General features: G+C 61.1%; 55 protein-coding genes (1 of these 55 running past the window's edge). 25 read left to right on the top strand and 30 right to left on the bottom strand.

Translation table 11 applies throughout. The features are described from left to right. The 3 genes in view from BV911_RS07350 to BV911_RS20210 are tightly spaced (each overlapping or abutting the next) and all read right to left on the bottom strand, a layout consistent with a single transcriptional unit that may run on beyond the window. Positions 1–866, bottom strand: partial view of a site-specific tyrosine recombinase XerD gene (locus BV911_RS07350; RefSeq protein WP_086052956.1) — the 5' portion only. It extends 136 nt beyond the left edge of the window; 866 of the gene's 1,002 nt are visible here — the first part of the coding sequence; its start codon is at positions 864–866; its stop codon lies beyond the left edge, outside the window. Further along, positions 863–2,431: a hypothetical protein gene (locus BV911_RS07345; protein WP_086052955.1), complete on the bottom strand. Its 1,569-nt coding sequence runs from the start codon at positions 2,429–2,431 to the stop codon at positions 863–865. The genes BV911_RS07350 and BV911_RS07345 overlap by 4 nt, the downstream gene beginning before the upstream one ends. Beyond that, positions 2,421–2,552, bottom strand: coding sequence for a hypothetical protein (locus tag BV911_RS20210; protein ID WP_086052954.1), 132 nt, complete (start codon positions 2,550–2,552; stop codon positions 2,421–2,423). Before BV911_RS20210 ends, BV911_RS07345 begins: the two co-directional genes overlap by 11 nt. Positions 2,553–2,664: 112 nt before the next feature. Here BV911_RS20210 and BV911_RS07335 point away from each other — a divergent pair, with 112 nt between their 5' ends. Together BV911_RS07335 and aroB are read left to right on the top strand one after the other, a co-directional pair. Beyond that, positions 2,665–3,225: a shikimate kinase gene (locus BV911_RS07335; protein ID WP_205963814.1), complete on the top strand. Its 561-nt coding sequence runs from the start codon at positions 2,665–2,667 to the stop codon at positions 3,223–3,225. After that, on the top strand, positions 3,212–4,342 hold the full coding sequence (aroB, locus tag BV911_RS07330) for a 3-dehydroquinate synthase (RefSeq protein WP_086052952.1): 1,131 nt from the start codon (positions 3,212–3,214) through the stop codon (positions 4,340–4,342). Before BV911_RS07335 ends, aroB begins: the two co-directional genes overlap by 14 nt. Positions 4,343–4,348: 6 nt before the next feature. On the opposite strand, the gene BV911_RS07325 is transcribed toward aroB, so the two are convergent. The 7 genes from BV911_RS07325 to BV911_RS07295 all read right to left on the bottom strand — a co-directional run bounded on the left by BV911_RS07325 (position 4,349) and on the right by BV911_RS07295 (position 10,194). Continuing rightward, entirely contained in the window at positions 4,349–5,038 is a 690-nt protein-coding gene (locus BV911_RS07325; RefSeq protein ID WP_086052951.1) for a M48 family metallopeptidase, read from the bottom strand. Between the two features lie 230 nt (positions 5,039–5,268). Beyond that, positions 5,269–5,925: a VPLPA-CTERM sorting domain-containing protein gene (locus BV911_RS07320; RefSeq protein WP_086052950.1), complete on the bottom strand. Its 657-nt coding sequence runs from the start codon at positions 5,923–5,925 to the stop codon at positions 5,269–5,271. Between the two features lie 246 nt (positions 5,926–6,171). Next, complete coding sequence (locus BV911_RS07315; RefSeq protein ID WP_086052949.1) at positions 6,172–7,356, bottom strand: VWA domain-containing protein; 1,185 nt, start codon at positions 7,354–7,356, stop codon at positions 6,172–6,174. A gap of 4 nt (positions 7,357–7,360) precedes the next feature. After that, the gene (locus BV911_RS19555) at positions 7,361–7,525 is read right to left on the bottom strand and encodes a hypothetical protein (RefSeq protein WP_086052948.1); all 165 of its coding nucleotides are present in this window, start codon (positions 7,523–7,525) and stop codon (positions 7,361–7,363) included. Beyond that, the gene (locus tag BV911_RS07305; RefSeq protein ID WP_240512179.1) at positions 7,522–8,907 is read right to left on the bottom strand and encodes a DUF2927 domain-containing protein; all 1,386 of its coding nucleotides are present in this window, start codon (positions 8,905–8,907) and stop codon (positions 7,522–7,524) included. Before BV911_RS07305 ends, BV911_RS19555 begins: the two co-directional genes overlap by 4 nt. Positions 8,908–8,911: 4 nt before the next feature. Further along, the gene (locus tag BV911_RS07300) at positions 8,912–9,355 is read right to left on the bottom strand and encodes a GNAT family N-acetyltransferase (RefSeq protein WP_086052947.1); all 444 of its coding nucleotides are present in this window, start codon (positions 9,353–9,355) and stop codon (positions 8,912–8,914) included. Beyond that, entirely contained in the window at positions 9,352–10,194 is an 843-nt protein-coding gene (locus tag BV911_RS07295) for a MoxR family ATPase (RefSeq protein WP_086052946.1), read from the bottom strand. Before BV911_RS07295 ends, BV911_RS07300 begins: the two co-directional genes overlap by 4 nt. Positions 10,195–10,407: 213 nt before the next feature. Between BV911_RS07295 and dksA the strand changes: the two genes are divergently transcribed. Both dksA and BV911_RS07285 read left to right on the top strand, forming a co-directional pair. Beyond that, positions 10,408–10,830, top strand: coding sequence for an RNA polymerase-binding protein DksA (dksA, locus tag BV911_RS07290; protein ID WP_086052945.1), 423 nt, complete (start codon positions 10,408–10,410; stop codon positions 10,828–10,830). 84 nt (positions 10,831–10,914) lie between these two features. Then, positions 10,915–12,087, top strand: a complete 1,173-nt coding sequence (locus tag BV911_RS07285) for an FAD-dependent monooxygenase (protein WP_371587947.1) — start codon at positions 10,915–10,917, stop codon at positions 12,085–12,087. A gap of 15 nt (positions 12,088–12,102) precedes the next feature. On the opposite strand, the gene xth is transcribed toward BV911_RS07285, so the two are convergent. Continuing rightward, positions 12,103–12,909, bottom strand: a complete 807-nt coding sequence (xth, locus tag BV911_RS07280) for an exodeoxyribonuclease III (RefSeq protein WP_086052944.1) — start codon at positions 12,907–12,909, stop codon at positions 12,103–12,105. Positions 12,910–13,276: 367 nt separating this feature from the next. Here xth and BV911_RS07275 point away from each other — a divergent pair, with 367 nt between their 5' ends. Then, positions 13,277–13,708, top strand: a complete 432-nt coding sequence (locus BV911_RS07275; RefSeq protein ID WP_086052943.1) for a peptidylprolyl isomerase — start codon at positions 13,277–13,279, stop codon at positions 13,706–13,708. Between the two features lie 66 nt (positions 13,709–13,774). On the opposite strand, the gene BV911_RS07270 is transcribed toward BV911_RS07275, so the two are convergent. Next, entirely contained in the window at positions 13,775–14,107 is a 333-nt protein-coding gene (locus tag BV911_RS07270; protein WP_086052942.1) for an iron-sulfur cluster assembly accessory protein, read from the bottom strand. 90 nt (positions 14,108–14,197) lie between these two features. Between BV911_RS07270 and BV911_RS07265 the strand changes: the two genes are divergently transcribed. The 7 genes from BV911_RS07265 (at position 14,198) to BV911_RS07235 (ending at position 22,233) form a co-directional block, all read left to right on the top strand. Continuing rightward, the gene (locus BV911_RS07265) at positions 14,198–15,340 is read left to right on the top strand and encodes a deoxyguanosinetriphosphate triphosphohydrolase (RefSeq protein ID WP_086052941.1); all 1,143 of its coding nucleotides are present in this window, start codon (positions 14,198–14,200) and stop codon (positions 15,338–15,340) included. Positions 15,341–15,416: 76 nt separating this feature from the next. Further along, positions 15,417–17,162, top strand: a complete 1,746-nt coding sequence (gene argS / locus BV911_RS07260) for an arginine--tRNA ligase (protein WP_086052940.1) — start codon at positions 15,417–15,419, stop codon at positions 17,160–17,162. 91 nt (positions 17,163–17,253) lie between these two features. Then, on the top strand, positions 17,254–18,165 hold the full coding sequence (locus BV911_RS07255; protein ID WP_086052939.1) for an SPOR domain-containing protein: 912 nt from the start codon (positions 17,254–17,256) through the stop codon (positions 18,163–18,165). 38 nt (positions 18,166–18,203) lie between these two features. Beyond that, positions 18,204–19,214, top strand: a complete 1,011-nt coding sequence (locus tag BV911_RS07250; RefSeq protein WP_086052938.1) for a glycoside hydrolase family 3 protein — start codon at positions 18,204–18,206, stop codon at positions 19,212–19,214. After that, positions 19,207–20,013: a ScpA family protein gene (locus BV911_RS07245; protein WP_205963813.1), complete on the top strand. Its 807-nt coding sequence runs from the start codon at positions 19,207–19,209 to the stop codon at positions 20,011–20,013. Before BV911_RS07250 ends, BV911_RS07245 begins: the two co-directional genes overlap by 8 nt. After that, positions 20,010–20,681: an SMC-Scp complex subunit ScpB gene (gene scpB, locus BV911_RS07240; protein ID WP_086052937.1), complete on the top strand. Its 672-nt coding sequence runs from the start codon at positions 20,010–20,012 to the stop codon at positions 20,679–20,681. Before BV911_RS07245 ends, scpB begins: the two co-directional genes overlap by 4 nt. A 166-nt stretch (positions 20,682–20,847) precedes the next feature. Then, a complete protein-coding gene (locus tag BV911_RS07235) occupies positions 20,848–22,233 on the top strand; it encodes a GntP family permease (protein ID WP_086052936.1) in 1,386 nt (461 codons plus the stop codon). Positions 22,234–22,264: 31 nt separating this feature from the next. Here BV911_RS07235 and BV911_RS07230 read toward each other — a convergent pair whose 3' ends face one another. Further along, positions 22,265–23,212 (bottom strand): radical SAM protein, encoded by a 948-nt coding sequence (locus BV911_RS07230; protein ID WP_086052935.1) that lies wholly within the window; start codon positions 23,210–23,212, stop codon positions 22,265–22,267. Between the two features lie 169 nt (positions 23,213–23,381). On the opposite strand from BV911_RS07230, the gene zwf reads away from it, so the two are divergent. From zwf to pgi, 3 genes are read left to right on the top strand one after another with little or no spacing between them, the layout of a single operon-like run. Beyond that, positions 23,382–24,836 (top strand): glucose-6-phosphate dehydrogenase, encoded by a 1,455-nt coding sequence (zwf, locus tag BV911_RS07225; protein ID WP_086052934.1) that lies wholly within the window; start codon positions 23,382–23,384, stop codon positions 24,834–24,836. Next, a complete protein-coding gene (gene pgl / locus BV911_RS07220) occupies positions 24,833–25,507 on the top strand; it encodes a 6-phosphogluconolactonase (RefSeq protein WP_086052933.1) in 675 nt (224 codons plus the stop codon). Before zwf ends, pgl begins: the two co-directional genes overlap by 4 nt. Positions 25,508–25,514: 7 nt before the next feature. Then, complete coding sequence (gene pgi / locus BV911_RS07215) at positions 25,515–27,119, top strand: glucose-6-phosphate isomerase (protein ID WP_086052932.1); 1,605 nt, start codon at positions 25,515–25,517, stop codon at positions 27,117–27,119. 267 nt (positions 27,120–27,386) lie between these two features. Here the strand turns inward: pgi and eno are convergent, their stop codons facing one another. Together eno and BV911_RS07205 are read right to left on the bottom strand one after the other, a co-directional pair. Continuing rightward, positions 27,387–28,664 (bottom strand): phosphopyruvate hydratase, encoded by a 1,278-nt coding sequence (eno, locus tag BV911_RS07210; protein WP_086052931.1) that lies wholly within the window; start codon positions 28,662–28,664, stop codon positions 27,387–27,389. A 38-nt stretch (positions 28,665–28,702) separates the two neighbouring features. Next, positions 28,703–29,593 (bottom strand): DMT family transporter, encoded by an 891-nt coding sequence (locus BV911_RS07205; RefSeq protein ID WP_086052930.1) that lies wholly within the window; start codon positions 29,591–29,593, stop codon positions 28,703–28,705. A 202-nt stretch (positions 29,594–29,795) separates the two neighbouring features. On the opposite strand from BV911_RS07205, the gene BV911_RS07200 reads away from it, so the two are divergent. Beyond that, entirely contained in the window at positions 29,796–30,893 is a 1,098-nt protein-coding gene (locus BV911_RS07200; RefSeq protein ID WP_086053004.1) for a calcium:proton antiporter, read from the top strand. A 21-nt stretch (positions 30,894–30,914) separates the two neighbouring features. Here the strand turns inward: BV911_RS07200 and BV911_RS07195 are convergent, their stop codons facing one another. The 5 genes from BV911_RS07195 to mazG form a co-directional block, all read right to left on the bottom strand. After that, the gene (locus BV911_RS07195; RefSeq protein ID WP_086052929.1) at positions 30,915–31,325 is read right to left on the bottom strand and encodes a Fur family transcriptional regulator; all 411 of its coding nucleotides are present in this window, start codon (positions 31,323–31,325) and stop codon (positions 30,915–30,917) included. 101 nt (positions 31,326–31,426) lie between these two features. Further along, positions 31,427–32,854, bottom strand: coding sequence for a YdiU family protein (locus BV911_RS07190; RefSeq protein WP_086053003.1), 1,428 nt, complete (start codon positions 32,852–32,854; stop codon positions 31,427–31,429). Between the two features lie 153 nt (positions 32,855–33,007). Continuing rightward, positions 33,008–33,949, bottom strand: coding sequence for a nucleoside hydrolase (locus BV911_RS07185; RefSeq protein WP_086052928.1), 942 nt, complete (start codon positions 33,947–33,949; stop codon positions 33,008–33,010). Positions 33,950–34,037: 88 nt separating this feature from the next. Next, positions 34,038–35,051 carry a Fe(3+) ABC transporter substrate-binding protein gene (locus tag BV911_RS07180; RefSeq protein ID WP_240512178.1) on the bottom strand — a complete coding sequence of 338 codons (1,014 nt, stop codon included), beginning with the start codon at positions 35,049–35,051 and terminating at the stop codon, positions 34,038–34,040. Between the two features lie 123 nt (positions 35,052–35,174). After that, on the bottom strand, positions 35,175–36,014 hold the full coding sequence (gene mazG / locus BV911_RS07175; protein ID WP_086052927.1) for a nucleoside triphosphate pyrophosphohydrolase: 840 nt from the start codon (positions 36,012–36,014) through the stop codon (positions 35,175–35,177). A 156-nt stretch (positions 36,015–36,170) separates the two neighbouring features. Here mazG and speB point away from each other — a divergent pair, with 156 nt between their 5' ends. From speB to BV911_RS07150, 5 genes are all read left to right on the top strand, one after another. Beyond that, entirely contained in the window at positions 36,171–37,133 is a 963-nt protein-coding gene (gene speB / locus BV911_RS07170) for an agmatinase (protein ID WP_086052926.1), read from the top strand. Between the two features lie 70 nt (positions 37,134–37,203). Next, on the top strand, positions 37,204–37,677 hold the full coding sequence (locus BV911_RS07165) for a DUF1499 domain-containing protein (protein WP_086052925.1): 474 nt from the start codon (positions 37,204–37,206) through the stop codon (positions 37,675–37,677). Between the two features lie 43 nt (positions 37,678–37,720). Beyond that, positions 37,721–38,776: a peptide chain release factor 1 gene (gene prfA, locus BV911_RS07160; RefSeq protein ID WP_086052924.1), complete on the top strand. Its 1,056-nt coding sequence runs from the start codon at positions 37,721–37,723 to the stop codon at positions 38,774–38,776. Further along, complete coding sequence (gene prmC / locus BV911_RS07155) at positions 38,773–39,618, top strand: peptide chain release factor N(5)-glutamine methyltransferase (protein WP_086052923.1); 846 nt, start codon at positions 38,773–38,775, stop codon at positions 39,616–39,618. Before prfA ends, prmC begins: the two co-directional genes overlap by 4 nt. A 231-nt stretch (positions 39,619–39,849) precedes the next feature. Beyond that, positions 39,850–40,740, top strand: coding sequence for a DUF4167 domain-containing protein (locus BV911_RS07150; RefSeq protein ID WP_086052922.1), 891 nt, complete (start codon positions 39,850–39,852; stop codon positions 40,738–40,740). A gap of 69 nt (positions 40,741–40,809) precedes the next feature. On the opposite strand, the gene rsmA is transcribed toward BV911_RS07150, so the two are convergent. Genes rsmA through lptF form a run of 6 tightly spaced genes read right to left on the bottom strand, consistent with a single transcriptional unit; the run spans position 40,810 to position 48,306 of the window. Continuing rightward, a complete protein-coding gene (rsmA, locus tag BV911_RS07145; protein ID WP_086052921.1) occupies positions 40,810–41,655 on the bottom strand; it encodes a 16S rRNA (adenine(1518)-N(6)/adenine(1519)-N(6))-dimethyltransferase RsmA in 846 nt (281 codons plus the stop codon). Further along, positions 41,652–42,644 carry a 4-hydroxythreonine-4-phosphate dehydrogenase PdxA gene (gene pdxA / locus BV911_RS07140; protein WP_086052920.1) on the bottom strand — a complete coding sequence of 331 codons (993 nt, stop codon included), beginning with the start codon at positions 42,642–42,644 and terminating at the stop codon, positions 41,652–41,654. The genes rsmA and pdxA overlap by 4 nt, the downstream gene beginning before the upstream one ends. Then, complete coding sequence (locus tag BV911_RS07135) at positions 42,641–43,873, bottom strand: peptidylprolyl isomerase (protein ID WP_086052919.1); 1,233 nt, start codon at positions 43,871–43,873, stop codon at positions 42,641–42,643. The genes pdxA and BV911_RS07135 overlap by 4 nt, the downstream gene beginning before the upstream one ends. A 13-nt stretch (positions 43,874–43,886) precedes the next feature. Further along, positions 43,887–46,094 (bottom strand): LPS-assembly protein LptD, encoded by a 2,208-nt coding sequence (locus BV911_RS07130; RefSeq protein WP_086052918.1) that lies wholly within the window; start codon positions 46,092–46,094, stop codon positions 43,887–43,889. After that, complete coding sequence (gene lptG / locus BV911_RS07125; protein WP_086052917.1) at positions 46,091–47,185, bottom strand: LPS export ABC transporter permease LptG; 1,095 nt, start codon at positions 47,183–47,185, stop codon at positions 46,091–46,093. The genes BV911_RS07130 and lptG overlap by 4 nt, the downstream gene beginning before the upstream one ends. Then, the gene (gene lptF / locus BV911_RS07120; protein ID WP_168184011.1) at positions 47,182–48,306 is read right to left on the bottom strand and encodes an LPS export ABC transporter permease LptF; all 1,125 of its coding nucleotides are present in this window, start codon (positions 48,304–48,306) and stop codon (positions 47,182–47,184) included. Before lptF ends, lptG begins: the two co-directional genes overlap by 4 nt. A gap of 121 nt (positions 48,307–48,427) precedes the next feature. Here lptF and BV911_RS07115 point away from each other — a divergent pair, with 121 nt between their 5' ends. Both BV911_RS07115 and BV911_RS07110 read left to right on the top strand, forming a co-directional pair. Further along, positions 48,428–49,885 (top strand): leucyl aminopeptidase, encoded by a 1,458-nt coding sequence (locus tag BV911_RS07115; protein ID WP_086052915.1) that lies wholly within the window; start codon positions 48,428–48,430, stop codon positions 49,883–49,885. A gap of 12 nt (positions 49,886–49,897) precedes the next feature. Continuing rightward, positions 49,898–50,365, top strand: coding sequence for a DNA polymerase III subunit chi (locus BV911_RS07110; protein WP_086052914.1), 468 nt, complete (start codon positions 49,898–49,900; stop codon positions 50,363–50,365). Between the two features lie 17 nt (positions 50,366–50,382). Here BV911_RS07110 and BV911_RS07105 read toward each other — a convergent pair whose 3' ends face one another. The 3 genes from BV911_RS07105 to BV911_RS07095 are packed head-to-tail and all read right to left on the bottom strand — an operon-like array spanning position 50,383 to position 53,503. Continuing rightward, positions 50,383–50,964, bottom strand: a complete 582-nt coding sequence (locus tag BV911_RS07105; protein WP_086052913.1) for a TIGR02281 family clan AA aspartic protease — start codon at positions 50,962–50,964, stop codon at positions 50,383–50,385. 56 nt (positions 50,965–51,020) lie between these two features. Then, on the bottom strand, positions 51,021–51,644 hold the full coding sequence (locus tag BV911_RS07100; protein WP_086052912.1) for a MarC family protein: 624 nt from the start codon (positions 51,642–51,644) through the stop codon (positions 51,021–51,023). Between the two features lie 2 nt (positions 51,645–51,646). Further along, complete coding sequence (locus BV911_RS07095; RefSeq protein ID WP_086052911.1) at positions 51,647–53,503, bottom strand: ABC-F family ATP-binding cassette domain-containing protein; 1,857 nt, start codon at positions 53,501–53,503, stop codon at positions 51,647–51,649. A 132-nt stretch (positions 53,504–53,635) separates the two neighbouring features. Between BV911_RS07095 and ndk the strand changes: the two genes are divergently transcribed. Further along, positions 53,636–54,058, top strand: coding sequence for a nucleoside-diphosphate kinase (ndk, locus tag BV911_RS07090; RefSeq protein ID WP_086052910.1), 423 nt, complete (start codon positions 53,636–53,638; stop codon positions 54,056–54,058). Here ndk and BV911_RS07085 read toward each other — a convergent pair. After that, positions 54,055–54,420, bottom strand: coding sequence for a TfoX/Sxy family protein (locus BV911_RS07085; RefSeq protein WP_086052909.1), 366 nt, complete (start codon positions 54,418–54,420; stop codon positions 54,055–54,057). The genes ndk and BV911_RS07085 overlap by 4 nt on opposite strands. Positions 54,421–55,376: 956 nt before the next feature. Between BV911_RS07085 and BV911_RS07080 the strand changes: the two genes are divergently transcribed. Next, on the top strand, positions 55,377–55,910 hold the full coding sequence (locus tag BV911_RS07080; protein WP_086052908.1) for a hypothetical protein: 534 nt from the start codon (positions 55,377–55,379) through the stop codon (positions 55,908–55,910). Positions 55,911–56,153 lie beyond the last annotated feature (243 nt).

Genomic DNA, 56,153 nt, shown 5'->3' with positions numbered 1-56,153 from the left:
TCCGCATGGCCCAGCAATAGTTGGATGGCCCGCAGATCGGCGCCGTGTTCCAACAAATGGGTGGCGAAGGCGTGGCGCAAGGTGTGCGGGGTCACCTTCTGCGGCGAGATGCCTGCGGCGACGCACAGATCCTTAAGCATCAGGAAAAAGCTCTGTCGGGGCATGTGACCGGCGGCGGCCCGGCTGGGAAAGAGATAGGGTGAGGGTTTGGTGCCGTGTTCCTTGCGGGCCAGATCCTCGGCGGCATCGCGATGCGCCAGCCATGCGGTCAGCGCGCGGCGGGCCGGGGTGGACAGCGGCACCATGCGTTCCTTGTTGCCTTTGCCGCGCACCAACAGCACCTGCGGATCGCCGCGAGTGGCCGCCACCGGCAAGGTCACCAGCTCTGTGACCCGCAGGCCGGTGGCGTAAAGGATTTCCATCAAACAGGTATTGCGCAGGCGGTCGGCTGCGGCGCGGCCATGGGTGGTGGCGGCGGTCAGCAGGGCGCTGACTTCGGCTTCGCTGAGGGTGCGGGGCAGGCTTTTGGCCTTGCGGGGGCCGCGAATGCGGATCGCCGGATTGTCAGCGCGCAGCTTTTCTTCGAACGCAAACCGATAGAGTTGCCGGATCGAGGCAAGCCGCCTTGCCCGGGTGGCGGCGGACAGGCCTTGATCGTTGCAGAACGCCAGATAGGCTTCGATCTGGTCGCGACTGGCGGTCTCGAAGCCGGTGTCGTGGCGGACCAACCATGCCAAAAAGTCCTTCAGGTCGCGGCCGTAAGCAAGTTGGGTGTTGCGCGCGGCATCCAATTCGGCGGCTTGGGCTTCCAGAAAGCGGCTGATCCATGCCGTCCCCGTGCTGTTGCCGGGAGCGGGCTGTGTCATTGGCGCGGCTCGATGCGCAGGATCTGCAACGCAGCTTGCCGGGCGGTGGCCTCTTGCCCCAAGGCGCGCAGAAGTTGCAACGCCTCGGCAATGTCCATCGGATCGCCTTCGCGGCCATTCACCAAGCGCGCCAGCGCGGTTAGCAACGCCTCGCCGGTGCGACCATCCTCGATCATCCGGGCATAGGTGGGGGGCAGGTCCGGACTGAGAAGCGCGGCGCGAATCGTCGATTGCCAGTCGTCCACCGGTGTCGCCCGTTTCAGATCGCCGGTGGCGAGGGCGGCGGCGAAGGCCAGGTCGGGGGACAGTTCGACCCCGGATGGCGGCGGCGCCAGTGCCGCGGCACTGTTCGAGATCAGACCAAGCTCATAGACCATCCGGGCGGCCTCGCCCTGAAAGCTGAGCCGGGACAGGCGCGGGGCCATCATTTGGGCGAACACGGCCTCTAGGTCGGCCTCGCGCATGGCGTTCCACGCGAAGGGCAAGGTCATGGCCGCAGCCGTGGCGTCACCTGCAGCGATCTCAATGTCCAATTCTTGCAACAGCGTCACCCGATCCCAGACCCCGCCAGAGGCGGCAGGGCGGCGGGCGGTGTAGATCCCCAGCAGGGTGTTCACCGGCAACGATCCGACCCGTGCCAGCCGTTCTGCGGCATCCAGTTGGGCTTTCCAACCGATCACGTGGCGCAGGTCGCTTTGCGCGAACGCCAAGGGGAGGCCGCTGGTGGGCACCGGCTCGCCCACGGCTTCGAGAATGCGAAAGTCCAGCGGTGTGACCGGGCTGGGGCGCGGCGCGGGGCCGTCGCCTTCAAAGAGTTCGGGATCGAGAAACCGGGCCAGACGGTCCCGGCTGTCCGGGGTGATCCGATCGAGCGCGGTTGCGGTCTCAAGGGTCAGCGCCGCAGTGAGCCAACGCCCCATCCGGGCCAGACAGAAGATCCGGGTCTCATAGTTGGGGGACAGTTCGGGTTTTTTGGCCAACGTCGCGCAGGCGCGATCTTCGGTGCCATTGAGCAGGGAAATGTCGAACCAACGGCGAAACAGGGCCGGCGTGTCAGGGCCCGCGCGCTCTAGCAAGGCTTGCGCCGGGTCCAAGGCACCGCGCAGCAGCAGGGCGTCGATCCGGGCCAGCAACAAGTCAGAGCCATCTGCGGCGGGCGGCGTCGCTTCGAGCAACAGCAGCCCATCAAACACCTGTTGCAGGGCGGGCTGCGGCAGCAGAGGCATGGCGCGTACCAGCCGGGTGAGAACCGCCCCCTCTGATCCGGCCCAAAGATCCGCCGGAAGCCCGGTCACCGCAGGTGACAGCAGGCCGGTGGCAGCCGGGGTGGGCGCATCAATGGCGCTGACGGTGATGTTGTCCGATTCGGGAACCGGGGCGGGGGGCGCTTCGCGCCGGCGGATGGGGCGATATTCCAGTGTTTCGGACAGCCACGGAATCGCGGACAGCGGCGCTGTTGGCGAGGGCACGCTGGCTGTCGGCGTGGTCTGGGCGTTGGACTGCACGGCGCTGAGCAGTGCTGCACATGCAGTAGCGGCCAGAAGGCGCGTCGCGCTATTCGCCATTCATTTGCACCGGAATGCGGACCTCTGACCGTTGCGGGCTGAGATCGCCCAGAAACGCGAAGCCGACCATGCCAACGACGGCAAGAAGAATGAGAATCAGAATGATCTTGAATAAACGCACGATTGTGTTGCCTCTCGGATGGAATGCCAGCCCTGTTTTTTTCTTTTATATATGGGAAAAGCCGAGAGATCACGTCATAGAAGTGCAATCTTTGAAGGCAGGACATAGTCGGTTGGGTGTGGAGTTAAAAAAGACCGTCGTGCTGGTGGGCATGATGGGGTCAGGCAAGACTGCAGTTGGGACTGCGGTTGCGCGTCATCTTGGCGTGCCGTTCGTGGATCAGGATGACGAAATTGAGGCGGCGGCCAATCGGACCATTGCTGAAATTTTCCGGGATCATGGCGAGGCATTCTTTCGCGAAAAGGAAACTCAGGTACTGGGGCGTCTGTTGGACGGCCCGCCCTGCATCCTGTCGACCGGGGGCGGTGCGTTTATGTCGGAACGCAATCGCGACCTGATCCGGGATCGGGGCGTGTCGGTCTGGCTGAATGCCGAGTTGAATTTGTTGTGGGCGCGGGTGCGATACCGCAACACGCGGCCCTTGTTGCAAACCGACAACCCGTATCAGACCTTGAAAACGCTGTATGATTTGCGCTGTCCGATTTATGCAGGGGCGCAGCTTCATGTGATGTCGCGTTCAAATTATTCAATCGAAGATATGGCGACAACAGTGGTTAAGACCCTGTCTCAACACCCAGAAATTTTGAAAGTGTCCCAGAATGTCCGCGATTGAAACCGTCCATGTGCCGCTTGGCGATCGCGCCTATGATGTTGTCATCGGGCATGGGTTGATCGCCTCTGCCGGGGCGCGGATTGCGCCGTTTCTGGCCCGACCGCGGGTCGCCGTAGTCACCGACGAAACGGTGGGCGCGTTGCATTTGGCGGCGTTGCAGGCCGGGTTGGCGGCGGCTGGGGTTGAGATGGTGGCGCTGACGCTGCCGCCCGGCGAAAGCACCAAGGCTTGGCCGCAATTCACCCGCACCGTCGAATGGCTGCTCGAACAAAAGATCGAGCGGCGCGACGTTGTGGTCGCCTTCGGGGGCGGGGTGATTGGCGATCTGGTGGGATTCGCGGCGGCGGTGCTGCGCCGCGGGGTCCGGTTCGTGCAGATCCCGACCAGTTTGCTGGCGCAGGTGGACAGTTCGGTTGGCGGCAAAACCGGCATCAACGCGCCACAGGGCAAGAACCTGATCGGTGCCTTTCACCAGCCGACGTTGGTTCTGGCCGACACGGGTGTGTTGACCACATTGACGACCCGGGATTTTCTGTCCGGCTATGGTGAAGTGGCGAAATACGGCCTGCTTGGCGACGCGGCATTCTTCGAGCAGCTCGAGCGCGACGGCCCGGCTATGGCGGCAGGCGACAACACCGCCCGGATCGCCGCGGTGCGCCGCTCGGTCGAGATGAAGGCCGAGATTGTCGTGCGTGATGAGACCGAGCAGGGCGACCGGGCCTTGCTGAACCTTGGCCATACCTTCTGTCATGCTTTGGAAGCTGCGACGGGCTATTCCGACCGGCTGCTGCATGGCGAGGGCGTGGCCATCGGCTGCGCGCTGGCGTTTGAATTGTCGGCGCGTCTTGGTCTGTGCGCGCAGGAAGACCCCAGCCGGGTCCGCGCCCATCTGGCCGAGATGGGCATGAAGAAAGACTTGGCGGATATTCCCGGTGATCTGCCGGATGCTGATGCGCTGATTGCCCTGATGGGGCAGGATAAAAAGGTCGTGGATGGCAAGTTGCGCTTTATTCTGGCGCGGGGGATCGGGCAAGCTTTTGTGGCCGATGATGTCGATGCGCACACCCTGCGCGGCGTGCTGACCGATGCGCTTCGGGTGGTACCTCATACCGCCTGACAGGCGTCAGGGGCGGGGCACCCACTGGGCTTCGTTGGTTTCGATGGCGGTGATCCGGGCTTGCACATCCGGGTGGCTGAGAAACCACGCTGGCATGGTGCCGCGATTGGATTGGGTCAGCGCGTCCAGCTTGTGAAACAGGGCCTTTTGCGGCGCTGTCCCGAACCCGGCCTTGATCAACAGGGCTGAGGCATAAGCGTCGGCCTCGAACTCGTCTTTGCGGGACATATGCGCGGCCAGAAGGGATGACAGCCCATTGGCAATGATCAGGCCCAGCCCCGGCAGGATCCGCGAAAAGACCACCGCCAGCGCGGTGCGCAACGCATTCTGACCCGAGAAATCGATCATCCGCTTGCGGGTATGGCCCAAGGCCACATGGCCAAGCTCATGGGCGATGACGCTGGCCATCTCTTCGCCGGTGACATCGCCTGCGCGATATTTGTTGTAAAACCCCCGGGTGATGAAAATGCGGCCATCCGGGGCGGCCAATCCGTTGACCGGTGCGATTTCATAGACATGCACCGTGATCTTGGGCAGATCGAGGGCCGCCGCCAAGCGGTCGGTATGGCGGGTCAGCCCCGGATCCACCAAGACTGACGACTTGGTGTCCAGTTCGCGTCGGGTTCGAAACGCCGACATCATGTACATTGCGACGCCGTAAAGGATCGCCAGCAGGATCGGGGTGAACTTTAACATACTGGATAAATGGGGGCGGGGGCGGGGACCGGCAAGCGCAAATCGACCAGAACCGGGCGTGCGGGTCATGGCGGCGATTTATTTGATGGTGTGAGGATGCTCGCCGCCTGAGATGTCATCGTTAGAGCCGCGGGCGGCCATGCATTCGTGGGCATCGCCGAGACACACTTTGTGTCCGGCCGCATCAACGGCCGGACACATCTGCGGGGATTTCCGGTCTGATCTTGCGATCAGGCGGACCGGGTCCGCCGGCGGCGCATCAGACCGAGCGATGCCATCGCGCCCGCCAGCAACGGCAGGGCAGCGGGCAGCGGCACGGGGGTGGTATAAGCCATGGCATCGGTCACGATGGTGTTGTCGATGCGAAACTCCAGACCGGTCAGACCGGTATTCTCAAAGAAGACCAGATCGAAGTCCACCGGGGCCCCGGTGCTGGTGAAGGTTGTCCGAGTGGTGCCGAAGTTGCGCAGGCCCGAATATGAGGCAATGCTTGCGCCATTGAAGGACAGCCCGAACCCGTCATCCGACCCGACGGCAATGCTGTGGGTCCCGGCGGCAAGGTCCAAGGTACCACTAAAGCGAAAAACCGATCCCATTAGCCGTGTGTTTTGCGCCCCGGAGAGCGAGGCGGCATCCCGACCAAGGAACCTCGTCAAGGTGTGGAAGTCACTTTGCGATTGGGTCCGGCCGGGGAAGTAATCCACTGCGGTCGAGGTGAAGGTCGCCGTGGGAGCTTGTCTGGACACGATTCTCTGGGCAGAGGACAAGGATGTTACCGATCCCCGAACATCCCAGAATTCGCCAAGAAAAGACGCGGCGCTGGCGGCGTTCGAGACGGAGAGGGCAAGGATCGCGGCAGCGGTCACACGAGTGAAAAAATGGATCATGACAATAGTCCCTTACAAGGAAAAAAGATCCGGCTCGGGACGGCGTGGGTGCCCCTGATGGTGGGGGTGGCGCCAAGGCCCCGCTCCGGACGGCGGATAAGGGCTTGTACGGCGAAGTTGGAATAAATTCAGTTAAAACTTATGGTTAACGTCTGATTGATCGGTGAAATGGTTAACGGAAGCGGTCTGAGGTGGCCTCTGTCTTGGCTCCGGCCTCAGGCGGTAAGTCGCCCGTTGCGGTATCCGTCAGCGTCCCAAAACCCGCATGCCCCGGGTGAGACCGTCCAGCGTCATCGGCACCATGCGCCCGTCGAACAAGTCGCGGATCAGGCCGATTGTCTGGATGCGCGGCCAATGGGGTTCAGGGACCGGGTTGATCCACAGATGATCCGGCCAGTGGTCGCGGGCGCGGGTGAGCCAAGTCTCGCCGGTTTCGGCGTTCCAATGTTCGTTTGCGCCGCCGGGATAGAGCACCTCATAGGGCGACATGCTGGCATCGCCGACGAAAATGCATTTCCACGACGGCCCATAGGTGCGCAGAATATCCCATGTCGGGGTCTGCTCTTGCCAGCGTCGGGCGTTGTCGCGCCAGACCCCCTCATAGAGGCAGTTGTGAAAATAGAAGTGGTCCAGATGTTTGAACTCGGACCGGGCGGCCGAAAACAGTTCTTCGACGATGCGCACATGCGGGTCCATGGACCCGCCGGAATCGAGCAGCAGCAGAACCTTGACGGCGTTGCGCCGCTCGGGCCGGGTCTGAACATCCAGATACCCGTGCTCGGCGGTGGCCCGGATGGTCCCGTCAAGGTCCAGTTCATCGGCGGCCCCATCCCGGGCCCAGCGACGCAGACGTTTAAGCGCGACCTTGATATTGCGGGTGCCAAGTTCGACGGAATCGTCCAGATTGCGGAACTCGCGCTTGTCCCAGACCTTGACGGCGCGTTGATGGCGGGAGGCGTCCTGCCCGATCCGCACGCCTTCTGGGTTATAGCCATAAGCGCCAAAGGGCGACGTGCCTGCGGTGCCGATCCATTTTGAGCCGCCTTGATGTCGGCCCTCTTGGTCTTTCAGGCGTTGTTTGAGGGTTTCCATCAGCTTGTCAAAACCGCCTGCCGATTGAACTTCGGCCATTTCTTCGGGCGACAAGGTTTTCTCGGCCAGTTTTTCAAGCCACGCGGCCGGGATGTTTGCCGCGTCCAGCATATCGGCAACCGATACAGCTTCCAGCCCTTTGAAAGTTTCGGCGAAGGCCCGGTCAAAGCGGTCAATGAACCGTTCATCCTTGACCATTGTGGTGCGCGCCAGAAAGTAAAACCCGTCGACATCATAAGTCACCAGACCGGCGCTTAGCCCTTCCAGAAACCCCAAAAATTCGCGCAGTGAAACCGGGATGCCCGCTGTGCGGAGGGTTTCAAAAAAGCGCAGAAACATCAGCTTACATCATGCGATTGATGAAAATCGTCGCGAACAGGCCGATCACCGCGAACGCCATGGCGAAAGTGGCCGCATATTGGGCGATGTCGTATTTGTTGCCTTTACGTTTCGCGGCCAGCCAAGCCCCGTAAGACCCGCCAAGGATCGCACCTGCGATGATAATCATGTTCCCTCCTGAGGGGTCGGCACCAATGCGGCAATCTCGGCCGCCCGGCCAAGGATGACCTCGTCCGAACGCAACCCATACCGGCCCCATCCGTAACTGTCGAGCCAAACGGACCGGGCCTGTGCGGTCAGGCCCTTGGCATCCAATGCCGACGCCTTGACCATCAGAAAATCGCTCATAAGGGCGGCGTTCTCGGCTTTTTTCGCGATCGGAATATTGGTGTTGGCGATGCGGATGGCCGCGTCCATCTCGCCGGCCACAAGGGCAAAGGCGGCGATTTGGATCGCGACATTGGCCGCCTGAATGGCGGTGTCGGGGCTTTGGCCATAAACATCGGCAGCTTCAAAGAACGCGTCCAGCCCCAGACTGCCGTCATCGGCCTCAGCCAACCGGCCAACGGTCAATAGCGATAGCCCGAGACGCGTGTCCTGCCAGCCTTCGGTTCGTGCGATGTCCAGCGCTTTATAGGCGGCGCGCCGGCGGGCCGGGTCGCGGCGTCCGTTGGACAGGGCGTGCTCAATGGCGTCCACCCAATCCCGGGGGCTGGGCCGATAGGGCCGGGTGGCGATGCGTTCGCCGCGCGGATTGATCCGCGCCAGCAGCGGGGGCAGGACGGCGGCCACCTCTTGCCGGGTCATGCCGTTACGCAAAGCCGGATCATAGGTCGCGCGCAGGATCATCATATCGAACCCGGTCAAAACCGAGCGCATGTTGTCATCGTTGAAAATCGAATCGTCCAACCGGTACAGATCATTCACCGGCCCAAGGGCTTGGGCGATTTCCTCATGCAGGCAGTCGCGGATTTCCTGTGGACTGACATCGGCCGGAATGAAAACGGTCGCGGCGTTGCGGACCTTTAATTCCGTCCAGTTCAGATCGCGCCGCCGGGTGTTGCGGGTGAACTCGTCCCAACTGATCCGCTGGGGCAGAACGAAACAGGCGGCGGTCGGGACGACCCGCTGCAATTGCGCTTGGCTGATGGCCTCGACCGTGATCGATGCCGTGGCCGGCGTATCGGTCCGGCGGATGTTCACGCCCGCCTCTCGCCGCAAGCGGCCAATCAGGCGGTCCAATTCTTGGCGGAAGATCGGGGTCAGCTTGCCGGTCAGGCCGATGGTGATCGGCTGTTCGAAACGGGTGAAAATCGGCAGATCGCGGCCGTTTTCCAATTGTAAGCTGAGGTCGATGAAGTCCCGGCCGATTTCGGTGTTCGAGCGATCCGGTGGCGTTGGATTTGGCGCGCCGAATTGTTTCATCGCGGGCATCGCCACGGTCGCTGTTTGGCTGGGTTTCGGTGCTGTCGGGCGCGTTGGTGCCGGGCTACAGGCTGTGACCACAAGGGCAACGGCCAATGCGCCGAAGGGGCCGAGCCGCGCGGTCACCCGATCAAGACCGCTGGTACTTCAGGAACGGGGTTTCACGCCCGACCCGGTCGTAAAGTTGGCGGGCAGTGGTGTTGAAGCTTTGTGTCAACCAATAGACATTGGCCGCTCCGGCGGCATCGGCGGCGGCATAGACCGCTTCGATCAGGGCGCGTCCCTGACCCGTGGCGCGGGCGACAGGGGCGACATAAAGGTCCTGAAGATAGCAGACGTCTTCGGCATGCCAGCCGTGGCGATGAAAGACAAAATGCACGATCCCGACCAGTTGGCCATCAATCTCGGCCACGATGCCGTTGAAATCCCGGGGGTCATCGCCGATCAAACGCGCGAATTGCAGATCGAACTGCGAGTCTGGCAAGGTGGCCTGATAAAACTCCAGATAGTCTCGCCACAGCGCGGTCCACTGGTCCTTGTCGCTGGCCGTGAGCGGGCGAAGGGTGGCGGTCATCGGTGCTGCCTCCGCGCCATGAAGGCCATGCGTTCGAACAAATGGACATCCTGTTCGTTCTTCAGAAGCGCGCCGTGAAGTTTCGGCAGCGCGTTCGCGGGATCAGCCATCAGATCCTCTGGGGACAGATCCTCGGCCAGAAGCAGTTTGAGCCAGTCCAGCACTTCTGAAGTCGAGGGCTTTTTCTTCAAGCCGGGCGTGTCGCGCAGCGTGTAGAATTGGGTCAGCGCCGCGGTCAGCAAAGCTTGCTTGATACCGGGGTGATGCACTTCGACAATTTTGCGCAGAGTGTCGATATCGGGAAAGCGGATATAGTGAAAAAAGCACCGGCGCAGGAACGCATCGGGCAATTCTTTTTCATTGTTGGACGTGATGATGACGATGGGCCGTTGCCGGGCCACGATGGTCTCACCGGTTTCGTAGACGAAGAACTCCATCCGGTCGAGTTCCTGCAACAGGTCGTTGGGAAATTCGATATCCGCTTTGTCGATTTCGTCGATCAGCAGCACCGTGCGGGTCTCGGCGGCAAAGGCCTGCCACAGCTTGCCACGCCGGATGTAATTGCCGACATCAGACACGCGGGGATCGCCAAGCTGGCTGTCCCGCAAACGGCTAACCGCGTCGTATTCGTAAAGCCCCTGCTGTGCCTTCGTGGTCGATTTAATCGACCACTCAATCATCGGCAGCCCAAGGCTGTTTGATATCTGCCGTGCCAGTTCGGTTTTGCCGGTGCCGGGTTCCCCTTTAACCAAAAGCGGACGTTCCAGCGCCACTGCGGCATTCACCGCGACCGTCAGATCCTCGGTGGCAACGTAGGTTTCCGTTCCCTCAAATCGCATCATTCAATCCTGCTGCCCGCCCGGTCGTTCTGCAAACCCTACCACACCCCGGAGGGGCTTCAAGCGTGGATAAATTTGCGATGAATATGCGTGACATGAACAAGACTATGGGGTATGCGACCGGCATAGCTGGGCCCCCCATTGCCCGAAAGGATGAATGAATTGTCAGACCGTTCCATCGCTTCGGACACCGGGCCAAAGATGGGAGCTAACATGAAAGCCGAGGCATTTCTACCCGACGACTATCGTCCCGCCGAGGACGAGCCGTTTATGAATCACCGCCAGCTCGAGTATTTTCGTCGCAAACTGATTGGTTGGAAGAATGAACTTCTGGCTGGCAGTAAGGACACGATCGAGGGTCTACAGGACAGCAGTCGGAATTTTCCCGACGTCTCTGACCGGGCATCTGAAGAAACCGACCGCGCGCTAGAATTGCGGACCCGGGATCGGCAGCGCAAAGTTGTCTCCAAGATCGATGCGGCGCTAAGGCGGATCGACGAAGGCGAATATGGCTATTGCCTAAGCACGGGTGAACCAATTTCGTTGAAGCGCTTGGATGCACGCCCGATCGCGACAATGACGCTGGAAGCACAGGAACGGCACGAGCGTCGTGAAAAGGTGCATCGCGACGACTGATCGCCTGCGGCGGAAGACAAGATAAGGCATCCGGGGTGGCTCGGGTGCCTTTTTCTTTGAGGCAGACATGACAGGAGGCGGAGCGTGCTGATCGGACAGCAGGTCACAGTAATTGGCGCGGGAATAGGTGGGCTGTCGGTGGCGCTTGCGTTGGCGATGCGTGGTGCGCAGGTCCGCGTTTTGGAACAAGCTAGGCAGATCTCTGAGGTGGGGGCGGGGGTGCAGATCGGGCCCAATGGCATGGCGGTGCTGCGGGCGCTGGGCCTTGATGCGGCGCTTGCCGCCCGGTCGGTCCGGGCCCGTTCGGTCCGGCTGTTGGATTACCGCAAAGCCGCGCCTGTGCTTAGGTTGGACTTGGCCAACCTCCGTCCCGATCAGCCCTATCTGTTTGTTCATCGGGCCGATCTGATTGATGTGTTGGCCGACGCGGCGCGGGCCATGGGGGTTGAGATTGCCCTGGGGCAGACGGTCGCGTCGGTTGAGCCAATTGGCGATCGTGTGCGGCTGGGGCTGCTTGATGGCACCGTGCTTGAGCCGTCTGTTGTGATCGCTGCGGATGGGGTGAATTCTGTGGCGCGGCCGGCGCTGGGGGATGTCCCAACGGCGGCGTTTACCGGTCAGGTGGCGTGGCGCGCGACGGTGCCGATGGGCGCACAGCAAGACCCGGATGTGCGCGTGTTTATGGGGCCGGGGCGGCACTTGGTGGCCTATCCGCTGCGGGATGGCCGCTTGATGAACCTCGTTGCGGTGCAGGAACGCCACGATTGGGCGGCAGAGGGCTGGCAGGTGCGCGATGATCCGGCCAATATGCAGGCAGCCTTTGCAGGCTTTGCCCCCGAAGCGCGCGCGCTTTTGGCTCAGGTGACGGACGTGCATCTGTGGGGTTTGTTCCGCCATCCGGTGGCTGAACACTGGCACCGCGGCAGACTTGCGCTGTTGGGTGATGCGGTGCACCCAACCTTGCCTTTTCTTGCGCAAGGGGCGTGCATGGCGCTGGAGGATGCTTGGGTTCTGGCCGATAGCTTGTCCCAAGGCAGTGATATCACGTCTGGATTTAGCGCGTTTCAGGCGCGGCGCCGGGCGCGTTGCGTCCGCATTGTGGCGTCCGCCGGGTTCAATGCCCGCGCCTATCATCTGTCTTGGCCGCCGCTTCGCTTGGCGGCGCATAGCGCACTGCGGCTGGGCGGCTGGCTGGCTCCCAGCGCACCGTTGCGCCGGTTTGACTGGCTCTATGGCTGTGATGTGACGGCGGGCTAATCCGGCCCCCGGGCGTCAGGCCGCCAGATTGATCCAGACCGGAACATGGTCTGAAGGTTTGTCCCGGCCCCGAAACTCACTGTCGATCTGGGCATCGGTCAGCAGGTCTGCCGCTTGCGGGGTCAAGAGAAGGTGATCAATGCGGATGCCGTTGTTGCGGGTCCAAGCCCCGGCTTGGTAATCCCAGAAGCTGTAGTGGCCGGGGGGCGGGGCTGGCGGCATATGCGGGTGAATGGCGCGGAAGGCGTCGGTCAGGCCAAGATTGACCACCTTGCGAAACGCGGCGCGGCTTTCGGGCCGAAACAAGGCATCCTCGCGCCAACTGTCAGGCCGGGCGGCATCTTCCAGTTGCGGGATGATGTTGTAGTCGCCGCAGATCACCGCCGGGTCTTCGAGGGCAAGCAAGGTTTGCACGCGGTGGTGCAGCCGTTTCATCCACGCCAGCTTATAGTCGTATTTCGGACCCGGCACCGGATTGCCATTCGGCAGGTACAGACCGCAGAGTCGAATGGCCCGCTCGCCGACCACCGTGGCTTCGATCCAACGGGCTTGCTCGTCAGGTTCGCCGCCGTCCGGATCCGGCAGGCCACGGGTCACGTCTTCCAGTGGCAGCCGCGACAAGATCGCAACCCCGTTAAAGCCCTTCTGGCCGTGGGTTTCGACATTATAGCCCAAGTCATTGAAATGGCTAACCGGAAATCCGTCATCGACGGATTTGATCTCTTGCAGCAACGCCACATCTGGGCTTGTTTCACGCAACCAATCACTCAGGGCGGTGATCCGCGCCTTAATGCCGTTGATGTTAAAAGTGGCGATCTTCATGGGTCGGTCCACCGTGTGGGAAGGGTCGAGGCCTGACTAGGCCATCGCGTCGGGGCGCGTCCAGTGCTTTCCGGCTCTCGGTCTCCCGCAGCACACCCGGCGCGCCGGATCTTGGGACGCCCGGTTTGTGGTCTGTTCCAAGGTCAGCACCTGCGGCTTGGGCTGACGGATTCACCGCAATCGGTGGTGAAATCGCGACCCCCCGCGACAATCTGACGTGGGCGAAAAAACTGATTCCCGTGCGATCCCCGTGCCTTGGCATCGGGTTTACACGGCCAGTCTACATGATAGGCTTTAATGTGAAGGCACGCCCATTCGGGGCCTGCCAAGCGAACCCCCAAACACACGTTCTGAACTGGAGATCCCAATGACCGCAGTCAAGGCAGGCGACACTGTTAGTATTCACTACACTGGCACCCTCAGCGATGGCACCACATTCGACAGCAGTGCAGGCCGCGATCCGCTGACCTTCGAAGTCGGCTCTGGCCAGATTATCCCGGGCTTGGATAAGGTTTTGCCGGGCATGACCGTGGGCGACACGAAGTCGGTCACGATTGTGCCGGAAGAGGCTTATGGCCCGGTCAACCCGCAAGCCCGCCAAGCCGTGCCGCGCACCGACATTCCGGACAACATTCCGCTGGAAGTGGGTCTTCAACTGCAAATGCAGACGCCGCAGGGTCAGGCTGTGCCGGTGACGGTGGCGGAACTGACGGAAGACACCGTGACGCTGGACGCCAACCACCCGCTGGCCGGTAAGGATCTGACGTTCGACATCGAACTGATCACCATCGCCGCCTAATGGGCACTGGCCGATGTGGGGGCGTCCATGGGCGTGCCCACACCGGCCAAACTGACGCGGCCTAGCTTACATTGAGAAGCTGGTGCCGCAGCCGCAGCTGGATGACGCGTTCGGGTTCTCGATCACGAACCGTGCGCCGATCAATTCGTCGGCAAAATCAATCACGGCATTGCCAAGGAAGGGCAGGGACACGCTGTCCACCACGACCTTCTGGCCGTCTCCTTCCAGCACCAGATCATCGGCAGCCGGATCATCCAGCTTGATCTCATATTGAAAGCCGGAGCAACCGCCGCCCTCGACGGCGACCCGCAGCGCCTTGGGACTGTCGGCTGCCTCGTTGATCTCGGCCAGCCGCGCGAAGGCGCGGGCGGTGACTTTTGGCGGAAGTTGGAGATCCATGGCGAAGCCTTCATGTGTTTGTATTGGCGCAATGTTCAATATAAGCACCAGAGGCACGCGCCACAAGCGTGTCAGGAAGAAGGCAACCCGATGCAACAGCCCTATGCCTCCGATCCCGCCCAATCCCGTGGGCGTCTCTATCCCGAAGCGGAAAGCACCTTTCGATCCTGTTTTCAGCGAGATCGTGACCGGATCATCCATGCGTCGGCGTTTCGCCGTCTCAAGCACAAGACCCAAGTGTTCGTGGAACATGAGGGCGATTATTATCGCACCCGGCTGACGCACTCTATTGAGGTGGCGCAGGTGGCGCGCACCATCGCCGGGGTGCTGGGCTTGAACCTTGCCCTGACCGAAGCCGTCGCGCTGGCGCATGATCTTGGACATCCGCCGTTTGGTCATACGGGCGAGGATGCGCTCAATGACCTGATGGCCCCTTATGGGGGCTTCGATCACAACGCCCAAGCGGTACGGATCGTGACCGGGTTGGAACGGCATTATGCGGAATTTGACGGCTTAAACCTGACATGGGAAACCTTGGAAGGGCTGGCCAAGCATAACGGGCCCGTAACCGGCGAGCTGCCCTATGCTTTGGCGGATTACAACGCGCGCCACAATCTTGAGTTGGGGACATTTGCCAGCGCAGAAGCGCAGGTCGCGGCCCTGTCGGACGACATTGCCTACAGCCATCACGATTTGCATGACGGGCTGCGGGCCGAACTGTTTTCCACCGATGAGCTGGCCGAACTTCCGATTTTGGATCGCTGCTTTTCCGAGGTTGATCGTCTCTATCCCAACCTGAACTATTACCGGCGGCGGCATGAGGCTTTGCGCCGGTTCTTTGGCGTTCTGGTCGAGGATGTGATTGAGCAGGCGCAGGCAGCGCTGGCCGAGGTTGATCCGCAATCCGTCGATGATGTGCGCAACGCAGGCCGGTCGGTGGTGCAATTTTCGCAGCCGATCTGGACGGATTTGCAGGTGCTGCGCAAGTTCCTGTTCACCCGGATGTACCGGGCGCCGCAAGTGGTGATCGAACGCAAGCGCGTCACCAAAGTTGTAATGGAACTGTTCCCGCATTTCATGGCCCATCCCGACCTTCTGCCCAAGCAATGGCGTAAGGATGTCGCGGATGCCGACGGGGAAACGGCACTGGCGCGGATCGTGCTGGACTATATTGCTGGAATGACCGACCGATTTGCGATTCAGACCCATGAAGAGCTGATCGGCGCGGCCTAGAAATGGCGGGTGTTGGCGATTGCGTTTTGCGCGCACGCCATGCTACGCCCCTGTGCGGAAGACGAGGGCCGAAACGATGAACCTGTTTGACGATATCCGGACTTTGGTGCTGGACGCATTGACCGCCACGGTACGCGACGGAGGCTTGCCTGAGGGGCTGAGCTTCGACGCCGTAACCGCAGAGCCGCCGCGCGATGCGGCCCATGGCGACGTGGCCACCAACGCGGCCATGGTGCTGGCCAAGCCTTCGGGCTTGAAGCCGCGTGCGATTGCCGAGGCATTGGCCGAGCGTTTGCGGGCCGACCCGCGCATTGCCGAGGTCGAAGTGGCCGGGCCGGGCTTTTTGAATCTGACCCTGACACCTGCCGTCTGGCAGGGTCTGGTCGGGACCGTGCTGCGCGATCAGACCGGGTATGGTCGGTCGCAACTTGGCGCAGGCAAGCGGGTCAACGTCGAATTTGTGTCCGCCAACCCCACAGGTCCGATGCATGTTGGCCACACGCGCGGCGCGGTTTTTGGCGATGCCTTGGCATCGCTGCTGGAATACGCCGGACATGATGTAACCCGGGAATACTATATCAACGACGGCGGCGCGCAGGTCGATGTCTTGGCCCGCTCGGTCTATTTGCGGTATCTCGAAGCGCATGGTCAGGACGTGGCCTTTCCCGACGGGACTTACCCCGGCGACTATCTGATCGAGGTCGGGCAGGCGTTGAAGGACAAGGTCGGTGACGCCTATCTGGACAAGGGTGAGGACGTTTGGCTGGAAGACCTGCGCGACTTCGCCACTGCCGCCATGATGGAATTGATCCGCGATGATCTGGCGTCGCTTGGCGTCAAGATGGACCTGTTCTACTCCGAACGCTCGCTCTACGGCACCGGTAAGATCGAAGCCGCGCTGGCCGATCTGGATGCCAAGGGCCTGATTTATGAGGGCGTGCTGGAGCCGCCAAAAGGCAAGCTGCTGGAAGATTGGGAGCCGCGCGAGCAGACCCTGTTCCGGTCCTCGCTGCATGGCGATGACGTGGATCGCCCCGTCAAGAAGTCGGATGGCGGCTGGACTTATTTCGCCCCGGACATCGCCTACCATTATGATAAGGTTACCAGAGGCTTCGACGCGCTAATTGATGTGTTCGGCGCCGATCACGGCGGCTATGTCAAGCGGATGAAGGCGGCGGTTTCGGCCCTGTCCGGCGGCAAGGTCAGTCTGGATGTCAAGCTGATCCAGCTGGTCAAGCTGACCCGCAATGGCCAACCGCTGAAGATGTCAAAGCGGGCCGGAACCTTCGTCACCCTGCGCGACGTGGTCGATCAGGTTGGCCAAGATGTCACCCGGTTCGTGATGCTGACGCGGAAGAACGATGCGCCGCTGGAATTTGATTTCGACAAGGTCCTAGAGCAGTCCAAGGACAACCCGGTTTTCTATGTGCAATATGCCCATGCCCGGATTTGTTCGGTGCTGCGCAAGGCCGAAGCGATGGGCGTCGATGTGTCGGACGCGGCCATCGCTGCGCAGGATTTGTCGGACATTTCGGATCCTGCCGAACTGGCCTTGATCAAAAAGCTGGCCGAATGGCCCCGTTTGGTTGAGATCGCGGCCCGCACCAACGAACCGCATCGGATCGCGTTTTACCTGTACGAACTGGCCAGTGAATTCCACGGATTGTGGAGCCGCGGCAATGACGCGACGGGCTTGCGCTTCTTGCAAGAGGACGATCCGGCGCTTACCGCGACGAAAATTGCCCTGCCTAAGGCCGTATCCGTTGTTATTTCCGCAGGTCTTGGTATTCTCGGCGTCACGCCGTTGGAGGAAATGCGCTGATTTAACAGGCGCCCCCGCGGTTCGAGCAGGCAAATGAACCGGTCACGGCCTCAGTTGGGCGCACGTGGCTGGTAAAATTGGGGCAAATGATATGGCGTATTCCGAGTCTTTGCATCACGGTCTTGACCGGGATCCCCGTCGCGTTTCCGTCGGCCTTCGGATCGTGCGCTGGTTGGGGGCCCTAAGTTCGATCGCATTGGTCGGCGGCTTGTCGTTTTGGACCTATGACTTGGCGACACGCGATGCGCGTTCGGTCCCTGTGGTGCTGGCCATGGAAGGGCCGAGCCGCGAACAGCCGGAAGATCCCGGTGGGTTTCAGGCGGCGCATCAAGGGTTGTCGGTGAACCGGATCGCCTCGGACACGATCGACGCGCCAATCGCTGAACGGGTTATTCTGGCGCCCGAGCCGATGGGGGTCACCGAAGAAGACCAGCCGCAGCCCGAGTTGCTTGAGGCGGTGGCCGCGCCAGAGGTGCCGCTTGACCCGGACGCCGCCTTGCGTCTGGCGGTCGAGGGTGCGTTGACGCAGGTTTTCGGCAGCGAAGACATGGCCGAGGATGACGGCATGTTCGAGATGCAAACGGTGCCGCGCGATCTGTCGGGATCGGTGCGCGGGGCAGGGATCGGCCCACGGCCGCGGCCGCGTCCCGCCATGGACATCGCCACCCGCGCCACTGCCAACCCTGAGGTCGCAAGTTTTGCCGCGCAAGCGCCGGCGGTGGCCTTGGACCTGTCGCCAGCCGACATTCCGGCGGGCACGCGTCTTGTGCAGTTGGGGGCCTTTGACAGCGAAGCAGAGGCGCGCCAAGGCTGGATCGAATTGAGTATCGCGTTTGAGGACTACCTTGGTCCCAAACGCCGGGTGATTGAGCGGGCCGAGGTGGGCGACAACGTGTTCTACCGTCTGCGGGCCTATGGCTTTGCCGATCTGATCGAAGCCCGCAGTTTTTGTGCGGTGCTGATCGCCGACCACGCGGACTGTATCCCGGTCCTGACACGCTAGAATGCAGCGGGGCGCGGCCCCTTATCAGAAAGCTAACAATGACGACCTGCGGTGCATATATCTTTGGGTGCGCGGGACCAGTGCTGACAGCACAGGAGGCTGCGTTTTTTCGGGACGCAGACCCTTGGGGCTTCATCCTGTTCGGACGCAATGTGGACACGCCGGACCAACTGCGCCGGCTGACCTCGGACTTGCGCGCTGCGGTTGGCCGCGATGCGCCGATCTTAATCGACCAAGAAGGCGGCCGGGTGCAGCGCATGGGGCCGCCGCATTGGCGCGGGTGGCTGCCGCCGTTGGAACAAGTGGTCTGCGCCGGCGACGCCCCGGCTCGGGTGCTGTATCTGCGCTATCGCCTGATCGCGGCAGAACTGCGGGCGGCGGGCATTGATGTCAATTGCGCGCCCCTAGCCGATGTGGCCGCGGATGAGACCCATCCGTTCCTGCGCAACCGCTGTTTCAGCGCCGATCTGGACGAGGTGGTGTCAGCGGCACGGGCCAGTGCCGACGGGATGTTGGCCGGGGGCGTTCTGCCCGTCGTCAAACATATTCCCGGTCACGGGCGGGCGACCCTTGATAGCCATCTGAATTTGCCGCGCGTGGCGACCCCCTTGGCCGCGTTGCAGGCCCGCGATTTCGCTGCATTCAAGGCCTTGGCGGATCTGCCGATGGCGATGACCGCCCATTTGCTGTTCGACGCCATTGATCCAGTGCATCCGGCGACCCAATCGCCGGCCTGTGTTGCCATGATCCGGGACGAGATCGGGTTTGACGGCCTGCTGATGACAGATGACCTGTCGATGCAAGCGCTGTCCGGAACGATGCAGGAGCGGGCGGCGGCGTCGATGGCGGCAGGCTGTGATCTGGTGCTGCATTGTAATGGCAAGGCGGATGAAATGCAGGCCGTGGTCTTGGGCGCGGGAACACTGCAGCCCGAGGGCGTGGCCCGTGCCGAGCGGACGCTGGCAATGCGTCATGCCGGGGATACGGTCGATTTGGCGGCGCTGGATGCGGAATTGGCCGCATTGATGGCTGGGGCTGCGCGTGGCTGATCCGGCGTCTGCGCCGCCGAGCAACGTCACCCAGATCGAAGCCCGCCTCGCCGCCGAGGCGTTGATTGTGGATGTCGACGGCTTTGAGGGGCCGCTGGACCTTTTGCTGTCGCTATCGCGGACGCAAAAAGTTGATCTGCGGCGGATTTCGGTTCTGGCGCTGGCCGAGCAGTATTTGGATTTCGTAAATACGGCGACAGAGCTGCGGATTGAGCTGGCTGCGGATTATCTGGTCATGGCCGCGTGGCTGGCCTTTCTGAAGTCGCGTTTGCTGCTGCCACCGGACCCGGACGACGAGGGCCCCTCGGGTGAGGATCTGGCCGCGCATCTGGCCTTTCAGTTGGAACGGCTGGAGGCCATGCGCGATGTGGCCTCGCGCTTGATGGCGCGTGATCGACTGGGCCGGGATGTCTTTGCCCGGGGCCAGCCTGAAAACGTGGCACGGGTCCGCCGGACCACCTTTACCGCGTCGCTGCTGGACCTGATGCAGGCCTATGCCCGGTTGCGGACCCGGGATGAATTTCGCCCCTTTGTGCTGGATCGCCATGCCATCCTGACCATGGAAGAGGCGTTGGAGCGCATGCGTGGGTTAATCGGGTTTGCCGGGGACTGGACCGACCTGTCGACCTATTTGCCGCCCGGCTGGGAAATTGATCCGGCGCGGCGACGCTCGGCCATGGCGGCGACCTTTGCGGCCTCATTGGAACTGGCGAAGGCGGGTAAGTTAGAAATTTCGCAGATCGAGGCCTTCGCGCCAATCCGGTTGCGGCGCAGGACAAGCAGGGATGACGGGCAATGACGCAGACCGAGGCCAATGACAGCACAGGCGCGGGCCTGTTCGACGTGCCGTCTTCGGCCGAGCAAGACCGGATGGTCGAGGCAATCCTGTTTGCGACGGCCGAACCGGTCAGCCTGAAAGAACTGATTGCCCGGCTGCCGCAGGGCTCAGACCCGGCAGCCGCGCTGCTGCGGTTGCGGCATGTTTATGACGGGCGGGGGGTTCAGTTGGTGCGGGTGGGCGAATCCTTTGCGTTTCGCACCGCCCCCGATCTGGGGTTTCTGATGCACAAGGAAACGGTTGAGACCCGGAAATTGTCGCGGGCCGCGATCGAAACGCTGGCCATTGTCGCCTATCACCAACCGGTGACCCGTGCCGAGATCGAAGAAATCCGCGGCGTGGGCGTCAGCCGCGGCACCATTGATCAATTGCTGGAACTGGAGTGGATCCGTCTGGGCCGTCGCCGCATGACCCCGGGCCGTCCGGTGACATTCGTGGTGACCGAGGTCTTCTTGGACCAGTTCAATCTGGAATCGGCGCGTGATCTGCCGGGCCTGAAGGAACTGCGCGCGGCGGGACTGTTGGATAACCGGCCGCCGCCAGACCGCTTGGACGCAGGCTCTGACGGGGATGAAGCTGGCGACCAGATCACCCAAGACGAACCAGAAGATGACGAGAGCGAGGCCTAACAAGCCCGCCTATCGCCGGTGCCTGTGCCCGGTCTTTTGTGCGAACGTCCCGGTTCTTAATTGGCTCTGTCAGTTCCATTGGTTCCAAAAATACCTGCAATTGCCTCGGTCGCGCAATTCGGCTTAGCTGGGCAGAAGAATTCTGGATCGCGCAGGGAGATCGCTGATGGGATTGGTCGGAATACTGCTGTCTTTGGGGCTTTTGATGTATCTCGCCTATCGCGGGATCAACGTGCTGATCCTTGCCCCGATTCTTGCCTTGTTCGCGGTGCTGATGAGCGGCGATTTACCGGTTCTTGCGACCTATACCCAAGTCTTCATGACCGCACTTGGTGGCTATGTCATCCTGTACTTCCCGCTGTTTCTGTTGGGGGCGATCTTTGGCAAAATGATGGCCGATAGCGGCTCGGCACGGGTGATCGCGCAGCGCATTGTCGATGGTGTGGGCGCAGAGCGCGCGATTACGGCGGTGGTGCTTGCCTGCGGGGTGCTGACCTATGGCGGGGTGTCGCTGTTTGTCGTCGCCTTCGCGATCTATCCCATTGCCAATTCGCTGTTCCAACAGGCCGACATTCCCAAACGGCTGTTGCCGGCGTCGATTGCGCTGGGGTCTTTCACCTTCACCATGACGGCGTTGCCGGGCACACCGGCCATTCAGAACGCCATCCCGATGCCATTTTTCGGCACGAATGCCTTCGCCGCGCCCATTCTGGGCACCTTGGCCGGGCTGATTATGCTGATCGGCGGGGTGTTATGGCTGAACCGGCGGTCGGCATCGGCTAAGACCAAAGGCGAAGGCTATGGCACCCACAAGGTCACGGCAGCCGATGCCGGTCTGGCCGGTGACATCCAGCTTCCCGGGTTTGCAATGGCGATTGCGCCGGTAATTTCGGTGATCGCCTTGAACGGGATGTTCACCTATCTGGTATTTCCCAATGTCGACGCGGCCTATCTGGCCAAGCCGGAATATGGCGCCACCACCCTCAGTTCGGTGGCCGGGATCTGGGCAATCATCGTGGCGTTGGTGGCGTCGATCCTGCTGGTGCTTGTCGGCAATTGGGCCAGGTTTGAGGACGTAAAGGACAGCATCAATCAGGGCACAATGGGATCGCTGCTGCCGATCTTTAACACCGCCTCGGAAGTGGGCTATGGCGCGGTCATTGCGTCGCTGCCGGCGTTCCTGCTGGTGCGGGATGCGGTGCTGGACCTGTTTCCCGACAATCCGCTGGCGTCACTGGCGGTTGCGGTTAACGTTCTGGCCGGGATCACCGGGTCGGCGTCGGGGGGGATGTCGATCGCCCTGAATGCATTGGGCGACCAGTTCGCGGCGATGGGCCGGGCTGACGGGATCAGCATGGGCCTGATGCACCGGGTCACGGCCTTGTCGTCGGGCGGCTTCGACGCGCTGCCGCATAATGGGGCGGTCATCACGCTGCTGGGTATTTGCGGACTGACCCACCGGCAAAGCTACGGCGACATCTTCGTGTGCGCCGTCGCCATCCCGGTTGTCGCGACCGTCACGGTGGTTGTGCTGGGGTCAATGGGCTTCTGAGGCCGGGCCTTCGACCGCAAAGGCCTTTGCGTCAGGATGAGCAGCTTGCCCCGCCCAGCACGCAGAATTTGGCGCAGTGGCGATGGTTAAGTTGCACGGACCGCTCGGCCTCTTGCAGGGTCGTGCCCAGTTCGAACTCGGGCGCATAGGGCAACAGGGTGCAGGCCAGAACTGACGGCTGTGCTGCGCCCTTGCGTTTGACCACCATGCGGCTTGACGCACACATGACGCTGTCGGGGTGCTTGTTCAGGATGTCCCAGCACCCGCTGGTGATTTCCGGCACATCGACGGTTTCGTCCATTTCCGGGAACAGAACCGTTTGAGCCGGATCACGTGGGTCAATGGCGAAATCGTGCCGGGCATAGAACGCGCCATAACCATCCCGGGCCTCGGATTCGCTCTCGGCCCAGACCGAGCGCCCGGCGACCGTCATGCGAATGCCGGTGTCGCGCAGCCAAATCATGCCCAGTTCGGTCTTTTCAAACGCCCCCTTGCCGCGTTCCTTGTCATGCAACTCTGGCGACCAGTGGTCGACCGAGATCCGAAAGGTGATCTTGCCGGGGTAGGCCGCGTTCAGTTGCACCAGCCCGGATTTGACAGACGGGCGCATCATCGGGCGCATGGCGTTGGTCAGCACCAGCACGTCATAGCCGCGGGTCAGTGCCGCTTCGATTAGGGTGTTCATCTGGGGGTTCATGAACGGCTCGCCGCCCGTAAAGGCAATTTCACGCACCCGCCATTCCCGCGCGTCGAGTTGATCAAGGTAGCCATTAACGTCGTCTGGTGTAAGATAAACCAGCGCATCGTTCGACGGAGAACTTTCAATATAGCAGTTGGCGCATTCGATATTGCACAGGGTTCCGGTATTGAACCACAGCGTTTCAGGATGGGTCAGTGCCACAGAGGCCCTGTCGTCACCATTCGCCGTGACAAACGGATCAGTGAATTTGGCAGGATGTGGCTGACGAAAGTCTTTCATGGAACGGAACCTGTAATTGTCTCAAGTATTATTGGTACCTGTGTGACATAGTTCCTGAAAGCCATGAGGATGCGGAGTGACGCAGTTGTGATGATCGAAAACTCTGATATGACCGATGCGGGTGTATATTGTTTGCGCTACCACCGCGTCCACGAAAGGCAGGTTCTGCATGGTCTCTCGCGTCATTCCCGTTGAAACCTTCGATCTGGTGATCTTTGGCGGGACCGGGGATCTTGCCCGCCGCAAAATCCTTCCGGGTCTCTTTCGGCGCTTTCGCGTCGGCCAAATGCCAGAAGAGGCACGGATCATTGCGGCGGCGCGCGGCGATATGGACCGTGCCGCGTTTCAGGCGATGGTGCGCGACGCGCTGATCGAATTCGTCGAACCCGAAGCACGGTCGTCCGAGATGATTGAAGGCTTTTTGAACCATCTCGACTACGCCAGCGTCGATGCCATGGGCGAAAGCGGCTGGGATACCTTGCGCGGCAAGCTGCGCGACGGCAAAATCCGGGCGTTCTACTTTTCGGTTGCACCGTCCTTGTTCGGGGCGATTGCCGAGCGTCTGAAAACCTATGGTCTGGCCAATGAAGACAGCCGCATCGTGGTTGAGAAGCCGTTCGGGCGGGATCTGGAAAGCGCAAAAATTCTGAACAAAGGTTTGGCCGAGTACTTTGACGAAAGTCAGATTTACCGGATTGACCATTATCTGGGCAAAGAAACGGTCCAGAACCTGATGGCGGTCCGGTTCGGCAATATTTTGTTTGAGCCGCTCTGGAACGCACAATACATCGATCACGTGCAGATCACCGTGGCAGAAACCGTGGGCGTCGGTGGCCGGGGCAGCTATTACGACAAATCCGGGGCGATGCGGGATATGGTGCAGAACCACATCATGCAGTTGCTCTGCCTCACCGCGATGGAGCCGCCAGCCCGGTTTGAACCGGATGCCGTCCGCGACGAAAAGCTCAAAGTGATCCGCGCGCTTGATCCGGTGACGGTTCAGGATGTGGTGCGCGGCCAGTATCAGGAAACCTCTGACCTGGCAGGTTATCTGGAAGATAGCGAAAACCCCGACAGCAACACGGAAAGCTTCGTGGCGATGAAGCTGGAGATTGCCAACTGGCGCTGGCAGGGGACCCCGTTCTACATTCGCACCGGCAAGCGGTTGCGGGCGCGGATGTCTGAGATTGTGATCCGGTTCCGCGAAATTCCGCATTCGATCTTCGGGGCCGACTCGGGCAGCAAAGCCAACGAGCTATCGATCCGCTTGCAGCCGAATGAAGGCATGGACCTGCGCGTCACCATCAAAGAGCCGGGGCCGGGCGGGATGCGTCTGGTGGATGTGCCGCTGGACATGACCTTTGCCAAGGTCCTCGGGCCGGATGCCGATGATGTTCCGGATGCCTATGAGCGCCTGATCATGGATGTCATCCGGGGCAATCAGACCCTGTTTATGCGCGGCGACGAAGTTGAAGCGGCTTGGGCTTGGACCGATCCGATCATCTCGGCATGGGAAGAAGCTGACAAACGCCCGGCACCTTATGATTCCGGCAGTTCCGGCCCGGAAGAGGCGCTGGCGCTGATGCACCGCGACAATCGCCGATGGAAGGAGATCCGGTCATGAACGTTATCGAATACGCAGATCGCGACATGATGATGATCGAACTGGCGCAATCTTTGGCCGGGGAGTTGAACGCCGCGTTGATGACCCATGACACGGTGTCGATCGCCGTGCCGGGTGGCACGACCCCCGGACCGGTATTCGACAGCCTGTCGGCGGTGGAACTGGACTGGGAGCGGGTGACGGTCCTGTTGACCGATGAGCGCTGGGTGCCCGAAACCTCGCCCCGTTCAAACACGGGTCTTCTGCGCGAGCGTCTGTTCACCGGCAAAGCGGCGCGGGCGGGCTTTTTCAGCTTCTACACCGATGACGCCACGCCTGAGGCGGTTCTGGAACAGAAATCACAAGACATCCTGCCACATCTGCCTCTGTCGATATTGCTGTTGGGGATGGGCACGGACATGCACACCGCGTCGCTGTTTCCGGGCGCAGACCGGCTGGATGATGCGCTGGACCCCAAGGCACCGGCTTTGATGGCCATGCGGGCCCCGGGCGCGCCAGAGCCCCGGATCACTCTGACGGCCCCGGTCTTGCGCGGCGCGATGTCGATCCATCTTCTGATCACCGGTCACGACAAACGCCGGGTGCTGGAAGAGGCCGCCAAAATGGAAGACGAGCGACTGGCCCCTGTGTCGGTTATCCTGAAAAATGCGACAGTCCACTGGGCGGAGTAAATTAATTATGTCACGTATCTGGGATCAACTGGATAGCCACCATACCGGTGTGAAGGATCGGTCGATCCTGTCACTGTTCGATCAACCGAACCGGGCGGCGCAATTCTCGGCGCAACTGGGCGAAATGGTGCTCGACTTTTCAAAGACCAATCTTGACGACGAGGGTCTTGCGCTGTTGCTGCAACTGGCCGAGGCGTCAGATGTGGCCGCGCGGCGCGACGCGATGTTCGCGGGCGCACCGATCAACGAGACCGAGGGGCGGGCAGTTCTGCACACCGCTCTGCGCGATCTGGATGCATCCGTGGTGGTTGACGGCGAGGACGTGATCCCCGGCATCAAAGCTACGCTGGACCGGATGGACGCCTTTGCCGAGGATGTTCGGACGGGTAGGTTCACGGGGCAGGGTGGCGCGATCACCGATGTGGTGAATATCGGCATCGGCGGCTCTGATTTGGGGCCAGTCATGGCCACGCTAGCATTGTCGCCATGGCATGATGGCCCGCGGGTGCATTACGTCTCAAACGTGGATGGCGCGCAGATCGCAGAAACCCTGAAAGGGCTGGACCCGACCACCACGCTGGTGATCGTGGCATCCAAAACCTTCACCACCATTGAGACCATGACCAATGCCGACACGGCGAAGGTCTGGATGGCCACCAAGGTCAGCGATCCGTCTGCCCAGTTTGCGGCTGTGTCCACTGCTGCGGACAAGACAGCGGCCTATGGCATTGATCCCTCTCGGGTGTTCGGCTTTTCGGATTGGGTCGGTGGGCGCTATTCTGTCTGGGGGCCGATTGGCCTTTCATTGATGCTGGCAGTCGGCGGTCCGGTGTTCCGCCGGTTCCTTGCCGGCGGTGCCATGATGGACCGCCATTTCCAAGAGGCGCCGCTGGCCGAAAACCTGCCGGTGCTTCTGGCGCTGGTGGGGATCTGGCACCACCAGATCTGCGGCTATCCCAGTCGCGCGGTGTTGCCCTATGATCAACGTCTTGCCCGATTGCCTGCCTATCTTCAGCAGCTTGAGATGGAGAGCAACGGCAAGCGCGTTGCCATGGATGGCAGTGACTTGCCGCGCGTATCCGGCCCGATCGTCTGGGGCGAGGCAGGGACCAATGGCCAGCATGCGTTCTATCAGTTGATCCATCAGGGCACCGGCGTGGTGCCGTGCGAATTCTTGGTTGCGGCCAAGGGGTTCGAGGATGACCTGACCCATCATCACCAATTGCTCGTCGCCAACTGTCTGGCGCAGTCCGAAGCCTTGTTGCGCGGGCGGTCCTTGGCTGAGGCGACCGCGATTATGGCCAAAAAAGGACTGACCGGGGCCGAACTGGACCGTCAGGCCCGCCACCGGGTGTTCCCGGGCAACCGGCCCTCGACCGTGCTGGCCTATCCGCAACTGACCCCAGAAGTGTTTGGCGCCATTGTCGCACTGTATGAACACCGGGTTTTTGTCGAAGGCGTGATCCTCGGGATCAATTCGTTCGATCAGTGGGGGGTAGAACTGGGCAAGGAACTGGCGACCGCGCTGGAACCGGTGATGCGCGGCGAGGCTGGAACCGAGGGCAAGGACGGCTCGACCGCCATGCTGGTGAATTTCCTGCGCCGGGCCTGAGCCTGCGGCAATCCATGACATCTACCGGGACTCGAAGCGCCGCTTCGGGTCCCGTTTTTGTTCAGGCCGTGGAGCTGTCGACATCCGGTGAGGGCTAGGTAAATTCTGCGACCTGAAAGCCGGGCGAGACCGTGTACGAGACCGACGTTAAGTTGCCGTGTCTGTAGGTCAATTGCCTGTGATCCAGGCCACTTCCCGGCCAGGCCGGATGCGAAAAAGCCCCCGAGGTGCGGGGGCTTTTTGCGTCGTGTCGTCGGTGCGCTGCGATCAGCGCTTCAGGATCGAGCGGCCTGCATATTCTGCGGTTTCACCCAGGGCTTCTTCGATCCGGATCAGTTGGTTGTATTTTGCGAGCCGGTCAGACCGTGCCAGCGAACCGGTCTTGATCTGGCCGCAATTGGTGGCAACAGCAAGGTCCGCGATGGTGCTGTCCTCGGTCTCGCCCGAGCGATGGCTCATTACGTTGGTATAGCGGGCGCGGTGGGCCATATCGACGGCCTTCAGCGTCTCGGACAACGTGCCGATCTGGTTAACCTTGACCAGCATGGAGTTGGCGCAGCCCTTGGCAATGCCGTCGGCCAGACGCTCGGGGTTGGTCACGAACAGATCGTCCCCGACCAGTTGGATCTTGTCGCCAAGCGCGTCGGTCAGGGCCTTCCAGCCATCCCAGTCGTCTTCGGACATGCCGTCCTCGATCGAGATGATCGGATAGTCTTCGACCAGTTTTGCAAGGTAGGCGACGTTCTCTTCCGAGGTCAGCGAAACGCCTTCGCCCTTCATCTCGTACTTGCCGTTCTTGTAGTATTCGGTCGCGGCGCAATCCATCGCAAGGTAGATGTCTTTGCCCGGAATGTACCCGGCCTTTTCAATGGATTTCAGAATGAAATCAAGCGCGTCACGGGTGGAGCTGATGTTGGGGGCAAAGCCGCCCTCATCGCCGATCCCGGTGGACAGACCCGCTGCCGACAGTTCTTTTTTCAGGGTGTGGAACACTTCCGACCCCATGCGCACGGCCTCGCGGATAGTCTCCGCAGAGACCGGCATGATCATGAATTCCTGAATGTCGATCGGGTTGTCGGCATGTTCGCCGCCATTGATGATGTTCATCATCGGCACGGGCAGGATGCGGGCCGAGGTGCCGCCAACATAGCGATACAGCGGCTGCCCGGTGTAATCGGCGGCGGCGCGGGCGCAGGCAAGGCTGACGCCGAGAATGGCGTTGGCACCAAGGCGGGCTTTATTGGGGGTGCCGTCCAGTTCGATCATGGCCGCATCAATGGCGGCTTGTTCGGTCGCGTCCATGCCGACCAAGGCTTCGGCCAGCTCGCCGTTGACAGCTGCCACGGCTTCCAGAACGCCCTTGCCCATGTAACGGGTTTTGTCGCCATCGCGCTTTTCGACAGCTTCATGGGCACCGGTGGAGGCCCCGGATGGCACCGCAGCGCGGCCCATGGTGCCATCTTCCAAAATCACGTCCACCTCGACGGTCGGGTTGCCCCGGCTGTCCAGAATTTCGCGGCCGATAATATCAATGATCGTGCTCATAATGTCGGGTTCCTCATCCGTGGCAGTTCGCCGTCACCTTATAGGTCGGGGGGGCCGGAGGAAAGACGTCGCTGACGTGCGCGTTCCTCTCTGGCGAAGGTATAAAGCCCCGATGCGATGATCAACGCAGAGCCGGTCAGGGTCCAGAAATCGGGCCGTTCCGAAAACACCAGCATGCCGATGATCAGGGCAAAGATCAGGCGGGAATAGCGGAAGGGCGCGATGGCGGACATGTCCCCCAAGCGGGTGGATTGGATCAGCGCGTAATAGCCCAGAACACCCATGGTCAGGGCGCCAAACAGCATACTGATCTCGATCGGGCTGGGGATGACCGGCGGCCGCCCGAATGGCATCACCAGCAGTCCGGACAAGATGGTCGTGCCATAGGCCCATGCCGACAGTTGCATTGAGGTGATATGGGCCGGAATGGCGCGGGTGGACACGTCACGCGCGGCGATGAAGACGACGGCGGCAACAGCAAACAGGGATGCGGGGTTGAAGCCCGCCAGCCCCGGACGGACCACCATCAAGACGCCGCAAAAGCCGATGGCGATGGCGGACCAGCGCCGCCAGCCGACAGGTTCGCCTAAAAACACCGCAGCGCCAAGGGTGACCATCAACGGCGTGGCCTGAAGAATGGCGGAAGCGCTGGATAAGGGGGTCAGGACAATGGCCAGAATGAAACAGATCGCCGACGCCATTTCCGATAGGTTTCGGATCATTGCAACCGGATGCCAGATATCCCGGGTCAGCAACCGCTGGCCTTCGCGATAGACCTTGATGCCGAACGCCAACAGGCCGCCGCAGCCGAGCAGGAACAGGACCTGTCCGACCGGCAGGTTCGACGACAGTGATTTGACGAACATGTCTTCCAGAGAGAACCCTGCCATCGCTGCGATCATCAGGCCTATTCCGCGCAGATTTTCCATGTCGTCCTCCCTCTCATCACCTGAATGTGGCGGTACGCTAACTGAACGGGCGGTGCCAGTGGCGACGCGGTCCAAATCGGTGCGCCGGCCTAGAAGCTTGATGGCTGTGGGTCAGAATGCTAACGCCAGTTCTTGGGCTTGAATGAATTACATCATGACATGGGGCAAATTTTATGACGCAAATTGGTATGGTGGAGCTGATATGAGCAGTCCGGGATCACATAGTGGCAGCCTTTCGACTTGGACATGGGTGGCGCCGGTGGCCGCGGCACTGTTTCTGGGACTGCTGGCAGTGGGCGTGCTCAGCGTCGGGTCGGTCTGGGTGATCGTCTTGGCCGCGCTGTTGCTGGCCGGATCGGTCTTTGCGTCGGTGCAGCATGCCGAAATGGTCGCCTTGCGGGTGGGCGAGCCGTTCGGGTCGATTATTTTGGCGGCGTCGGTCACGGTGATCGAGGTGTCGCTGATCGTGTCCTTGATGCTCAGCAGTCCGGAAGGCGGCACTGAAATTGCCCGGGACACGGTGTTTTCGGCGGTGATGATCGTTCTGAACGGTGTGGTCGGCCTGTGTTTGCTGGTAGGCGGCATCCGGCATCACCAGCAAGAGTTTCAAATTCGGGGGGCCGTGGGGTCTTTGGGGGTGATCGGCACGCTGGCGACGCTGGCCCTGATCTTGCCGAATTATACCCTGTCGGTTCCGGGTCCGATTTTCTCGCAGGCGCAATTGGTGTTTGTGGGGGTCGTGTCGCTGGCGCTGTACGGGTTGTTCTTGTTTGTCCAGACCGTTCGCCACCGTGAGGATTTTCTGGACGCAGAGGGCAGCCATGGCGCCCACGCCAAACCCGACGGTCGCACGACCCTTCTGAGCGGTGGGTTGTTGCTGCTGTCGCTGGTCACGGTCGTCTTGCTGGCTGAAGACCTGTCGCATCCGGTAGAAGAGGGGATCGCGTCTTTGGGCTTGCCGCTGAGCTTCGTCGGGGTGGTAATCGCTGCGGTGGTGCTTTTGCCCGAAGGGTTGTCTGCGATTGCCGCCGCCCGTGCGAACCGCCTTCAGACCAGTTTGAACCTCGCGCTGGGCAGTGCCATGGCCAGTATCGGCCTGACCATCCCCACGGTTGTTGCCGTGTCGCTATTCATGGGAACGCCGCTGTCGTTGGGATTGGATCCCGAACATATCGTTATCCTTGTTCTGACCCTGTTCATGTGCACGCTGTCATTCGGCGCCGGGCGCACTACGGTGCTGCAGGGCGGGGTGCATTTGGTCATTTTTGGGGCATTTCTGGTGATCGCCGCGGTTCCGTGACCCGTCGGCGTCATCGCCGGATTATTTCTTTAAGGGGACGCCGTAGAGTTCAAGGCGGTGTCCCTTCAACCGATACCCCAATTTGGCAGCGATGCGCACCTGCAGCGCCTCGATCTCGTCATCGACAAATTCGATCACCTTGCCAGAGTTGAGGTCGATCAAATGGTCATGATGATCGCGGTCGGCAGATTCGTATCGCGCCCGACCGTCGCCAAATTCGACTTTTTCCAAAATCCCGGATTCTTCGAACAGCTTGACCGTCCGATACACCGTGGCGATCGAAATGCGCGGGTCTCGGGCCGAGGCGCGATTGAAGACTTCTTCCACGTCCGGGTGATCATCGGCCTCTTGCAAGACCTGCGCGATGGTCCGGCGCTGGTCGGTCATGCGCAGGCCGTGCTGTTCGCAGCGATCAATGATGGTTGTGGTCATCTGAAGGGTCCGGATCAGCGTCTCTCAAGGTGGTAGGGGATTTTTCGCCCCGGCTCCACCCTGAATTGCGGTAAACCCGAGACGCCATAGTCACAAGGCCATCAGGTGCCGCAGAAGGTCTGTCGGACTTCCTGTCCGGGGCCGGGCGGCAGGGCCAGATCCGGGTCCGTCAGATTAAACGGCTGGATTGTTGCCGCGTGCAGGTGATGGAACGGCGCGAAGTCACCGCCGACCGCCGCGGCGATCATGGCTTCGATCTGGTGATTGCGCGGAATGATCAGGGGATTGGCCCGGGTCATCGCGTCCGTGTCGACGTCGCCCGGCTGGCGATCCAAGCGGGCTTGGTAATCCTCCAGCCAAGGGTCCAGTATCTCGGGCTCGTGAAAGGCGGCGGCGGCGGTGCCGTTGGCCAGTCCGGCGAAGGTGTTGGTGAAATCGGCGCCGCCGGCCTCCATGCGGCTGAGCAGGCTGTCGATCAGCAAGGCGTCATTGGCCTCGGCAGTGTTCAGGCCCAATTTGGCGCGGAACGTCGCCTGCCAGCACTCGGCAAAGCACTGCGGGAAGCGGTGTACCGCCTCAGAGGCCTGATCCACCGCCTGATCCCGGTCATCGCTGATCAGGGGCAGCAGACACGTGGCGAACTGGGCCAAGTTCCAGACTGCGATATCGGGTTGCTTATCATAGGCATAGCGCCCGCCCCGATCGATTGAACTGAACACTTTGCCGCCCTCGTAGCGGTCCATGAAGGCGCAGGGGCCATAATCAATCGTTTCGCCAGAGATCGCGCAGTTGTCGGTGTTCATAACGCCGTGGATAAAACCGACCCCCAGCCATTTGGCGATCAGGTCCGATTGCGCATCGATCACGGCGTCCAACAGACCGAGCGGGCTAGTGACGGTGGGATAATGGCGCGCAATGACGTGATCGGCCAACAGGCGGATCGCCTCGACATCGCCGCGAGCAGCGAAATACTGGAAGGTGCCAACCCGAATATGGCTGGCGGCGACCCGGGTCAGAACAGCGCCGGGCAGGGGCCGTTCGCGTAGCACGGTTTCGCCGGTGACCACGGCTGCAAGGGCGCGGGTGGTTGGAATGCCCATCGCATGCATGGCTTCCGAAATTACATATTCGCGCAGAACAGGACCAAGCCATGCGCGGCCATCGCCCATGCGCGAAAACGGGGTGCGGCCCGAGCCCTTAAGCTGAATATCCCGGCGCTGGCCGGATTGGTCCACCACTTCGCCCAGCAGCAAGGCGCGACCATCGCCCAATTGCGGTGACCATCCGCCGAACTGGTGGCCGGCATAAGCCTGCGCCAGCGGATCGGCACCCGTCGGCGCGGCATTGCCAGAAAGCATCGCGATGCCGTCGTCTGTGGCCAAGGCGTCAGGATCAATGCCCAACGCGCGGGCGAGATCAGCATTGACCGCGATCAGCGATGGCGCGCGCACCGGGTCGGCGGGCTGACGCGCGAAGAACCGCTCTGGCAGACGGGCATAGCTGTTATCAAAGGGGACGTGCAGGGTCATGGAGGCGCCTTTCTCTTGCGACATAGATAGGTGCAAAAGGCGTCCGGTGCCAGTCGGGGTGGCGTCGCGGCATCACACGCCGGGCTTGGGGTCTGGGCGTCATGCCAATAGGTCGGGTCTGCGGGGGGCCGAAGCCAACCCGCGCGGGCCCGGTCAAAGGCGAGCGATTCGCTCGGTCAGCAACGCAAAGAAGCCGTCGGCGTCCACATCGCCGATGAACATGGCGTTGGCGACGCGGTCCGTGACGCCCCACCAGTCGGCCACGGTCATGCCCCGTGTCAGATCGGATTGGGTTTCAATCTCGACATTGATGTGACGGCCAGAAAATAACTCAGGTTTCAGCAGCCACGCGATGACGCAGGGGTCATGCAGCGGCGCGCCGGGGCTGGCGTACTTGTCCTTGTCGAAACGTTGGAAAAAGTCGGTCCAAGCGGCGACCGCGTCGCCCACCGGGGTGCCGAAGTCGCGAAAGGCCTGCACCCGTGGTTCTGTGGTCAGCGCCTTGTGCGTGACATCCAGCGGCATCACGGTCAGCGGCGCCCCGCAGGCGAACACGGCCTTGGCGGCTTCGGGATCGACATAGATGTTAAATTCGGCTGCGGGGGTGATGTTGCCGACCTCGAAATAGGCCCCGCCCATTAGCACGATCTCTTTGATCCGGGCGGCAATGTCCGGGGCCTTGTCCAGCGCTAGCGCAATGTTGGTCAGCGGCCCGAGCGGGCAGAGGGTGACGGTCCCGGCGGGTTCGGTGCGCAGGGTGTCGACGATGAAATCAACCGCATGCCCGGGTTGCAGGGCCATGGTCGGCGCGGGCAGGGCCGGGCCGTTCAAGCCGCTATCGCCATGGACGTGTTCGGCGGTGCGCAGGGGGCGGGTCATGGGGGCGTCTGCGCCTGCGAAGACCTTGATCTCGGGATGGCCTGCCAGTTCACAGACGGTTCTGGCATTGATCGCCGTCAGGGCCAGCGGCACATTGCCTGCAACTGCCGTGATCCCAAGCACCTCGATCTCGTCGGGCGAGGCAAGGGCCAGCAGGATGGCAATGGCGTCGTCTTGACCGGGATCGGTGTCGATGATGATTTTTGCGGGGGGCATGGGGCGGCTCCGAATAGGACGATGCCGCGAAAGTGGACCGGGTCCGCCGCGATGTAAAGCGGCGGACCCGGTGCCGTGTCAGTTGGGATCAGCCGTCGAAGTTGACTTCTTCAACAAGGCGCAGCGCATCGGCGCGATACCCCGGAAGTTCGGTCAAAGGCAGTGTGTCGGCGGTGAAGGTTCCCCATGATGCCACCACCGGCGACGGGTCAACCGCTGGCGACACCGGGTATTCCGAGTTCTCGTTGGCATAGAGGCTCTGGCCTTCGGGCGAGGCAAGGAATTCCATCAGTTTGATGGCATCGTCATGATGCGGTGCCGCAGCGGTCAGCGCCATCGCCGAGACGTTCACATGCGTGCCGGCATTTTCAAAGGTCGGGAACATGATGCGCACCGAATTGGCCCAATCGGATTGTTCGGCATCGGCCAGCATCAAGCCCATGTAATAGGTGTTGCCGACAGCGATGTCGCATTCCCCGGCCCAGATGGCTTTGACCTGCGCACGATCATTGCCCTGCGGCTTGCGCGCAAGGTTGGCTTTGAACCCTTCCAGCCACGCTTTGGTCTCGTCCGCGCCGTGATGGGCCAGCAGGGCAGAGGTCAGGTCGAGGTTATAGTCGTGGGTGCCCGAACGGGTACAGATGCGGCCTTTCCACTTCGGGTCAGCCAAGTCTTCATAGGTGGTGATCTCTCCATCAGCGACCCGGTCGTTGCTGGCATAGATCACTCGGGCGCGGTTGGTCAGGGCGAACCATTGATTGTCTGCGCCGCGATATTGGGCGGGGATGTCGGCGATCAATTCAGCATTGTCCACCGGCTGGGTCAGACCGGCATCGACGATTGCCGCCATGCGCGAAATGTCGGTGGTCATGATCAGATCAGCAGGTGTGCGTTTGCCTTCGGATTGCAGCCGTTCCAGCATGCCATTGCTGAGAAAGACGACATTGACGTCGATCCCGGTGGCTTCGGTGAAAGCCTCAAACAGGGGCGCCGTCAGTTCCGGTTGGCGGTAGGAATAGACATTCACTTCGTCGGAATGCGACGGGGTGGCTGCGGCGATCAGCAGCGCAGCACATAGCATGTAATTCATTCGGGCAAGCATGGGTGCTCCTTAAGCTTCTGGTCGGCCTGCGCGGCACCGGCCTGCAGGGTGTTGCCCTTAAAGATGAGTAAAACACTCGGGTCAACAGCCTGCGGCCGGAAAGTCGATTGATTTAGTCGGAAATTATGCCGCACCCTCGGACGCAGCGGCCTTGGCCGCTTTCTCGGCAATTTTGACCGCATCCCAGATGGTGTCCATCTCGGCGAGGCTGGCCTGTTCGGGGCGACGGTTTTCGCGGCTGAGCTGGGCTTCAATCGCCTCGAACCGGCGGGTAAACTTGGCATTGGCGGCGCGCAGAGCGGTTTCGGGATCCAACCCAAGGTGCCGACCCAAGTTGGCCATGACGAACATCAGATCGCCATATTCCTCGGCGATGTGGTCCTGATCACCCGAGGCGCGGGCCTCGGCCAGTTCCGCGGTTTCTTCGGCGATCTTGTCCAGCACGGGCCCGATGTCGGGCCAATCAAACCCCACCCGTGCGGCCCGTTTTTGCAACTTTTCCGCCCGGGTCAGGGCGGGCAGGTTCAGGGCAACGTCTGCCAGAACGCCGCCCTGCGCCCGGCTGCGGCGTTCTGCGGCCTTCAGAGTTTCCCAGTCGCGGGTCTGCGCCTCTGGTGAGGATGCGCCGCTGCCTTGCGCGAAGACATGCGGGTGGCGGGCGATCATCTTGTCACTGATGGCGACGGCGACAGAGTGGAAATCAAACAAGCCGCGCTCTTTGCCGATCTCGGCGTGATAGACGGCTTGCAGCAGCAGATCGCCCAATTCGCTTTCAAGGTGAGCCCAATCGCGCCGGGCGATGGCGTCTGCGACCTCATAGGATTCTTCGATCGTGTAGGGGGCGATGCTGTCGAAATCCTGCACGATGTCCCAAGGGCATCCGGTGTCGGGATCCCGCAGGCGGCGCATGATCTCTAAAAGGCGGGGCAAGCCGGGCGCGGTATCGTGAATGGGGTCGGGCATGGGCGTAGGATCCAGATCTGCTTTAAGACCGGGACAAAAGGGCAGAGCTGCGCCAAGATGTCCAGCCGCTCGCCGCAGCATCGGCGACCTGATCGACGGCCTTGCGCCGAGTGGGATCGGTGGTAAGGATCGGGCGAAACAGCAGGTGGGACCGCCATGACACTGAGTGATGCATCGCATGACGTTGACGCAGCCTTCACCCGCGAAGGCTTGCGCGGTCACGCCCATGAGAACACCTTTGGCGGGGCGGTTTCGTTCCTGCGGCGGCGCTATACCAAGGATCTGACCGGGGTCGATCTGGCGGTGACCGGGGTGCCCTTTGATCAGGCGGTGACCAACCGGCCCGGGACGCGCCTTGGGCCGCGCGCTATCCGCGAGGCCAGCGCCTTGCAGGCGGTCGACGCCCCCTATGGCTGGGACGTGGACCCGATGGTCGATATCGCCATGGCCGATTTCGGCGATCTGGCGTTTGATTATGCCCGGCCCGGCGATTTCCCAGCGACGCTTGAGGCGCATATTGCAGGTATTCTGGGCGCGGGTGCCGCCGTGTTGACCCTCGGCGGCGATCATTCCATCAGCCATCCGATCCTGCGGGCGCATGCGGCCAAACATGGGCCGCTGGCATTGCTGCAATTTGATGCCCATAGCGATACTTGGCCCGATGACGATCTGGGGCGGGTCGATCACGGCACGATGTTCGGCAAAGCGGTGCGCGAAGGCCTGATCCTGCCCGATCGCTCGGTTCAGGTTGGCATCCGAACCAGCAATGCGGATACGATGGGCATTACCATTCTCGATGCGCCCGAGGTGCACCGAACCGGCCCAGAGGCAATCTGCGCCCGGGTGCGCGAGGTCGTGGGCGATCACCCGGTCTATCTGAGCTTTGATATCGATTGTCTCGACCCGGCCTTTGCGCCCGGCACCGGAACGCCGGTCTGGGGTGGGCTGAGTTCAGCGCAGGCGGCGGCAATCCTGCGCGGCTTGGCGGGCATCAATGTGGTCGGCATGGATGTGGTCGAAGTGTCGCCGCCTTTCGATCCCGCAGGCATCACCGCAATCGCTGGTGCCCATGTTGCGATGGAATTGGCGTGCCTGTGGGCCACGCGGCATCTTGCGTGACTGGGGCCGGGCATTGGCCTGTGTCCGGGGCCGATCTGGCGAAAACTGAAATGCACGGGCTGGAGGTCGGATGAAAATGGTGGTGACGCTGATAGCGGGTCTTGCTGTAGTGGTGTTGGGGCTGGGTGCGTATGTTCGCCTTGCCCCCAGTGATCCCGCATACTGGTCGGTGGATCCGGAGCAGATCGCCAATCCGGTTGATGAACGGCATTTTTTGCTGCGGCCCGTCGATGGGGATGCTGCGGGCCCGGTCTATGGGGTGTCGCCTGAGGCGGTGTTGGCGGCCTTTGATGCGGTGGCGCAGGCGGCACCGCGGACATCGGTGTTGGCAGGGTCTGTGGCCTCGGGGCAGATCACCTATATCAGCCGCTCGTCGCTCTGGGGCTTTCCCGACTACATCTCTGTGCGCGCGGTTCCGGTGGCCGAGGGGGCGGCGTTGGCGATCTATTCCCGCAGTCGCTTTGGTAAGTCTGACCTTGGGGTCAATAAGGCGCGAATCGAGGATTGGTTGGCACAGCTGGACGATTCACTCGGCAGACGCTGATCCCTCTTGACCGCAGCTTGTGCGCAGGTAACACCCCTCGACCATGGTACCCAACGACACTTTGCATCAGATTATCGCCCGGTTCGAGTTTATCGAAGCCCGGATGTCCGCCGGCGTGTCCGGTGACGAAATCGCGGCTCTTGGTCGGGAATATGCCGAATTGCGCCCGGTGGTGGCGGAGATCGCCCTCTACCATCAGTTACAGCAAGACATTGCCGAGGCGACGGCGATGCTGTCTGATCCCGAGATGCGCGCGCTGGCGGAAGAAGAACTGCCCGATCTGACCCGTCGCTTGCCAGAGGTCGAACATGCGCTGCAATTGGCGCTCTTGCCCAAGGATGCCGCCGATGCGCGTCCGGCGCTGATCGAAATTCGGCCCGGCACCGGCGGCGAAGAGGCGGCCTTGTTCGCGGCTGACCTGTTGCGGATGTATCAACGCTATGCCGAAGCGCAGGGCTGGAAGTTCGACATCCTCGAAGAATCCGAGACGGAACTGGGCGGCATCAAAGAGGTGGTCGCCCATGTGAAGGGCGACGGCGTCTTTGCGCGGTTAAAGTTTGAATCCGGCGTCCACCGGGTCCAGCGGGTGCCGACAACGGAATCGGGCGGGCGGGTGCATACCTCAGCCGCGACGGTTGCGGTGTTGCCCGAGGCCGCAGATGTCGATGTCAGCATTAATCCCGGCGATATTCGGATCGACACCATGCGGGCCAGCGGCGCCGGTGGGCAACACGTGAACACCACCGACTCGGCGGTCCGGATCACCCATATTCCCAGCGGGATCGTGGTGACCAGCTCGGAGAAGTCCCAGCATCGGAACCGCGAAATTGCCATGCAGGTGCTGCGCACCAAGTTGTATGACCAAGAGCGCAATCGAATCCACACGGAACGTGCCGCAGACCGCAAGTCGCAGGTCGGTAGCGGCGATCGCTCGGAACGCATCCGGACGTATAATTTCCCGCAGGGCCGGTTGACGGACCATCGGATCAATCTGACGCTGTATCGTCTGGATCAAGTTGTTGCGGGTGATCTGGACGAAATCATTGATGCGCTGATTGCGGATGATCAGGCGACACGCTTGGCCGAACTGGGCACATGACCGGGACCCAAGCGGTGGTCGCGGCGGTGGCGCGTCTGCGGGCGGCGGGGATCACAGATCCGGCCCGGGATGCACGGCGGTTGTTGGCCTATGCCTTGGAGATCCCGTCTGACCGGGTCACGCTTTGCCTTCCTGAGGCCATGTCCGATCTGGCACAAACCCGATTCGAGGCGGCGATCAGCGCCCGCTGTCTGCATCAACCCGTGGCGCAAATTACCGGGAAGCGGGCGTTTTATGGCCGGATCTTCAAAGTGACGCGCGATGTGCTGGACCCGCGTCCAGAAACTGAAACACTGATTGCCGCTGCGTTGGAAACCCCGGCCACACGTATTCTTGATTTAGGAACGGGGTCGGGCTGTATCTTGCTGACATTGCTGTCAGAGTTCCCGAACGCGGTCGGGATCGGAACCGACCTGTCCGAGGCTGCATTGACCGTCGCTGCGGCGAACGCCGAACGCCTCGGCGTCGCTGATCGGGCGGATTTTCAACAGGCGGACTGGACTGACGGGCTGTGTGGCCCGTTCGATCTGATCGTGTCGAACCCGCCTTATATTGCAGCGGACGAAATGCCGGGCCTTTCGGTCGATGTGCGGCAGTGGGAGCCGTCGATGGCCCTCAGCCCCGGTGGTGACGGTCTGGCACCCTATCGCCGCATTCTTCCTGACGCGATGGGCCTATTGGTGGACGGCGGCCGGGTTCTGGTTGAAATTGGCCCGACCCAAGGCCCTCAGGTTGCGCAGATTGCAAAAGACAGCGGCTTGGTGAATGTCCGGATCTTGCCGGATCTGGACGGGCGCGACAGGGTTGTGACCGCACAGCGCGGTGGTTTGGTATCAACCTGACCGGGCCAGCAGTCAGAGAATTTCCAGTGAAATTCCAGAGAATTTGATGTATGCTGGAATTTCTGCTTGTTTTGCTTCCCCCTACGTGTTTAATCCAACCGTCGGCTAGGCGGAGCAAGCGATGCGCCCCTCGACACCAAGCCAGAGATTGTGCAGCCAAATTTACGACACACGTCGTAGTGCACGACATTCAGGGCTGCATGCAGAAACAAGGCTGAGAACCAGTTCAACATGAGATCAAGCAAGTCACGATCGCGGTCTAAATCGAACCGCACCCGTTCTGGAACCATGGGCAACATCCTGAACAGGGTGTTCGAAAGCTCTGGTCCGGAAGGCAAGGTTCGCGGAACACCGCAACAGATTATTGATAAGTATAATCAATTGACCCGGGATGCGCAGCTCTCGAATGATCGCGTTGCGGCTGAGAATTTTCAGCAACATTCTGAGCATTACACCCGTCTTTTGGGGGAAGCGCAGCGTGAGGCTGACCAGCGGCGCGAGCAGCAGGAAAGTCAGGGTCAGAACCGTCAACGCGATCACGATCAGCGCGGCGGTCAGGGCTCTGATCCGTCGGGATCGTCGGAAGATGCGCAGCGGACGAACCAGTCCCACGCTGGCGATGGTGCCCAACCCGAGATCAACGACCGGCCGCGCCAACATCAGGACACGCCCCGTCCGCGGCATCAGGATGACGCGTCTGACCGCCGGCAAGACCGGTCCTCGGATAACCGCGCGCATGAACAGGGACGCCCGCAAGGGGACCCGTCCGAACGTGCGCCGCAGCCAGAGGGCGCCAACCCTGCCGAGCGTACGTCGGATGACCGCGCCGATGCTGGACAGGCCCCGACACAGAAACCCAACCGACAGCGCCGGAAACCGGTCAAAACCGCATCAATGATGCCGGAGTTGCCGAATTTCGTGGCCGCGGATGATGGCAGCGATAGTGGTCTGGTCGAAACGCCGGAAAATGGGGATAAGCCGCAGCCAGAGGCCGCGCCGAAACCGCGTGCGGCCCGTAAGCCGCGTGCGCCTCGCGCTCCCAAAGTGGCAAAGGCCGAAGCATTGGATGCCGAGTCGCAAGACAAAGCTTCGGACACGGATCCCCGGGAAGCCGCCGAATAATCACCACGATTTTAATATCTGGTTGGAATTAAGGGCGTCTGTGAAAGCAGGCGCCCTTATTCTTTGTGGTCAGGATTGGGCATCAACGACGCGGGAGAGGGCACAAAACGCCTCTAGCGACACAGTCTCGGCCCGATCGGTCGGCGAAATGCCCGCCTGCAACAACAGCGCGTCAATATCTGGCGAGATCGGCTTCAGCGCCGACCGCAGCATCTTGCGCCGCTGATTGAAGGCGGCCGCGACCACCCGGGACAGGGTTGCCGCCCGGGCCGGAAAACGAGGTTCGGGCAAGGCTTGCAAATGCACGACCGCCGAACTGACCTTGGGCGGGGGCGTGAAGGCCTGCGGCGGAAGTTCCAACACCACCCGGGCATCGCAGCGCCACTGTGCCAACAGCGCAAGCCTGCCATAGGCTTTGCTGCCCGGGGGGGCCACGATCCGCTGCGCCACTTCCCGTTGGAACATCAAGGTCAGACTGGTCCAGTATGGTGGCCATTCGGGCGGGGTCAGCCAGCGCACCAGTAGCTCTGTCCCGACATTATAGGGAAGGTTGGCGCAGATCCGCACGGGGCCGGTCAACTGGTTGAGCGGATCTATCGCCATCGCGTCGCCGATCACCACATCAAGCCGACCGGGATAGGCCTCGGCAATCTGCTGCAATGCCGGCAGGCAGCGGGGGTCTTTTTCAACGGCGAGCACACGGCGCGCACCCATGGCCAGAAGGCCGCGGGTCAGACCGCCCGGGCCGGGTCCAATTTCGAGAACGTCATGGCCGGTCAGATCGCCCGCGGCCCGGGCAATACGGGCCGTCAGGTTGAGATCGAGCAGAAAGTTCTGGCCCAAGGATTTCCGGGCGCTCAGGTCATGCGTCGCAATCACCTCGCGCAGCGGGGGCAGGTCGTCAATCGCGCTCATGTTTGGGGGCCTTTCGGGCGGGCGGCGCGGCTGTGGGCCATCCGCTGGGCCAGTTTCAGGGCGGCGATCATGCTGGTCGGATCGGCAATGCCGCGCCCGGCGATGTCAAAAGCGGTGCCATGATCGGGCGAGGTGCGGATAAACGGTAAGCCCAGCGTCACGTTGACCCCGCTGGCAAAATCCAAGGTCTTGATCGGGATTAGCGCCTGATCGTGATACATCGCCACCGCCACATCATAATTCTGGCGTGCAGCGGCGTGAAACATGGTGTCCGCCGAAAGCGGACCGGTCAGGATCATGCCTTCTTGGCGCAGCGCGGCCAGAACGGGTTCGATCACCGTGATTTCTTCGTGGCCCATGGCGCCGCCCTCGCCAGCATGCGGGTTCAACCCCGTCACCGCGATCCGAGGCCGCGCGATGCCGAAATCCCGGGTTAGGGCGGCGGCGGTGATCTGCAGCGTCTGGCTCAGCAAGTCAGCGGTCAGCGCGGCTGGAACGTCGCTGACCGGGATGTGGATGGTGGTGGGCACAACCTTCAGCGCGTCGCAGGCCAACATCATGACCACGCGATCCACTCCGGCCAGATGGGCCAGATATTCGGTATGGCCGGGAAAGGCGAAGCCCGCGCCGTCCTTGAGCGCCTTTTTGTGAATCGGGGCGGTACACAGCGCACTTGCGGCGCCATCCATGACCAGCGATACCCCGCGCGCGATGGCTGAAATAACCCCCGCGGCGTTTTCGGGGGTCAGAAGGCCGGGGGTGGCGGGGGCGTCAAACGCGTGGGCCAGCACCGGCAGGCCGTGGCGGCTCGCCGCGATGGCCTCGCTTGGATCGTCGATGATTGCCACGTCTGTGCCGGGGGGCAGGTGACGCGGATCCCCGATCAGAAAGAACGGCAGGCTGCTGCCAAGGCTGCTCCAGGCCCGGGCCGAGATTTCAGGGCCGATCCCTGCGGGATCGCCACATGAGACTGCGATTGGTGCCGTCACTTGGTCATCTCGATGAACGCGTCAGAGCGCAATTCAGACAGGAAGCCCTCGGCATAGCTGTTCAGCCTCTGGGCGGTCAGCCTCCGCGCCACGTCTTCGCGGGAGAGGTCTTCGTTGGCGGGCGCTGAGCGCGCGCAAAGCATGATGATCGATCCTGTATCGCTGCTGCCCTGCGGGGCAAGGACACCGAACTCACTGGGGTCAAGTTGATCCAGCACGCCGACGACCGATTGCGGCAGGCTATTGCGCAACTCGGCCACGCGCTGCAATTGCTCGGGCGGAGCACTTTTGAACAGCCCATACAGATCGTCGCATGTGTCGGCCTCGGTCATCAGGCGCACCCGTTCCTGTTGCAAATCCGTGCCGGGGGCAAAGCGCAGTTGCGCATAGTCCAGGGTGACGTTTTGGGCGCGCGGCGCGGCCACGTCTTGCAGGCCGCGAAACTGAAACAGCGCGACGGCCGAATCCAACCGCAACGGTGCCGTGACCTGACCGGGTGTCATGGTCAGGAACAGCGGCGCAATTTGGGGCGGCAAGTCAGACAGCGAAGTCCATTCTAGACGACCGCCATTCGCCCGGCTGGGTGCGATGGAAAATTGCCGGGCAGCGTCTTCAAACTGCGAGAAACTGGTCATCTGGACGATCGCATTGGCGCGCTCTTCCGAGATCGCTGCGACTTCGGGTGCGATCGGCAAAATGATCTCTGACAGCAGCACTTTCGCTGTGCCTTGGCCGGTTCCAAGCGCCAGCGCGCGCTCAATTTCAGAATCGCTGACCTGCGCCCGCGAGGAATACTTGCTGCGCATCAAATCGCCCCAAGCCAGACTGACGAACACGTAATCGGTCAGGGTTTCCGGCTCGATTCCCATGGGGCGCACGGCCTGAATGAATTCCTCGGAGCTGAGATTGGCCCGGCTCGCGAAGTCCTCTAGGCCAAGTTGCACCTCTTCATTGGTGGGGTCGATGCCAGCCTTCTTGGCGGCACTGATTTTCAAACGGTCATCGACTAGGGAATTCATGGCCGTATCGGCATCGGCACCCGGCAGGCGCAGTAGGTTTTGCAAGCGTCGCCGTTGGTCCAACTCAAACCGGGTGATTGCGCCGTCATTGACCCGTGCCACCACCTCGAAAGGCGATTGTGCCACAGCTGGCGTTGCCAGAGATGCGCCCAGCAGCAGTCCCGATGCTGCGAGTAGCGTCCGCAGAAGCTGTTTCGGAAGATTGGCCATGTCCGCTCTGTCCTCAGTTTGTGCAGGTGCGCCGATAACGCGCCTGATTGTCGTTGTTTCCAAATCCGGCCAAAGTGACGGTAAGGTCAAAGCTGGTGCTCGGCTCGATATTGTCGTCTTCGTCTGTTCTAAACTTGCGTAGAGCCGAAAGATCAACCCTCACGCACTCGTTGGTGTAAATCAGCCCCAATCCGGCTTGGTTGGTCTGGTCGCTGATGAAGTCGCGGCGCAGGTCCAGTTCGGCGCTCCATCTCAGGCCCAGATCGAAAGCCGCTTCAAAAGACACCTCAGAGATGTCATCTGAAATGTCGAAAGCTGCGTCTTCCCGTTGCCAGATATAGGTGCTGCTGAGTTCCAATGCCGGGCTTTGCCAACTGAGACGCGTTTCATTCAGGGTCGGCTCAAAGCCGTTGTCCATCAGGGTGAGGCTGCGCAGTTGCAAGCGCTCGCCAAAGTCCAGATCGGCTTGCGCCAGCCAATTGGACGATGCCCCCGCCAGACCCGTGCCGTCGGGAAATTGCCCAAGATCCTCAAACCGGAACACCCGGCCGCCGGTCAGCCCCAGTGACCAGCCGTCAGGCGCATACCGGGTCCAGCGCAGGGCGGCATTGATCCGGCCACCTTCCTCTTGCCGATCAAGCCCGGGAAACCGGTTGAGATCAAACATGTTGCCGGCGTCAAATGCGGTCAGGGTGCTGTCGTCGTTCGGACCTTCCAGCGTGTCTTTCGCTGTCCAGACGAACTGGCCAATCGGCTCAAGCAAATAGCGCGCGCCTTGGGCGGATTGCCGTGCCATCGGATAGCCGACCGCCAGTGCCGCGGTTGGGGTCAGGGCGACTTGGGTCGTATCATAGCGGTCATCGTTACCGATATATTTGAGGTCGCCATTCACCCGGGCGTTGGTATCGAACCGGAACCCGGCATCAGTGGTCCAGATCTCGGACCATGTTACGCTGGCGCGGGTTTGGGCCATATCGCGGCCAACGATGTTCATCTCAGAGGGGCGGATATGCGCATGACCAATCAGGTCAACGTCCAGCCAACTGTCGACGCCCGGCATGAAAAACCTGCGGTTCCATTGACCATCCGCAACATAGGTCGGCTGTTCGGCCTCAACTTCGTCCGAGCGTAGGGATTGGAAATAGACCAACTCGCCTTCAACGCGTTCGTGTTCTTGGGTGCGGAACAGGCCGATGGAACTTTCAAGGCGATCTTCGCCGGAAAAGTCGTAATCGCTGAGGTATTCGTCATCACTGACGGTCTGAACCGTCAAAGTCAGGTCAAAGTCATAGGGGATGTCAAATTCAGCGTCGCCGAAAAAATAGGCGCGGGTGGTGTCTGGCAGAATGGAATCGCGGGTGACCGCAGTATTGATTTCCAGATCGCCATTGGCGAAGGCCTGACGATAGCGCCCTTGCAGGGTGCGGGTGTATCCGTTGGTCAATTCATAGCCGAAATCGGGCGCGACATACGGGGTAAGGGTCAGGTCGGCATGCTCGCCCAGCGTGATGAAATACGGCAGCTTCAGACCCGGCCCCAGTTCCGAGGTCTGGCGATAGATCGGGGCCAGAAAGCCGGTAACGCGCGGGTCGGTGCCGTCGGGCACCCGTAGCATAGGAAGATAGAATACCGGCACGCCCGCGATCCGAAAGCGGGCGTCGTAGAAGTAAATCTGCTTGTCCAGTTGGTCATGAATGACGCGGGTGGCCCGGATTTCCCACAAGGGGGCCTTGCCCGCGATGCACACCTCGCAACTGGACGCCACCACCCGCTTAAGATCGCTGAACCGTCCGTCTGTCCGGGACATTTCGGCCCCCGCGATCTGAAGTTGCTCTTGCAGGACCAGACGGGCACCGCGCAAAATGCCGTTGTTAAGATCGGTGTCCAGTTCGGCCTGATCGGCCAAAATTAGCGTGCCATTTTCATCTTGCAAGACAATCGGCCCGTCGATCACCAGCCGATCGGTGGTCTGGTCGAAGGTCAGCTTGCTGGCGCGCAGGCGGCGACCGTCCGAGAACACCTCGACATTGCCGCTGGCGATCAGGCGCTGGCCGTCGTCAATGCGGACAACATCGGCAACCAGCGATGTCATCATCGTCGGATCCGGCGTGCCTTGGGCCAGCAGACGCCCGGGCAAGCCAAGGCAGACCAGAACGATCAAGGCGCTGGCGGTAAGGCGGCGGGCAGAGACTTGGGGCAACAGGCGGGCTGGCAACGTCATCCATCCTCAAAGTGCAAAAGCATACTCAGGGCTAGCAGGATTGCGGCGGCGGGGGGACTCCAGACTGCCAGCATGACGGGAATCTGGCCGCTATCGGCCATGACCTTGGTCAGGTTGCCGGTGAAGAACAGGGTGAAGCCGGCAAGAACTGCAAATAGGACCATCAATCCGGTATGCCCGAACCGGGTGTGGCGGAGAGTGAAAATCGCGCCCACCAGCACCATGGCGACAAAGCTGAGGGGGCGGCACAATTCGGATTGAAGCCAGACCCGATGACTGCGCGCAGAAAAGCCCGCGGTTTCCAGCGCTGTGATGAAGGCTGGCAATTCCCAGATCGGAATGCCCGAGGGGGTGCCAAAGCTGTCTCGGATCTGATCGCGCGTCAGATCGGACGGCAGCAGCAGGGTGGGGAACAATTCAGCTTCCGCTTCGGGGTTTCCTGCACTTGAAAACGACCAGCGCTTGGCGTTTTGCAACGACCACGCCCCAGTTTCCAAAACGGCTTCGGCAGCGTCGATCCGGAAGGTCGGTCGCGAGGATTGATCAAAGCCGTAAAAAGTCACTTCGAACAGATGTGTGCCGTCCAGATTGGCGCTGTCGGCGTGAATGGCGATCTGCTGGTCGGTTTTTCCTTGCCGCAGCCACAGACCTTCACGGCTGATGGAGACGATCTGCTCGGATCCGCGCAGGCGGTTTTCTTCGAGATTATAGCGTTTGGACATTGTGGCGACGACCGGGTTGATGACGGCGACGGTGAACACCCCCAAGGCAAACGCGGTCAGGATCGGGGCAATCAAACTGCGGATCGCTGACCGCCCGGTTGCACGGGAAATCACCAACTCGCTGGTTCGCGCCAGCGTGATGAACATCATCACCGTCGCCAGCAAAACCACCAATGTCAGGATCTGGTACAGCACCTGAGGCAAATGCAGCAGCGCCATATAAGCGAGGACCGCAAACGAGGTCTCGGACGTGTCAAACCGCCGAAGATGCTCCAGCAGTTCCACCAGCCACATGAACACGCTGAACCCGCCAAGGATGCCGAGAAACGTCATCAGAAATTTGCGCGCGAAATAGAAATGCAGCGTCATGCTGAGCGCCTCCGGCCAAGCCGTGTCAGGAGCGTGCCATTGCCAAGGTACAGCAGCAGCAAACAAAGCAGCGCCGAAAACACGCTGGACAGATAGACAATCGGCCATTTTGACGGATCGTTTTTGGCGATGTCGATGGCGGCATTGTCCAAGAGTTTCACCAGCACCACGAGGCCGATCGCAAGAATGATTTGCCGCCACAGGCCGAACCGGCTGAACCCTCCGACCATCAGAGCTGCGAATCCAAGGGCGGTGGCCCAGATCGACAGCAATGCTTGGGTGATGCGCAGATGGGCTTCGCGTTGCAGAAACTCTGGGCTGCGGCGACTTTGATCAAGAATCTCCTGACTGGGGGCGAGAAGATCACCGGTGGAAAGTTGCCGATAATCCAAACGGCGGTTCGACGATGTTTCGATCATCCCGCCAAGAGAGATGGTGAATTCCTCGAACGCGGTGGTGGACAGACGGTCGCCCGGCCGTTCCAAAGTCTGCGCCATTCCTTGCAGCATCACCAATCGCGGCCCTTCGGACGTGCCCACCAGCACAGCCGAGGTCGCGCTATAGGTCGACTCGCGGTCCGGGTCACGCCGATCCGCCACAAGAAGTGAGTTCAATGTTCCGTCGGGCTGGATGTCCCGCACGTAGACCGTGACGCCTTTTGTCGGGCTTTGGAAGGTGCCGGGCACCAATAGGCGGGCCGAGATCGCATCCAGCAGTTCGGCTTCAAGATCGTTCAGTTTACTCATACTGACCGGGACGACCACATGAGCCAGAACCGACAGCAACAGGGCCACCAGCACCGAAAACATTAAAAACGGACGGGCCAGCCGGTAATTGCTGAACCCGGTGGCCTGCATGATCACCAGTTCGCCATCGGCATAAAGCCGGTTGGTAGCAAACGCTGTGGCCACGAATCCGGCGATTGGCAGCACGATCACCATAATGCTGGGCAGGCTGAGCAAGGTCAGTTCCAGCACCATTGTGCCGCCCTGACCTTCGGACAGGTAGCGATCCAGCAGGATGACCGCCCGGTTCACCCAATAGACGCCAACAAGGATCAGCGCGAAAAACCCGAAGACCCGCATCAATTGTGTCAGGATGTATCTGTCAAACCGTCCCAAGCCGGACCCTTCGCGACTGCTTTCCACCGCTCTTATCTGATCTGTCGCGAATGGAAAACTGCTCTCTGGCCAAGGCGGGGCCTGAAAGCTAGGTATGAGCCGAAACATTTAAGAGGCTGTCATGACCAAACCGGTATCGATCCGTTTTCAAGAGTTGTCCCTAGACGAGATCGCGGCTGCGACCGGCGCAGTGGTGGTCTTTGTCGGCGAGGATGGCAAATTGGATCGTGGCGCCGCGCGGGTGAATCGTCTGGCCCGTGGTGCGGTGGCGCGCCTTGTCGAGAACGCGGCTTTTGCCGATCTCAATTCGGGGGACGTGCTGGAACTGGCGTTTCCTGCCGGGCTTGCGGCTGACGGGGTGCTTGTGGTCAAGTTGGACCGCCGCTGCGGCCACGACATCGCCCGAAAGGCCGGTGTCAACATCGCCCGCCTGAAACGCGGGCGGCCGATGCTGGTGCTGACCGGCACGCATCGGATGGGCGATGAGATCGCGCTGGGTCTGGCGCTGAGGTGCTATGAGTTTACCGACCACAAGACGCCCAACGCGCGCCCCGAAGGGGATGTGACCGTTATGGGCGTGACCCAGCCGGACGCCGCGCTTGACGTCGCCGCTCGGGCCGAGGGCGTGTTCCTGACCCGGGATTTGACCAATGCGCCGGCCAATATCCTGACGACGCAAACTTTCGCAGAGCGCTTGTTGGCGCTGTCTGATCTGGGGCTAGAGGTTGAAGTTCTGGATGAACCGGCGCTTGAAGCGCTGGGGATGCGGACGCTTCTTGCGGTGGGGCAGGGTTCGGACAGCCCGTCTAAGGTCGTGATCCTGCGCTGGAATGGCGGCGGCGATGAGGCCCCCTTTGCCTTGATCGGAAAAGGGGTGGTGTTCGACACGGGCGGCATCAGCATGAAACCGGCGGCGGGCATGGAAGAGATGACCATGGATATGGGCGGCGCTGGCGTGGTGGCGGGGGTCATGTCGACCTTGGCGCGGCGCAAGGCGAAGGCCAATGTCGTGGCCTTGGTCGGGCTGGTGGAAAATATGCCCGATGGCAAGGCGATCCGCCCCGGAGATGTCATCACTACGATGAAGGGCGACACGGTCGAGATCATCAACACCGATGCCGAGGGGCGAATGGTTCTGGCGGATGTGCTGTGGTACGCGCAAGACCGTTTCAAGCCCAGTGGCATGATTGATCTTGCAACCTTGACCGGTGCGATCGTGATCGGTCTGGGCCACCATAAGGCCGGGGTGTTCTCGAACGATGATGCGCTCTGCAATGGTTTTCTGGACGCGGCAAAGGACGAAGGCGAAGGCGCGTGGCGCATGCCGCTCGACCCGGTCTATGAGCCACAACTGAAAAGCCGCGTCGCCGATCTGCAAAATGTTGGCGGACGCCCGGCGGGGGCCGTCACGGCGGCACAGTTTTTGCAACGGTTCGTCAAGGCAGGTGTCCCGTGGATCCACTTGGATATCGCAGGCGTGGCCAGCACGCCAAGCGACTCGGTCTATGCGCCCAAAGGGGCCAGCGGTTGGGGGGTGCTGAGCATCGACCGGCTGATCCGTGACCGATATGAGCGCTGAGGCGCTGACCTGATGGGCACGGCGCGGTTTTACCACATGACCCTTGCTCCGGTAGAGGCGACGTTGCCCAAGCTTTTGCTGCGGGCACTGGATGCGGGGTTGCGGGTAGAACTGCGCGCGACGTCGCCGGAACGGCTGGTCTGGCTGGACGATCTTCTCTGGCAGGGCGATCCGGCAGGGTTCTTGCCACATGGGCTGGCCGGGGGGGCGCATGACGATCTTCAGCCGGTGTTGTTGACCGTCTCAACGACACTGGCCGCGGCGACCAAATGTTTGATCAGCGTCGATGGCGCGCCGGTGGAGCCAGAGGATGTGTCGCGCATCGACCGGGCGCTGGTGTTGTTTGACGGCAATGACCCCGAGGCCGTGGCCCATGCCCGTGGTCAGTGGAAAGTGCTGTCTGGCGCAGGGGTCAGCGCGGAATACTGGAGCGAAGACAGCGGCCGCTGGGAGAAAAAGGCCGCCGTCAACGCCAACTGATCCCCTTGACTGGCCATTCAGGGGGTCAAGGTCATCGTGCCGTCTTCGATCCGAACCGATGCAAACCGCGATAAATACCCCATCCCCAACAGCGATCCGGGCATTTCGCCTTGGCTGACCCGGGCCGAGATATTCTGGTCCGAGACCGGCCCAAGGCTGACGGTCGCAATTCGGACCTGTTCGGTCTGGACGGTGCCATTGGCCGTACGGGCTTGGTTGAGAAAGCGCATCTGGTCGGGGTCGAGGCCAATCCGCCGGGCATCCTCCAGACTTAGCACCATGTCGCTGGCCCCGGTATCGACGATGAACCGGACCGGCACATCGTTGAGATGAAGGGTCAGGTAATAGTGGCCGCCCGGACCGCGTGGCACCACAATGTCACCCGCCTCCGAAAAGCTGGCTTGGGTGTCGGGCACGGTGGTGCGAATGTCATCCCAAAGGCCAACTGCGGCGATCACACCAATGAAGATCAGCCCCCAAATCGCCGCCTGTTGGGCGAGAACCCCAAGTCGGTGGCGATTTTGCAGCAGCAAGGCGCCGCCGACAACTGCCAGCAGCACGCCAATATAAAGGAGGGATCCAATGTTGTCGGCTGACATCCACGCGCTCCGGTCACTACATCAAAGATAGGGGCGCCGCGGCGCGATGGAAGGGGTCAGCCGGTTAGAACGCCCAGATCGATCAGCCCGTTCAAGACAAATTGGACGGACAGCGCCGCCAGAAGCATGCCCAGAAGCCGGGTCACCACCAAGATGCCGGTCCGGCCCAACAGGCGGGCAATGACGGCGGACAGGAAGAACAGGATCAACACCAGTCCCACGACCGTCAGCATCACCAACTGCACTTCCAGCCGGTCGAGCCACGTCACCTCGTTGCCAGAGTTCAGCAGGATCATCGCGGCCATTGATCCCGGCCCCGCGATCAGCGGCGTCGCCAACGGAAACACTGATGGATCGTGGTTGTCCGCGTCGGCCTCGCGGCCTTCGCGGCGTTCGGTGCGTTTTTCGAACAACATGTCGACCGCGATCAAAAACAGCAACAGGCCGCCAGCAATCCGAAAGGCCGCCAGTGAGATGCCCAAGGTTGACAGCAACGCGTTGCCGAACAAGCCGAACACCATCAGAATTCCTGCGGCGATGACACAGGCCCGAATGGCGACCGCACGGCGATGTGCGGGGGCCATGTCGCTGGTCATCGCCACAAAGATCGGGGCCATGCCCACCGGATCGATGACCACAAAAATGGTCGCGAACGAGGTTAAGGCACTGGCCAGATCCATGCTTATGCTTCCGCGGTGTCGAGTTTCTCCAGTGCAGTCATCCACATGGCTTCAGCGCGATCAAGGGCGTTCATGACTTCGGCGTATTTCTTCTGCCACACATCCGCTTCTTGGCCGCGGGTGTCGTCATAAAGCGCCGGATCCGCCAGTTTCTTGGCCAACCGGTCGCGCATCTCGTTCAGCTTGGTCACGCGTTCTTCGCATTTGCGGGCATCGCTGCGCAGGGCAAGAACGGCGTCGCGGGATGGCCGGGCCTTTACGGGGGCGGGTTTCGGCGTGGTTTCCCGGGCGGGTTTGCTATCGCTGGACAGCAGCATCCGGCGATAATCTTCCAGATCGTCCTCGTAGGGGGTGACGTTGCCGTCCTTCACCAGCCACAGCCGATCCGCGACCATACCCAGCAAGTGCATGTCGTGACTGATCAGAATGACCGCGCCGGTATAGGTCGACAGCGCTTCGACCAGAGCCTCCCGGCTTTCCATATCAAGGTGGTTGGTCGGCTCGTCGAGGATCAGCATATGTGGCGCATCAAGCGTCGCCAGAAGCAACGACAGACGTGCCTTCTGTCCACCCGACAGGCGCTGAACTTGGGTGTCAGCCTGCTCGGCGGCCAGACCAAAGCTGGCAAGGCGGGCGCGAAGCCGGGCCTGACCTTCTTCGCGACGGGCGCGTTGCAAGTGCTGCAACGGGGTCTCGTCGGGTTCCAGTTCGTCCAACTGGTGCTGGGCGAAATACCCAATGCGCAGCTTGTTCGAGGTGATCATCCGGCCAGAGAGCGCCGTCAGACGCCCCGATAGCAACTTGGCCAACGTCGATTTGCCTTGGCCGTTCTTGCCCAGAAGCGCGATCCGGTCGTCCTGATCGATCCGCAACGAGAGCTTGCGCAACACCGGCTTGCCGTCATAGCCGACCTCGGCACCTTCGAGGTTGATGATCGGCGGCGACAGTTCTTCGGGTTGTGGAAAGCTGAACACCCGGCGTGCCATTTCTTCCGGCGCGGCAATCGGGGTCATCTTTTCCAGCATCTTGACGCGGGACTGGGCCTGCTTGGCCTTGCTGGCCTTGGCCTTGAACCGGTCGACGAAGCTTTGCAAATGCGCCCGGCGCAGATCTTGCTTTTTGGCCTGCGCGGCTTGAACGGCCCGCTGTTCGGCCCGTTGGCGGGCGAACTGGTCATAGGGGCCTTGGTAGTACGTCAGGCTTTGGTCTTCGAGATGCAGAATGCCGCCGACTGACCGGTTCAACAGACCGCGGTCGTGGCTGATGATCAGTACCGTATGCGGGTATTTGGCCAGATAGTTTTCAAGCCAGACCGCGCCTTCAAGGTCAAGATAGTTGGTCGGCTCGTCCAACAGCAGCAGATCGGGTTGCGAAAACAGCACGGCGGCAAGGGCGACGCGCATCCGCCATCCACCGGAGAAATCCGAACAGGGCAGGATCTGCTGGTCATCGTCAAAGCCGAGACCCTTCAAGATCGAGGCGGCACGGGCCGGAGCCGACCAAGCGTCGATATCCGCCAGCCGGGTTTGGACCTCGGCGATCCGGGTCGGATCGGTGGTTTTCTCGGCCTCGTCCAGCAGGGCGGCCCGTTCGGTGTCTGCGGCCAGCACGGTGTCGATCAACGACGTCGCAGACGCAGGCACCTCCTGCGCGACGCCGCCGATGCGCGACCGTGATGGCAGGCTGATGGACCCGCCTTCCAAGACAAGCTCGCCCCGGATCAACCGGAACAGCGTGGTTTTGCCGCTGCCATTGCGCCCAATCAGGCCGACTTTGTGGCCGGTAGGAATGACTGCACTGGCGCCGTCCAACAAGGGCCGGCCTTCTACAGAGTAGGAAATGTTGTCGATACGAAGCATGCGCCTGCCTTGCCGCACAGCGGGCGGCGCGTCAATCGCAGCTTTTCAACCAAACCGCCACATGCTAGCAGACCGCCAAGATGCGACGGGCACGGGGCCCAACGCTTGTAAACTGAAAAGAGGGCATTTCGTATGGCCACCGAACGCACACTGTCGATCATCAAACCAGACGCCACCCGTCGCAACCTGACCGGCAAAATCAATGCCAAGTTCGAAGAAGCGGGTCTGCGCATCGTCGCGCAAAAGCGGATTCAACTGTCCAAGGCGCAGGCTGGTGCATTCTACAGCGTCCACGCTGACCGCCCGTTCTATGACGAGCTGTGCACATTCATGGCGTCCGAGCCGGTTGTTGTGCAGGTTCTGGAAGGCGAAAGCGCCATTGCCAAAAACCGTGAAGTCATGGGCGCCACCAACCCTGCCGATGCAGCTGCTGGCACTGTCCGCGCAGAATTTGCTGAGTCGGTTGGCGAAAACTCGGTCCACGGATCGGACGCGCCGGAAACCGCTGCTGAAGAGATTGCGTATTTCTTTTCGGGACTTGAACTGGTCGGCTAACGCGACCCAGTCGGGTCTGGCCTTCGGGCGATGACCCCAATCTCTGCAAGGGCTGCGTCCAGTTGGGCGTGGCCCTTTTGCTTTGGTGATGATGTTTGTCGGGCGGACTTGATGGCATCGAACTGTGCACGCAGAGCCAGCTTCTCATCTCCGGTGCAATCGTTCCAAGGTCGGCCCTGTAGCCCCATCACCAGCGCGTAGAACATGATGAAATGAGGCCGGTGCCCGTTTTCTAAAAGCCGCGTGTAGGCAGCGACCGCGCCGATGCTGCGCAGATCTTCTGCGGTCGTAATGCCGACTTTTTCCAACGAAAGGGCCACCGCCGGTCCGACGTTGCGAATGGTTGTTACTGGTTCGGTCATGGCGGCCTCCGGCCCGGACCGTGCCTGCGGGGCGTCATGCTTGCAAGTGGATTAAATCATCGCCCAGTCGGTGAACTTGAAGGTCGGTCTGGGATGCGGTTTGGGGCGGTTGGGCGCCGGAAAAAGCACGGGGCGGGGAAGAGAATGATCGCTATGGTTGGACATGGTCTGCCTCCTTTGCTGTTTAATTACACGATAAAATTGATGCAAATTCAAACAGCATTGCGACAATTGGTTACCACTGTTCACGGCGAAACCCATCGTGAGACGCATCGCACCCGGGGGTGGGGCAGCATTGAGAGCAGGGCCAAGCGGGTCTTGGGTTGCCCCGGATCATCGGTGCCATAGCGAATCACCTGCGCAACTTAAGCGGCGCGTTGCCGGAGCGCCGGTTCCTCGATGCTGATCAAAAGACGCCGGTATCGCACATCCCGCAATTTGCAAGAGCGGCGGGTCGGATTGTTTGCGGATTGGTATACATTGTGCGTCCGGACATTTGGCCGCAGGTGTTTGAGAGTTGGCAATATTTGTAAGCTGAGTGGGCGCGAAATCCGGTCGTATCACCCAGAAATGAGGTTGTTTTTTAAGCTCTATATTTAGAAGTCGAAGTGGAATTTTCATTACTTAAGATTGCAAAACAATGGTTTGTATGGCTTTTGGGCGAATTTCGTGCAAATATTAGGCGATTGTCCCGAAGTCGCGGTTCAGCTTCGAACGCGATTTTAAAAAGTTGATGGTTCAGTCAGGTCGATCTATAAAGTATCCATACCGGAAACAGTGGGTTCTGAACTTCAAGGATGTGTGGTGTGATAAGTTTTCAAAAGTTTGCAAAAGTTTGTATCTTGGTTGCGAGTGTCACTCCAGGGTCGGCATTCGCGGCGTCTTATATCCCATACTCTACCGGGGATTCCCTTCAATTCGGAAGTACGACTGTATTGATCTCTGACGGGGAAACGATGGAGGTCAATGAGACCGGGCTGGGATTTGAAATGACCTCGGATGGCAGTGATCTCGTAAGTTTTACGCCTTACGAAATCGTCCCTGCTTCGGCGAGTTCGTCAGACAAACCTGCTTACTTGTCGCCGGAAGCCGCGGGCAATGGCAATCCAATTCTAGGGTTCACGTCATTCATTTTCAGCACGAATTTTGGTGAGAGTCTTTTAGCTTCCAACACCTATCTTGGTGTTCTGGTTAATCTATTGCCCGATGAGCCCTATCAGACGGTGTCCATCTTGTTCAAAAATATCCCAACGACCGGGGCAGTGGTCGGATTGCCGGGATATGAGGCTTACACGATCATGACCTTCGTGACCTACAACGGCACAAGCCTCGTGGGCGCAGTGACTTCCGGTGAGATCCTTTCTGTGGTGGTGAATGGTGCGGTCACAGCAGTCCCCATCCCAGCCAGTGGGTTGATCCTGTTTTCAGCTTTTGGATGTTTGGCGTCGCTGCGCTTGAAGTCGTCTCGCAGGAAGGCCAGTCAAGTTTGAGCTGATACGCTGTCATTCCATGACAATTTCGATCAGATCAATGGCCTCTCATGTCGTCGCAAACATGAGAGGTTTTTTTTTAACCTCTAGGAATTAGGACTGGGTAGGAAACGCGCATATTGCACTGAAAACTTCAACTTCTCTTTAACGATTTGCTCACATTGAGGGATGGGACTATGTCGGAAGAAGACCACACAACTGAAGAAGATCACAGCACTCACGACGAATACGACGTTCACGACA

Source organism: Pseudoruegeria sp. SK021 (assembly GCF_002119405.1).
In the GTDB taxonomy this organism is placed as follows: Bacteria; Pseudomonadota; Alphaproteobacteria; order Rhodobacterales; family Rhodobacteraceae; genus Meridianimarinicoccus.
Note: the sequence above shows the minus strand (reverse complement) of the source record. Positions and strands in the feature narration are given on the sequence as shown.

Excerpts from the sequence above, each read along its gene's own strand:
- BV911_RS07345 (WP_086052955.1), bottom strand. The coding sequence starts at position 2,431 with ATGGCGAATAGCGCGACGCGCCTTCTGGCCGCTACTGCATGTGCAGCA.
- aroB (WP_086052952.1), top strand. The coding sequence starts at position 3,212 with ATGTCCGCGATTGAAACCGTCCATGTGCCGCTTGGCGATCGCGCCTAT.
- BV911_RS07325 (WP_086052951.1), bottom strand. The coding sequence starts at position 5,038 with ATGTTAAAGTTCACCCCGATCCTGCTGGCGATCCTTTACGGCGTCGCA.
- BV911_RS07320 (WP_086052950.1), bottom strand. The coding sequence starts at position 5,925 with ATGATCCATTTTTTCACTCGTGTGACCGCTGCCGCGATCCTTGCCCTC.
- BV911_RS07315 (WP_086052949.1), bottom strand. The coding sequence starts at position 7,356 with ATGTTTCTGCGCTTTTTTGAAACCCTCCGCACAGCGGGCATCCCGGTT.
- BV911_RS19555 (WP_086052948.1), bottom strand. The coding sequence starts at position 7,525 with ATGATTATCATCGCAGGTGCGATCCTTGGCGGGTCTTACGGGGCTTGG.
- BV911_RS07300 (WP_086052947.1), bottom strand. The coding sequence starts at position 9,355 with ATGACCGCCACCCTTCGCCCGCTCACGGCCAGCGACAAGGACCAGTGG.
- BV911_RS07295 (WP_086052946.1), bottom strand. The coding sequence starts at position 10,194 with ATGCGATTTGAGGGAACGGAAACCTACGTTGCCACCGAGGATCTGACG.
- dksA (WP_086052945.1), top strand. The coding sequence starts at position 10,408 with ATGAAAGCCGAGGCATTTCTACCCGACGACTATCGTCCCGCCGAGGAC.
- xth (WP_086052944.1), bottom strand. The coding sequence starts at position 12,909 with ATGAAGATCGCCACTTTTAACATCAACGGCATTAAGGCGCGGATCACC.
- BV911_RS07275 (WP_086052943.1), top strand. The coding sequence starts at position 13,277 with ATGACCGCAGTCAAGGCAGGCGACACTGTTAGTATTCACTACACTGGC.
- BV911_RS07270 (WP_086052942.1), bottom strand. The coding sequence starts at position 14,107 with ATGGATCTCCAACTTCCGCCAAAAGTCACCGCCCGCGCCTTCGCGCGG.
- BV911_RS07265 (WP_086052941.1), top strand. The coding sequence starts at position 14,198 with ATGCAACAGCCCTATGCCTCCGATCCCGCCCAATCCCGTGGGCGTCTC.
- argS (WP_086052940.1), top strand. The coding sequence starts at position 15,417 with ATGAACCTGTTTGACGATATCCGGACTTTGGTGCTGGACGCATTGACC.
- BV911_RS07255 (WP_086052939.1), top strand. The coding sequence starts at position 17,254 with ATGGCGTATTCCGAGTCTTTGCATCACGGTCTTGACCGGGATCCCCGT.
- BV911_RS07250 (WP_086052938.1), top strand. The coding sequence starts at position 18,204 with ATGACGACCTGCGGTGCATATATCTTTGGGTGCGCGGGACCAGTGCTG.
- scpB (WP_086052937.1), top strand. The coding sequence starts at position 20,010 with ATGACGCAGACCGAGGCCAATGACAGCACAGGCGCGGGCCTGTTCGAC.
- BV911_RS07235 (WP_086052936.1), top strand. The coding sequence starts at position 20,848 with ATGGGATTGGTCGGAATACTGCTGTCTTTGGGGCTTTTGATGTATCTC.
- BV911_RS07230 (WP_086052935.1), bottom strand. The coding sequence starts at position 23,212 with ATGAAAGACTTTCGTCAGCCACATCCTGCCAAATTCACTGATCCGTTT.
- zwf (WP_086052934.1), top strand. The coding sequence starts at position 23,382 with ATGGTCTCTCGCGTCATTCCCGTTGAAACCTTCGATCTGGTGATCTTT.
- pgl (WP_086052933.1), top strand. The coding sequence starts at position 24,833 with ATGAACGTTATCGAATACGCAGATCGCGACATGATGATGATCGAACTG.
- pgi (WP_086052932.1), top strand. The coding sequence starts at position 25,515 with ATGTCACGTATCTGGGATCAACTGGATAGCCACCATACCGGTGTGAAG.
- eno (WP_086052931.1), bottom strand. The coding sequence starts at position 28,664 with ATGAGCACGATCATTGATATTATCGGCCGCGAAATTCTGGACAGCCGG.
- BV911_RS07205 (WP_086052930.1), bottom strand. The coding sequence starts at position 29,593 with ATGGAAAATCTGCGCGGAATAGGCCTGATGATCGCAGCGATGGCAGGG.
- BV911_RS07200 (WP_086053004.1), top strand. The coding sequence starts at position 29,796 with ATGAGCAGTCCGGGATCACATAGTGGCAGCCTTTCGACTTGGACATGG.
- BV911_RS07195 (WP_086052929.1), bottom strand. The coding sequence starts at position 31,325 with ATGACCACAACCATCATTGATCGCTGCGAACAGCACGGCCTGCGCATG.
- BV911_RS07190 (WP_086053003.1), bottom strand. The coding sequence starts at position 32,854 with ATGACCCTGCACGTCCCCTTTGATAACAGCTATGCCCGTCTGCCAGAG.
- BV911_RS07185 (WP_086052928.1), bottom strand. The coding sequence starts at position 33,949 with ATGCCCCCCGCAAAAATCATCATCGACACCGATCCCGGTCAAGACGAC.
- BV911_RS07180 (WP_240512178.1), bottom strand. The coding sequence starts at position 35,051 with ATGCTTGCCCGAATGAATTACATGCTATGTGCTGCGCTGCTGATCGCC.
- mazG (WP_086052927.1), bottom strand. The coding sequence starts at position 36,014 with ATGCCCGACCCCATTCACGATACCGCGCCCGGCTTGCCCCGCCTTTTA.
- speB (WP_086052926.1), top strand. The coding sequence starts at position 36,171 with ATGACACTGAGTGATGCATCGCATGACGTTGACGCAGCCTTCACCCGC.
- BV911_RS07165 (WP_086052925.1), top strand. The coding sequence starts at position 37,204 with ATGAAAATGGTGGTGACGCTGATAGCGGGTCTTGCTGTAGTGGTGTTG.
- prfA (WP_086052924.1), top strand. The coding sequence starts at position 37,721 with ATGGTACCCAACGACACTTTGCATCAGATTATCGCCCGGTTCGAGTTT.
- prmC (WP_086052923.1), top strand. The coding sequence starts at position 38,773 with ATGACCGGGACCCAAGCGGTGGTCGCGGCGGTGGCGCGTCTGCGGGCG.
- BV911_RS07150 (WP_086052922.1), top strand. The coding sequence starts at position 39,850 with ATGAGATCAAGCAAGTCACGATCGCGGTCTAAATCGAACCGCACCCGT.
- rsmA (WP_086052921.1), bottom strand. The coding sequence starts at position 41,655 with ATGAGCGCGATTGACGACCTGCCCCCGCTGCGCGAGGTGATTGCGACG.
- BV911_RS07135 (WP_086052919.1), bottom strand. The coding sequence starts at position 43,873 with ATGGCCAATCTTCCGAAACAGCTTCTGCGGACGCTACTCGCAGCATCG.
- BV911_RS07130 (WP_086052918.1), bottom strand. The coding sequence starts at position 46,094 with ATGACGTTGCCAGCCCGCCTGTTGCCCCAAGTCTCTGCCCGCCGCCTT.
- lptG (WP_086052917.1), bottom strand. The coding sequence starts at position 47,185 with ATGACGCTGCATTTCTATTTCGCGCGCAAATTTCTGATGACGTTTCTC.
- BV911_RS07115 (WP_086052915.1), top strand. The coding sequence starts at position 48,428 with ATGACCAAACCGGTATCGATCCGTTTTCAAGAGTTGTCCCTAGACGAG.
- BV911_RS07110 (WP_086052914.1), top strand. The coding sequence starts at position 49,898 with ATGGGCACGGCGCGGTTTTACCACATGACCCTTGCTCCGGTAGAGGCG.
- BV911_RS07105 (WP_086052913.1), bottom strand. The coding sequence starts at position 50,964 with ATGTCAGCCGACAACATTGGATCCCTCCTTTATATTGGCGTGCTGCTG.
- BV911_RS07100 (WP_086052912.1), bottom strand. The coding sequence starts at position 51,644 with ATGGATCTGGCCAGTGCCTTAACCTCGTTCGCGACCATTTTTGTGGTC.
- BV911_RS07095 (WP_086052911.1), bottom strand. The coding sequence starts at position 53,503 with ATGCTTCGTATCGACAACATTTCCTACTCTGTAGAAGGCCGGCCCTTG.
- ndk (WP_086052910.1), top strand. The coding sequence starts at position 53,636 with ATGGCCACCGAACGCACACTGTCGATCATCAAACCAGACGCCACCCGT.
- BV911_RS07085 (WP_086052909.1), bottom strand. The coding sequence starts at position 54,420 with ATGACCGAACCAGTAACAACCATTCGCAACGTCGGACCGGCGGTGGCC.
- BV911_RS07080 (WP_086052908.1), top strand. The coding sequence starts at position 55,377 with ATGGAGGTCAATGAGACCGGGCTGGGATTTGAAATGACCTCGGATGGC.